This is a genomic window from Paenibacillus roseus, from assembly GCF_016424485.1.
Taxonomy (GTDB): Bacteria; Bacillota; Bacilli; order Paenibacillales; family Paenibacillaceae; genus Paenibacillus_D; species Paenibacillus_D roseus.
Genome location: NZ_JAELUP010000023.1, coordinates 1 through 57,671 on the forward strand (window position 1 = coordinate 1; position 57,671 = coordinate 57,671).

Annotated in this window: 56 protein-coding genes and 1 riboswitch (1 of these 57 running past the window's edge); of the genes, 2 read left to right on the forward strand and 54 right to left on the reverse strand. The window is 49.8% G+C overall.

Going from position 1 to position 57,671, the window contains the following annotated elements; translation table 11 throughout:
- Positions 1-319: 319 nt before the first annotated feature.
- The 37 genes from JFN88_RS07945 to JFN88_RS08125 all read right to left on the reverse strand — a co-directional run bounded on the left by JFN88_RS07945 (position 320) and on the right by JFN88_RS08125 (position 37,861).
- Positions 320-1,495 (reverse strand): stalk domain-containing protein, encoded by a 1,176-nt coding sequence (locus JFN88_RS07945; protein ID WP_199018793.1) that lies wholly within the window; start codon positions 1,493-1,495, stop codon positions 320-322.
- Positions 1,496-1,672: 177 nt separating this feature from the next.
- Entirely contained in the window at positions 1,673-3,187 is a 1,515-nt protein-coding gene (gene lysS, locus JFN88_RS07950) for a lysine--tRNA ligase (RefSeq protein WP_379166308.1), read from the reverse strand.
- A 191-nt stretch (positions 3,188-3,378) separates the two neighbouring features.
- Positions 3,379-3,855, reverse strand: a complete 477-nt coding sequence (greA, locus tag JFN88_RS07955; RefSeq protein WP_199018795.1) for a transcription elongation factor GreA — start codon at positions 3,853-3,855, stop codon at positions 3,379-3,381.
- A gap of 411 nt (positions 3,856-4,266) precedes the next feature.
- A complete protein-coding gene (dusB, locus tag JFN88_RS07960; protein WP_199018796.1) occupies positions 4,267-5,298 on the reverse strand; it encodes a tRNA dihydrouridine synthase DusB in 1,032 nt (343 codons plus the stop codon).
- A 39-nt stretch (positions 5,299-5,337) separates the two neighbouring features.
- Complete coding sequence (locus tag JFN88_RS07965; protein WP_199018797.1) at positions 5,338-5,553, reverse strand: helix-turn-helix domain-containing protein; 216 nt, start codon at positions 5,551-5,553, stop codon at positions 5,338-5,340.
- Positions 5,523-6,092, reverse strand: a complete 570-nt coding sequence (folK, locus tag JFN88_RS07970) for a 2-amino-4-hydroxy-6-hydroxymethyldihydropteridine diphosphokinase (protein WP_233167570.1) — start codon at positions 6,090-6,092, stop codon at positions 5,523-5,525. Before folK ends, JFN88_RS07965 begins: the two co-directional genes overlap by 31 nt.
- Positions 6,064-6,456, reverse strand: a complete 393-nt coding sequence (folB, locus tag JFN88_RS07975) for a dihydroneopterin aldolase (RefSeq protein ID WP_199018799.1) — start codon at positions 6,454-6,456, stop codon at positions 6,064-6,066. Before folB ends, folK begins: the two co-directional genes overlap by 29 nt.
- Before the next feature lie 14 nt (positions 6,457-6,470).
- Positions 6,471-7,325: a dihydropteroate synthase gene (folP, locus tag JFN88_RS07980; RefSeq protein WP_199018800.1), complete on the reverse strand. Its 855-nt coding sequence runs from the start codon at positions 7,323-7,325 to the stop codon at positions 6,471-6,473.
- The gene (gene pabC / locus JFN88_RS07985; RefSeq protein WP_199018801.1) at positions 7,318-8,211 is read right to left on the reverse strand and encodes an aminodeoxychorismate lyase; all 894 of its coding nucleotides are present in this window, start codon (positions 8,209-8,211) and stop codon (positions 7,318-7,320) included. The genes folP and pabC overlap by 8 nt, the downstream gene beginning before the upstream one ends.
- Entirely contained in the window at positions 8,208-8,789 is a 582-nt protein-coding gene (gene pabA / locus JFN88_RS07990) for an aminodeoxychorismate/anthranilate synthase component II (RefSeq protein WP_199018802.1), read from the reverse strand. Before pabA ends, pabC begins: the two co-directional genes overlap by 4 nt.
- Before the next feature lie 12 nt (positions 8,790-8,801).
- Positions 8,802-10,367 (reverse strand): anthranilate synthase component I family protein, encoded by a 1,566-nt coding sequence (locus JFN88_RS07995; RefSeq protein ID WP_199018803.1) that lies wholly within the window; start codon positions 10,365-10,367, stop codon positions 8,802-8,804.
- Between the two features lie 183 nt (positions 10,368-10,550).
- Positions 10,551-11,489, reverse strand: a complete 939-nt coding sequence (gene cysK / locus JFN88_RS08000; protein WP_199018804.1) for a cysteine synthase A — start codon at positions 11,487-11,489, stop codon at positions 10,551-10,553.
- A 95-nt stretch (positions 11,490-11,584) separates the two neighbouring features.
- Complete coding sequence (locus JFN88_RS08005; protein ID WP_199018805.1) at positions 11,585-12,532, reverse strand: peptidylprolyl isomerase; 948 nt, start codon at positions 12,530-12,532, stop codon at positions 11,585-11,587.
- Between the two features lie 15 nt (positions 12,533-12,547).
- Entirely contained in the window at positions 12,548-13,447 is a 900-nt protein-coding gene (hslO, locus tag JFN88_RS08010) for an Hsp33 family molecular chaperone HslO (protein WP_199018806.1), read from the reverse strand.
- Positions 13,448-13,488: 41 nt separating this feature from the next.
- Positions 13,489-14,259 (reverse strand): type III pantothenate kinase, encoded by a 771-nt coding sequence (locus tag JFN88_RS08015; RefSeq protein ID WP_199018807.1) that lies wholly within the window; start codon positions 14,257-14,259, stop codon positions 13,489-13,491.
- Positions 14,256-15,134: a carboxylating nicotinate-nucleotide diphosphorylase gene (gene nadC, locus JFN88_RS08020; RefSeq protein ID WP_199018808.1), complete on the reverse strand. Its 879-nt coding sequence runs from the start codon at positions 15,132-15,134 to the stop codon at positions 14,256-14,258. The genes JFN88_RS08015 and nadC overlap by 4 nt, the downstream gene beginning before the upstream one ends.
- The gene (gene nadB / locus JFN88_RS08025; RefSeq protein ID WP_199018809.1) at positions 15,112-16,752 is read right to left on the reverse strand and encodes an L-aspartate oxidase; all 1,641 of its coding nucleotides are present in this window, start codon (positions 16,750-16,752) and stop codon (positions 15,112-15,114) included. The genes nadC and nadB overlap by 23 nt, the downstream gene beginning before the upstream one ends.
- A gap of 32 nt (positions 16,753-16,784) precedes the next feature.
- Positions 16,785-17,723: a quinolinate synthase NadA gene (nadA, locus tag JFN88_RS08030; protein ID WP_199018810.1), complete on the reverse strand. Its 939-nt coding sequence runs from the start codon at positions 17,721-17,723 to the stop codon at positions 16,785-16,787.
- Positions 17,724-18,027: 304 nt separating this feature from the next.
- Positions 18,028-20,037, reverse strand: a complete 2,010-nt coding sequence (ftsH, locus tag JFN88_RS08035; protein ID WP_199018811.1) for an ATP-dependent zinc metalloprotease FtsH — start codon at positions 20,035-20,037, stop codon at positions 18,028-18,030.
- Positions 20,038-20,138: 101 nt separating this feature from the next.
- The gene (hpt, locus tag JFN88_RS08040) at positions 20,139-20,678 is read right to left on the reverse strand and encodes a hypoxanthine phosphoribosyltransferase (RefSeq protein ID WP_199018812.1); all 540 of its coding nucleotides are present in this window, start codon (positions 20,676-20,678) and stop codon (positions 20,139-20,141) included.
- 88 nt (positions 20,679-20,766) lie between these two features.
- A complete protein-coding gene (gene tilS / locus JFN88_RS08045; RefSeq protein ID WP_233167582.1) occupies positions 20,767-22,329 on the reverse strand; it encodes a tRNA lysidine(34) synthetase TilS in 1,563 nt (520 codons plus the stop codon).
- Positions 22,254-23,231 (reverse strand): serine/threonine protein kinase, encoded by a 978-nt coding sequence (locus JFN88_RS08050; RefSeq protein WP_233167572.1) that lies wholly within the window; start codon positions 23,229-23,231, stop codon positions 22,254-22,256. The genes tilS and JFN88_RS08050 overlap by 76 nt, the downstream gene beginning before the upstream one ends.
- Entirely contained in the window at positions 23,152-23,877 is a 726-nt protein-coding gene (locus tag JFN88_RS08055) for a vWA domain-containing protein (RefSeq protein ID WP_199018813.1), read from the reverse strand. Before JFN88_RS08055 ends, JFN88_RS08050 begins: the two co-directional genes overlap by 80 nt.
- Positions 23,878-24,101: 224 nt before the next feature.
- Positions 24,102-26,597 carry a stage II sporulation protein E gene (spoIIE, locus tag JFN88_RS08060; protein ID WP_199018814.1) on the reverse strand — a complete coding sequence of 832 codons (2,496 nt, stop codon included), beginning with the start codon at positions 26,595-26,597 and terminating at the stop codon, positions 24,102-24,104.
- A gap of 391 nt (positions 26,598-26,988) precedes the next feature.
- A complete protein-coding gene (locus JFN88_RS08065) occupies positions 26,989-27,489 on the reverse strand; it encodes a S1 domain-containing RNA-binding protein (RefSeq protein WP_199018815.1) in 501 nt (166 codons plus the stop codon).
- A 316-nt stretch (positions 27,490-27,805) separates the two neighbouring features.
- Positions 27,806-28,123: an FtsB family cell division protein gene (locus tag JFN88_RS08070; RefSeq protein WP_199018816.1), complete on the reverse strand. Its 318-nt coding sequence runs from the start codon at positions 28,121-28,123 to the stop codon at positions 27,806-27,808.
- Between the two features lie 4 nt (positions 28,124-28,127).
- Positions 28,128-28,739 (reverse strand): spore cortex biosynthesis protein YabQ, encoded by a 612-nt coding sequence (gene yabQ, locus JFN88_RS08075; RefSeq protein ID WP_199018817.1) that lies wholly within the window; start codon positions 28,737-28,739, stop codon positions 28,128-28,130.
- The gene (yabP, locus tag JFN88_RS08080) at positions 28,736-29,020 is read right to left on the reverse strand and encodes a sporulation protein YabP (RefSeq protein WP_199018818.1); all 285 of its coding nucleotides are present in this window, start codon (positions 29,018-29,020) and stop codon (positions 28,736-28,738) included. The genes yabQ and yabP overlap by 4 nt, the downstream gene beginning before the upstream one ends.
- 149 nt (positions 29,021-29,169) lie before the next feature.
- Positions 29,170-29,448 carry an RNA-binding S4 domain-containing protein gene (locus JFN88_RS08085; protein WP_199018819.1) on the reverse strand — a complete coding sequence of 93 codons (279 nt, stop codon included), beginning with the start codon at positions 29,446-29,448 and terminating at the stop codon, positions 29,170-29,172.
- A 3-nt stretch (positions 29,449-29,451) separates the two neighbouring features.
- A complete protein-coding gene (locus JFN88_RS08090) occupies positions 29,452-29,727 on the reverse strand; it encodes an HU family DNA-binding protein (RefSeq protein ID WP_500048318.1) in 276 nt (91 codons plus the stop codon).
- A gap of 187 nt (positions 29,728-29,914) precedes the next feature.
- Complete coding sequence (gene yabN, locus JFN88_RS08095) at positions 29,915-31,423, reverse strand: bifunctional methyltransferase/pyrophosphohydrolase YabN (RefSeq protein ID WP_199018821.1); 1,509 nt, start codon at positions 31,421-31,423, stop codon at positions 29,915-29,917.
- Between the two features lie 29 nt (positions 31,424-31,452).
- A complete protein-coding gene (locus JFN88_RS08100; protein ID WP_199018822.1) occupies positions 31,453-33,147 on the reverse strand; it encodes a putative polysaccharide biosynthesis protein in 1,695 nt (564 codons plus the stop codon).
- A 195-nt stretch (positions 33,148-33,342) separates the two neighbouring features.
- On the reverse strand, positions 33,343-33,885 hold the full coding sequence (gene spoVT / locus JFN88_RS08105) for a stage V sporulation protein T (protein WP_199018823.1): 543 nt from the start codon (positions 33,883-33,885) through the stop codon (positions 33,343-33,345).
- Between the two features lie 415 nt (positions 33,886-34,300).
- Positions 34,301-35,104 (reverse strand): phosphonate ABC transporter, permease protein PhnE, encoded by an 804-nt coding sequence (phnE, locus tag JFN88_RS08110; protein WP_199018824.1) that lies wholly within the window; start codon positions 35,102-35,104, stop codon positions 34,301-34,303.
- A complete protein-coding gene (phnE, locus tag JFN88_RS08115; protein WP_199018825.1) occupies positions 35,101-35,901 on the reverse strand; it encodes a phosphonate ABC transporter, permease protein PhnE in 801 nt (266 codons plus the stop codon). Before phnE (JFN88_RS08115) ends, phnE (JFN88_RS08110) begins: the two co-directional genes overlap by 4 nt.
- Entirely contained in the window at positions 35,898-36,671 is a 774-nt protein-coding gene (phnC, locus tag JFN88_RS08120) for a phosphonate ABC transporter ATP-binding protein (RefSeq protein ID WP_199018826.1), read from the reverse strand. Before phnC ends, phnE (JFN88_RS08115) begins: the two co-directional genes overlap by 4 nt.
- A gap of 215 nt (positions 36,672-36,886) precedes the next feature.
- Positions 36,887-37,861 (reverse strand): phosphate/phosphite/phosphonate ABC transporter substrate-binding protein, encoded by a 975-nt coding sequence (locus JFN88_RS08125; protein WP_199018857.1) that lies wholly within the window; start codon positions 37,859-37,861, stop codon positions 36,887-36,889.
- 320 nt (positions 37,862-38,181) lie between these two features.
- Here JFN88_RS08125 and JFN88_RS08130 point away from each other — a divergent pair, with 320 nt between their 5' ends.
- Entirely contained in the window at positions 38,182-39,804 is a 1,623-nt protein-coding gene (locus JFN88_RS08130) for a bifunctional metallophosphatase/5'-nucleotidase (RefSeq protein WP_199018858.1), read from the forward strand.
- Positions 39,805-40,020: 216 nt separating this feature from the next.
- Here JFN88_RS08130 and JFN88_RS08135 read toward each other — a convergent pair whose 3' ends face one another.
- The 4 genes from JFN88_RS08135 to pth all read right to left on the reverse strand — a co-directional run bounded on the left by JFN88_RS08135 (position 40,021) and on the right by pth (position 45,794).
- On the reverse strand, positions 40,021-41,121 hold the full coding sequence (locus tag JFN88_RS08135) for a peptidylprolyl isomerase (protein ID WP_199018827.1): 1,101 nt from the start codon (positions 41,119-41,121) through the stop codon (positions 40,021-40,023).
- Entirely contained in the window at positions 41,108-44,638 is a 3,531-nt protein-coding gene (gene mfd / locus JFN88_RS08140; protein ID WP_199018828.1) for a transcription-repair coupling factor, read from the reverse strand. The genes JFN88_RS08135 and mfd overlap by 14 nt, the downstream gene beginning before the upstream one ends.
- 300 nt (positions 44,639-44,938) lie before the next feature.
- On the reverse strand, positions 44,939-45,169 hold the full coding sequence (gene fin / locus JFN88_RS08145) for an anti-sigma-F factor Fin (RefSeq protein ID WP_199018829.1): 231 nt from the start codon (positions 45,167-45,169) through the stop codon (positions 44,939-44,941).
- Between the two features lie 64 nt (positions 45,170-45,233).
- A complete protein-coding gene (gene pth / locus JFN88_RS08150) occupies positions 45,234-45,794 on the reverse strand; it encodes an aminoacyl-tRNA hydrolase (RefSeq protein ID WP_199018830.1) in 561 nt (186 codons plus the stop codon).
- Between the two features lie 332 nt (positions 45,795-46,126).
- Here pth and JFN88_RS08155 point away from each other — a divergent pair, with 332 nt between their 5' ends.
- Positions 46,127-46,369, forward strand: coding sequence for a hypothetical protein (locus JFN88_RS08155; protein WP_199018831.1), 243 nt, complete (start codon positions 46,127-46,129; stop codon positions 46,367-46,369).
- A 149-nt stretch (positions 46,370-46,518) separates the two neighbouring features.
- On the opposite strand, the gene JFN88_RS08160 is transcribed toward JFN88_RS08155, so the two are convergent.
- From JFN88_RS08160 to JFN88_RS08220, 13 genes are all read right to left on the reverse strand, one after another.
- Positions 46,519-47,172: a 50S ribosomal protein L25 gene (locus JFN88_RS08160; RefSeq protein WP_199018832.1), complete on the reverse strand. Its 654-nt coding sequence runs from the start codon at positions 47,170-47,172 to the stop codon at positions 46,519-46,521.
- Positions 47,173-47,251: 79 nt separating this feature from the next.
- Entirely contained in the window at positions 47,252-48,643 is a 1,392-nt protein-coding gene (gene glmU, locus JFN88_RS08165; protein ID WP_199018859.1) for a bifunctional UDP-N-acetylglucosamine diphosphorylase/glucosamine-1-phosphate N-acetyltransferase GlmU, read from the reverse strand.
- Between the two features lie 297 nt (positions 48,644-48,940).
- Positions 48,941-49,228 (reverse strand): septation regulator SpoVG, encoded by a 288-nt coding sequence (spoVG, locus tag JFN88_RS08170; RefSeq protein ID WP_028560737.1) that lies wholly within the window; start codon positions 49,226-49,228, stop codon positions 48,941-48,943.
- Between the two features lie 129 nt (positions 49,229-49,357).
- The gene (locus JFN88_RS08175; RefSeq protein WP_199018833.1) at positions 49,358-49,747 is read right to left on the reverse strand and encodes a RidA family protein; all 390 of its coding nucleotides are present in this window, start codon (positions 49,745-49,747) and stop codon (positions 49,358-49,360) included.
- A 33-nt stretch (positions 49,748-49,780) separates the two neighbouring features.
- Positions 49,781-50,605, reverse strand: a complete 825-nt coding sequence (gene purR / locus JFN88_RS08180; protein ID WP_199018834.1) for a pur operon repressor — start codon at positions 50,603-50,605, stop codon at positions 49,781-49,783.
- An 81-nt stretch (positions 50,606-50,686) separates the two neighbouring features.
- On the reverse strand, positions 50,687-51,541 hold the full coding sequence (gene ispE / locus JFN88_RS08185) for a 4-(cytidine 5'-diphospho)-2-C-methyl-D-erythritol kinase (protein WP_199018835.1): 855 nt from the start codon (positions 51,539-51,541) through the stop codon (positions 50,687-50,689).
- Between the two features lie 137 nt (positions 51,542-51,678).
- On the reverse strand, positions 51,679-51,864 hold the full coding sequence (locus tag JFN88_RS08190; RefSeq protein WP_199018836.1) for a small, acid-soluble spore protein, alpha/beta type: 186 nt from the start codon (positions 51,862-51,864) through the stop codon (positions 51,679-51,681).
- 174 nt (positions 51,865-52,038) lie between these two features.
- Complete coding sequence (gene veg / locus JFN88_RS08195; RefSeq protein ID WP_199018837.1) at positions 52,039-52,311, reverse strand: biofilm formation stimulator Veg; 273 nt, start codon at positions 52,309-52,311, stop codon at positions 52,039-52,041.
- A gap of 199 nt (positions 52,312-52,510) precedes the next feature.
- A complete protein-coding gene (gene yabG / locus JFN88_RS08200; RefSeq protein WP_199018838.1) occupies positions 52,511-53,431 on the reverse strand; it encodes a sporulation peptidase YabG in 921 nt (306 codons plus the stop codon).
- 69 nt (positions 53,432-53,500) lie between these two features.
- Positions 53,501-54,415 carry a 16S rRNA (adenine(1518)-N(6)/adenine(1519)-N(6))-dimethyltransferase RsmA gene (gene rsmA, locus JFN88_RS08205; RefSeq protein WP_199018839.1) on the reverse strand — a complete coding sequence of 305 codons (915 nt, stop codon included), beginning with the start codon at positions 54,413-54,415 and terminating at the stop codon, positions 53,501-53,503.
- 19 nt (positions 54,416-54,434) lie between these two features.
- Positions 54,435-54,992 (reverse strand): ribonuclease M5, encoded by a 558-nt coding sequence (gene rnmV / locus JFN88_RS08210; protein ID WP_199018840.1) that lies wholly within the window; start codon positions 54,990-54,992, stop codon positions 54,435-54,437.
- Between the two features lie 189 nt (positions 54,993-55,181).
- The gene (locus tag JFN88_RS08215) at positions 55,182-56,339 is read right to left on the reverse strand and encodes a resuscitation-promoting factor (protein ID WP_199018841.1); all 1,158 of its coding nucleotides are present in this window, start codon (positions 56,337-56,339) and stop codon (positions 55,182-55,184) included.
- Positions 56,340-56,580: 241 nt separating this feature from the next.
- Positions 56,581-56,739, reverse strand: a riboswitch (cyclic di-AMP (ydaO/yuaA leader).
- A gap of 214 nt (positions 56,740-56,953) precedes the next feature.
- Positions 56,954-57,671, reverse strand: partial view of a TatD family hydrolase gene (locus JFN88_RS08220; protein WP_199018842.1) — the 3' portion only. The gene runs 50 nt beyond the window's last position; only the last 718 of its 768 coding nucleotides appear in the window; the start codon falls outside the window, past its right edge; it ends in the stop codon at positions 56,954-56,956.

Below are 57,671 nucleotides of genomic sequence, written 5' to 3' on the forward strand. Positions count from 1 at the left end.
TGTCTCAGCGGCGACTTTTATAATATATCACAGTTGCCCATGTCTTGGCAAGTACTTTTTTTCAACTCTTTTCAAAGCTTCCATAGTACTTTCCTCTATCATAAAGAACAGAAAACTGTGATGCATGATCCCCGCCTTGAAAGCGGCAAGAAATAATATACCACGATCGTCTAGCTAAATGCAAGCACTATTCACAAAATAATTCGAGACCTCGATTTCATATGCAAAATAACCTGAAAGCCTTCAGATACATGGAATCGGTATACTTTCCTCATTTACCCGGCTCTTAAATGAAGTGCAAAAAAAAGAAGACAGCCCTTTAAGGTTTAACGGCGGTCTTCCACTCAGCCCAGATTACAGGCACCGGCTCTTGCCCGACGGTCAAAGTATAAGGAGGGCTGACAAGCTGAACAATATAATCCCCTTCCTTCGCCAGCGTGTATTCATATTCAAACTCTCCGTCACGAACAGGCAGGCTGTAACTGTCTGTGAGCATATAGCTTTTTCCATTATAGCGGCTGATATAAACCTGCAACTGGCGAATGGCAGGATCTGTGCTTGCGACCTTCCCGGCAATAATCATCCCATCCCCCGCACGTATATCGCTTGCTGCTCCTCTAGGCTCATGAAGGGATAAATAATGCTGTCCTTCAGCAGATAATTTGAGGATGCTTTCTTGGCCATGATCTGCTTTTCTCTCTATTGTAAAAAATACCGCTTCTCCGATTAGCCTAAGCTCATATGCGTTTAAACCTGCATCCAGCTCCAATTCGTACTGAATTCGATTGTAGCTTTTTTCCTCAGACAGCGCGTCGTGATCTATAATTTCACCGGTTATTGCAGTTGCAGTGCCATTTGCTCCAGCTTTCAAGAATACAGGCTTGGCAAGCTGCTTTTCATATAAAATATTAATCCTTGCAGTGCGCTCCTCCGTCCTCAGGCGGGCTTCCCCAAGCTCAAGATGCTTGCTGCTCCATTTGGCTGTAAGCCTTCCTTGATTATAATGAACCGTGATTCCCAACAGCGGAAGCAGATCAATAGGCACATACATCCGACCCTGTTGTATGAATGGTTCACTGCCCGCAACCGTGGATTCCAATTTAGTACCGTCGAGATTGTAAAGCAGTTTGGTGCGCTCGCGTATGCCCACATCCTTACGCGTTGCTCGCAGTGCGTTAACTGCAAAAATATTCGCTTGCCGCTGCTCAGCCGCCCAGTCTACTTGAGCCACCCCCAACTTCTCCAGAGTACGCACCGGGAAATAGACCATCTGATTTCGGATTAAAATAGGGAGCATATCAAACGACCTGCCATCGAATGTTCCTTCAGTTTTATTGCTGCCTATCTCAAGCTGATGGTCGTCTACACTGACAACAGCATAATTCTCTGCTGCGAGCCGGTCAGCCGCTCGCGTTGCATCCGTAGAAGCAAATGAAGCTGAATTCATCAGCATTGCTGAAATCAATACGGACACAGCCAGTCTGGCTAATCGCATAACGATCACCTCCTGTTGCCCTAGACGATCACGGGTGCTAATAAGTTTCACCTTTTTACGAAGTAAATATCACCAAAAACCGGTCCATGTTTATATGAAGGGAAATGTGAAAGTGACTGTATATAAAAAAGCTGCCTTTACCGATAGGGTAAAAGACAGCTTGGTCAAATCATTCATTTAATCGTCTGCGCGTTCTCTCATCAACGGGAACAGCAGAACATCACGGATAGATGGCGCATTCGTCAACAGCATGACGAGACGGTCCACGCCGATACCGAGTCCGCCGGTTGGCGGCAAGCCGTATTCTAGTGCACGGATGAAATCGTCATCCATCTCATGCGCCTCGTCATTGCCTTGCTCCTTCTCCAACAATTGTGCTTCAAAGCGCTGGCGCTGATCAATCGGATCATTCAGCTCGGTAAAAGCATTGGCGTGCTCACGGGCAACGATGAACAGCTCAAAGCGATCTGTAAACCTCGGATCTTCATCATTCTTCTTCGCGAGCGGAGAAATCGCCACAGGGTGGCCAGTTACAAAGGTAGGCTGAATCAGCGTTTCCTCCACGAACGTTTCAAAGAAGGCATTCAGAATATGGCCTGCGCTCATATGCGGATCGACCTGAACCTTATGTTCCTTGGCCAGTCGATGAGCCTCTTCATCGCTAAGCTGCTCCGAGAAATCTACACCGGTAGCCTCTTTAACAAGATCCACCATGGAGACACGACGCCACGGCTTGCCAAGATCCACCTCATAGTCCTGATATTGAATCTTCGTCGCTCCGAGAACTTCCTGTGCAATATGCACAATCAAATTTTCGGTCAACTCCATAATATCCTTATAATCCGCATACGCTTCATACAGCTCGATCATCGTAAATTCCGGATTATGGCGCGTCGAAATACCTTCATTACGGTACACTCGTCCAATTTCATACACCTTCTCCATGCCGCCGACAATCAGGCGCTTCAGGTGAAGCTCAATGGCAATACGCATGTAAAGCTGCATATCAAGCGCATTGTGATGGGTAATGAATGGTCTGGCCGCTGCTCCCCCCGCAATGGCATGAAGGGTAGGTGTTTCAACTTCCAGATAGCCTTTGGAATCCAGATAACGACGCATCGATTGGATGATGCGCGAACGGGCGACGAAGGTTTGTTGAACATCCGGATTCATAATCAGATCCACATAGCGTTGGCGATAGCGCAGCTCTACGTCCTTCAGACCATGATATTTCTCAGGCAAGGGCAGCAGTGACTTGGTTAGCACTTCGAGCTCCAGTACCTTGATTGAGGTTTCCCCTGTCTTGGTCTTGAAAACAGTTCCCCGCACGCCAATAATATCGCCGATGTCCAGCATGCTGAACGCCTCATATTTCGCAGCGTCCAGTGCATCCTGGCGAACATAGACCTGAATTTTACCGCTCAAGTCCTGGATATGTGCAAAGGAAGCTTTGCCCATGACGCGTTTCTGCATGATACGTCCAGCCAGACTAACCTCAGGAGACTTCTCCTCAAGCTCCTCCTTGGACAGATCACCGTATGCATTCAGAACTTCCTGGGCTTGATGGGTGCGGACAAACCTTTTGCCGAACGGATCAATGCCCAGACCACGAAGCTGGTCCAGCTTGTCCCTCCGGATTTGCAAAAGCTCGCTAAGCTCCTGTGTCTCCTGCTCCTGAATCTCGTTACTCAATTGCTTCATCTCCTTATGTTCTGCATCCCTCATGATGACAGATACAAGTATGGTGCCTGTTTATTTTGAAAAAAAAGCTTCCCTGAGGAAGCTTGATTCGCTCAACTTATCGGCTGCGCCACAATGCCGGGACAGCAATAAAACGCAGCATGCACTCTGATTATGCCCAATCAGCGGTTGGAATGCAACTATTACTTCTTAATATCCAAAATCTTGTATTGAATGATGCCTGCTGGAACATTGACCTCCACAACAGCACCTTTCTTCTTGCCCAGAATCGCTTTGCCGACAGGGCTTTCGTTAGATATCTTGTTTTGCAGCGGATCAGACTCTGCTGTGCCGACAATCGCATATTCCATTGTATCTTTAAACTCGAGATCTTCCACCGTAACAATTGAGCCGATGCTTACGGTATCTATGTCAATTTCATCATTGTTAATGATACGGGCGTTGCGAAGCATCTTTTCCAACGTAATAATACGGCCTTCGATAAATGCCTGCTCATTCTTGGCGTCCTCATACTCGGAGTTTTCACTGATATCGCCATACCCGATAGCAATTTTAATCCGCTCTGCCACTTCACGTCGCTTCACTGACTTAAGATTCTCAAGCTCTTCTTCCAGTTTTTTCAGTCCGTCTTGAGTCAAGATGATTTCCTTATCGCTCATCTCACCAATTCTCCTGTCGCGTGACATATTTTCATACCCGTATGTATGAATCACTAATCAATACTATATGTTGGCTACTTTAAGAAGTTATTCAAAAATGCTAATCTTTAATAACGCCAGCTGCGAGTAAGAAATATCTGTAAAAGATGATATTCATCAGGCAAAGCATGCGCTTACGAATAGGTTGCAATGAAATCATTGCGTTGACGCGAAAAAACGATTCCGCAAGATGTGTACGGGCGTGTGAAAATGAGACTTTTGAACCCGCCTTCACATCAGGTCAGAATTCTATTGCATGATTATATTCAATTCCCCCCCAAATGTCAATGACAGGGAATTGCCGTCAAAACAAGAGCTGACAGCCTATACTTTGTGTGCCAGCATACCAGCGGCACACAAAGTGTCCAAAATTTAATGAAACGCCGCTCCTTGATTCACAACCGACTCACCGCTTACCGATTGTTGCGCAATTTCGCCCAGAGAATCAATGTACGCACCTAGAATCTGAACCATTTTATCCCGGCTAGTTTCTTCCATAATGTTGTCTTTAATTCGAGCCGCTCCTGGCAATCCTTTCAGGTACCAAGCCAAATGCTTTCGCATTTCCTTGACTGCAGTGGATTCTCCTTTTAGCTTCACCAGACGGTCCATATGCACAATTGCTATTCTCATTTTCTCTGCCGGCGTCGGGTCAGGCACCATCTCGCCTTCTGTCAGAAATTGAATGGTTCTGTACAGCATCCAAGGGTTGCCTAGCGCGCCCCGGCCGATCATAACGCCATCACAGCCTGTATGATCCAGCAGTCGCTTCGCATCCTCCGGAGAGAATACATCGCCATTGCCGATTACCGGAATGCTGACCGCCTCTTTGACTTCTTTAATAATATCCCAGTTGGCAACGCCGGTATACAACTGCTCGCGCGTTCTTCCATGTACACTTACAGCTCTGCCTCCCGCACGCTCCACAGCTCGCGCATTCTCTACTGCGTAAATATGCTCGCTATCCCAGCCTATGCGCATTTTGACCGTCACCGGCTTTTCAACAGCATCTACAACAGCGGATACCATCTCATAGATTTTGTTCGGATCAAGCAGCCAGCGTGCGCCAGCGTCACACTTCGTGACTTTTGGCACCGGACAACCCATATTAATGTCAATAATGTCCGCATTCGTCTGACGATCTACAACTTTGGCCGCTTCCACGAGCGATTCCCGATCACCGCCGAAAATTTGCAGACTGAGCGGCTTTTCGCGCTCATCGACATACAGCATTTCCATCGTACGCTTGTTGCCATGCAGGATCGCCTTGTCACTGACCATCTCCGCACATACCAAACCAGTGCCAAATTCTTTGGCAATCAGCCGGAATGCCGGATTGCAGACACCGGCCATTGGAGCCAGCACTACATTGTTTTTCATTTGGATATCGCCAATTTTCAGCATGCTCACCATGCTCCTTTACTACATTCTTCTACCCGGGATCTATTCGGACTTCTTTTCACCTGTCAGTTCCTCATAGCTAACCTCAAGCGACTGGGCAATCTTCTCCAGCAGCTTTGCTTCCGGTTTACGGGTCCCCCGCTCCAATGATCCAAGCACCGCAACAGAGATGTTAAGGCGCTCTGCCAACCCTTGCTGTGTGTGACCCTTCAGCTTGCGAAATGCTCTTAACCGCTGGGCCAGTTGATGGTGTTCCATAACAAGATGCCTTCCTTTCGTTCCCTCTCCACCCGGTCCACTCCTGCAGCAACTTCCTCACGAAGCCACGGCTCCGCTTCATAATCGGACATGCAGTCCTTAAGCGGCACAAGGACGAAACCACGCTCCATCATGCGAGGATGGGGAAGTATCAGTTCTTCGGTATCCATCGTCACTCCCTCATAATGAAGCAGATCAAGATCAATCGTCCGCGGTCCCCACCGCTCATGCCGCACTCTGCCGAGCTCCTTCTCAATGTTCTGCATCACATGCAGCAAATCAAGCGGAGCCAGCACAGTTTCAATACGGGCTGCCATGTTCAAAAATGCAGGCTGCTCCGTAAATCCCACCGGGTCCGTCTCATACATGGCCGATACCACCTGGATTTCAACCTCAGGATGAATGTTCAGCCGATGTAGAGCCTGCAACAATAATTCGTCCCGGTTCCCCATATTTGAACCCAAGGCAATGAATGCGGCCTTGGGCTGATCATCTATAGCCGGCCGCTCGTCAAGTCCATGCGGCAACGATCTTTCCATATTCATCCCGCTTTCTGCGAAGCTCCACGACAACACCGTCAAAGTATATCTCAAACGGCGGATTTGGTTTTGTAACCCGTACCGCAACTTCGTTTATAATAGTATAAGTGTCCAGAACCTTCGTTGCAATGTCATTCGCTAAAGCTTCAACCAGTTTGAACGGCGGACCTTCCACAATTTTCTTCGTCAGCGCGTGCAGCTCTGCATAATTAATCGTTGCCGTCAGATCGTCGGACTGTCCGGCCTTTCGCAAATCAAGATCAAGCTCCAATTCCACGGTCCACTTCTGACCCAGTTTGTTTTCCTCTGGAAATAAGCCATGATAGCCGAAAAACTGCATACCTTTGAGCGTCATTTTGTCCATACTTATCCCTCCCGTTATCCATTAGCGGATTTATGATATACAACTGCATCCGTCATCCTGACCGTACGGGCAATATGGGCCACATCGTGCACGCGGACGACCTGGCAGCCTTGGGCAATCCCCAGTGTTACCGTTGCTGCTGTCCCTTCCAGGACGTCATTGGCAGGGAGGTCCAGCACAGTACGAATAAACAGCTTGCGGGAGGTTCCCAGTAGAACCGGATAGCCCATCGCCCCCAGTGCATCGAGCGCCCCCATCAGCTCCAGATTATGATCATGGGTTTTGGCAAAACCGATTCCCGGATCAAGCCAAATGTTACTATTGCGGACCCCGGACCGCAATGCCAACTCAATGCTGGAATGCAAGTCAATAATTACATCATTTACCAAATTTCCATATACGGCTTGTGAACGATTATGGCTTAAAATAACCGGACAATCATACTCAGCGGCCGTAGCGGCCATTGCCGGGTCACCCTGCAATGACCAAATGTCGTTCAGAATATCCGCTCCTGCGCTTAATGCCCGGCTTGCGGTCTCCGCCTTGTAGGTATCAATGGAAATGACCGTCTCAGGAAATTCCTTGCGAATTGCCTCAATCACCGGGATAACGCGGCGAAGCTCCTCCTCAAGTGGTACAGGCTGACTGCCGGGACGCGTAGACTCCCCGCCGATGTCGATAATGTCCGCTCCTTCATCAATTAGCTTGCGGGCATGTTCTACAGCCTTTTCCGGCTCCATATACCTTCCTCCGTCCGAGAAGGAATCCGGTGTTGTATTCAATATTCCCATAATTAGCGTGCGGTTCCCTAGCTCCAGCTTGCCTCCGCTTCGCAAGGAATAGGATCTTTGCCATATTCGGTTATGCATCTGTCTCCGCCTTCCTGCCATGAGCCTGTTCGCGATAAGCGGCCAGCAGTCGCTGCGTCAATCGGCCGCTCTCGCCTCCGCTTACAATTACAGCCGTATTCTTCGTATCCGTTAGTTTTGTCACCGGGACCAGCTCTTGAACAGAGTTTGTCAGCAAGACCTCCTCCGCCTGGAGCAAATTAGACCACGTGTACAAGCCTTCCTCGGCAGGGATGCCCATGTTAGAAGCAAGCTCCAACACTTTTCTTCTAGTTATACCCGGCAAGATACCTGTTTGAACCGCTGGGGTGCACAACTTCCCTTCGCGTACAAAAAACAGATTGCTTACGATGCCTTCGGCCAGACAGCCATCCCGGGTACACATCAGTCCCTCTGTGCCGGGCGGAGCATCGGTCGCAGACAACTCTCGTTTGGCAACTATATTATTCATATAATGGAGTGATTTATACCGAGTCTCGCCCTCAGGCGTGTTCCGCGGCGTACGCAGCAGCCGCAATTCCTTGCCCTCCCGATCCAGCTTTGGTGATGGCAAGGGCAACGGCTTGACGAGCAGCACCACATTTGGTCTGAAGTAATCCCCTGTAGGCAAACCAAGTTCTTCTTCTCCGGCGCTCACTGTCAGCCGCACATAAGCTTCCTCCAACCCGTTGGCGTTCATTAACTCCCTTAGCCAACCTATTAGATGCTCTTCATCCGGATGGTATCGGATACCTAGCTCCCGGCATGCTTGGGCCAGCCGCTCCAGATGCCACTCCAGGAGGAACGGCCTTCCGCCGTAAGTGCGGAAGGTCTCGAACAAACCCAAGCCATACAAAAAGCCGTGATCATATACCGAGATCACGGCCTCCTGCGCATCCAAAATGGCGCCGTTGAATCCGACCTTCATCGAACCGCTCCAGCTTTGAGCTTCAGAAAATTGCGCAGCAGAGTCAGACCATGCTCCGTAATAATGGATTCGGGGTGGAACTGAACCCCTTCGATCAAATATTCTTTATGCCGCAAGCCCATAATTTCGCCTTCGGCTGTCTCCGCACTAATTTCCAGACAATCCGGCAGTGTCTCCCGCTTCACAATCAGGGAGTGGTATCTTGTCGCTGTATACGGGGAAGGGATACCCTCGAAGATGGTCCGGCCATCGTGCAAAATAGGCGACGTCTTGCCGTGCATCAATTTTTCTGCGCGGATAACATCCCCGCCAAAGGCTTGTCCGATCGCCTGATGCCCAAGGCAAACGCCCAGAATCGGAATTTCACCTTTAAACCGATCAATCAGCGCAAGGCTCACTCCTGCTTCATTAGGTGTACATGGTCCAGGAGAAATGAGAATATGATCCGGCGCCAGCTGAGCGATCCCGTCCAGATCAATTTCATCATTCCGCTTGACAATAATCTCTTCTCCAATCTCCCCCAGATACTGCACCAGGTTGTACGTAAACGAGTCGTAATTATCGATTACTAGAATCATGTCGGACTCCCCCTATAGTTGTATTGCTTGTTCATGGAATTTCTCGCTGTACTGAATCGCCTTCCATAAAGCCTTAGCCTTGTTCAGCGACTCGTAGTATTCCCGCTCCGGGTCAGAATCGATTACAATCCCGGCTCCCGCTTGAATGTGTATCTGTCCGTTCTTCACTGCCATTGTGCGGATAATAATATTAAATTCCATATCCCCGTTATAGTCAATCCATCCCAAGGAGCCGGTATACGGGCCGCGTCTGACGGGCTCCACTTCCTCGATAATCTGCATCGTCCGAATCTTGGGCGCGCCTGTAATCGTGCCGCCAGGGAATTTCGCAGCAATGACGTCATAAGCATCCTTGCCCGCCTTCAGTTGCCCCTCCACCTGAGATACGAGATGCATAACATGGGAGTACTGCTCAATGACCATTAATTCTTTGACCTGGACAGTACCATACTCGGATATGCGTCCCAAATCATTGCGGTCAAGATCGACAAGCATGATATGCTCCGCGCGCTCCTTCTCATTGCTAATCAATTCTTCAGCAAGCAGCCGATCTTCTTCTTCAGTCCGTCCCCGACGTCTTGTTCCCGCAATGGGTCGGGCGACCAGCCTTCCAGCTCGGGATTCAACCAGCAGCTCGGGCGAAGCGGACACAAGCTGAAACTCAGGGGTACGCAAGAATCCCATGTACGGAGAAGGGTTGAACAGCCTAAGCCATTCGTACAGTTCTTCTGGAGACAAATCACTCTCAAGACTTTGACGGAGCGACAAGTTGACCTGAAATACATCTCCCTGGGCAATATAGCGCTGAATCGTACGAACTGCATCCATAAAGGCTTCCTTGGAAAAAGGAGAGGTACGACTGGGTATGGACTCCACATCGATGGAAAGATCCCGATCCGCTGCAATCAGCTCCTGCTGGCGTTCCCGCTTGCTGACAGCCTCCCTGGTTTGATCCTCTTCCGTCAACTTCCGCCATATATTTGCCATCTCCTGCGCTTGTCCCAACGCCTTGTGATAAGTCTCTCTTAGCCCTTCTTCTGCAACTGCATCCCCGACAAAAGAGTGAATCGCACAATAGATTTCACGAGTCTTATGATCGATAATCCACAGTTCGTCAAGCCGCATGAAGAGATAATCTGGCCAGTCCAGATCATCTTCGGCAAGTTGAGGCAGACGCTCAATAGTGCGAGCTACGTCATAGCTCCATAAGCCCGCACAGCCGCCAACCCACTTGGGCCCTTCCGCCAGCCGCGGAGCGCGATAAGGTTCCATCCACGCACGGACGACTTCAAGCGGCTTCCCGCTTAACTCTTGTCTTGCGCCGGAATCCATGCCTTGCAGCTCTGCGTGTTCTCCCTTGCCCTTCAAAATCTCTGTAGGACGCAGTCCGATGTAGGTGTAGCGCCCGTCTTTACCGCTCTCTAGCACAATTGCATAGGGATGGGCAAAGCTCCATGCCTTCGACCAGCTATCGACTTTGTCCCGGCTCAATTCCAAAGGTTGTTTGTACAGCAGGGGCAATGCTGTATAATTTTCTGCCTGCCATTGTTTCCACTGCTCATAAGATGTGCATATCATTTCCGGACCCCCTGCATTAACGGTTCCACTTAGTATAATGAAAGGCTGCCCAAAAAGGCAAGCGTTTAATGGCTGGCAAAAGCGTTGAGGCGGCGCATGAAGAATCGATTCTACAACAAAATTCAGAAAGGACTGTTTTTGGCGAAAATTCGCCAAAAACAGTCCTCGAATTTATGGTATCAATTAGTTCTCGAAGTTGAACAGCGGTGTGCTCAGGTAGCGTTCCCCATTGCTTGGTACAACTGCAACGACACGCTTGCCTTTGCCAAGCTGCTTCGCAACCTGCAATGCAGCAGAAATCGCGGCGCCGGAAGAGATTCCGCACAGAATGCCTTCTTCCTTGGCAGCACGACGCGCGTAATCGAAAGCTTCCTCGTTGTCTACAGTAATAATTTCATCGTAGATTTCACGATTCAAAATATCCGGCACGAAGTTGGCGCCGATGCCTTGAATTTTATGCGGGCCGGGCTTGCCTCCGGACAACAGTGGAGAAGCAGAAGGCTCAACCGCTACGATTTTGATGTCAGGGAAGCTGTTCTTCAACACTTCACCTGCACCGGAGATAGTACCGCCTGTACCAATACCTGCAACGAAAGCATCAAGCTTGCCGTCGAGAGAGTTGATTGCTTCTACAATTTCCGGGCCAGTTGTTTCACGGTGAATCTTGACGTTGGCCGGGTTTCTGAATTGCTCAGCCATGAAGTAGTGCGGGTTCTCGTTCTTCAGCTCATCTGCCTTGCGAACTGCGCCGTTCATACCCTCTGACCCAGGAGTCAATACAAGTTCGGCTCCGTATGCACGAAGCAGATTACGACGCTCAAGGCTCATCGTTTCAGGCATAACGAGAATTGCTTTATATCCTTTAGCCGCAGCCACAAGTGCAAGTCCGATACCGGTGTTGCCGCTTGTTGCTTCAATAATGGTGTCCCCTGGCTTAATGAGGCCTTCTTGCTCAGCAACCTCGATCATGCTGATCGCAATGCGATCTTTAACGCTAGCGCCTGGGTTTTGGTACTCCAGCTTGACATAAATCTCTGCAGAGTCTTCAGGGACAAGACGATTCAAGCGAACAAGCGGTGTATCACCAATCAAATCAGTCACATTTTGTACAATTCTAGCCATGATAAAAGCCTCCCCATTTCCGACTGTTTCAGTAGGTATTCATTTACTCTAATATAACAATCGTCGATAGGAATTGTCAATAGAGAACTTTTGCTTTAGTATACAGTAGCGGCATATTTATGCAGCAGCGACGATTCTACTTCGGATAGCGGGGAAGATTCCGCCAAGGCAATTTGCCTGCGGGCGCGTTCCTTCTGCCGATTATAATCAAGTTCCGTCTCCTCTTGACGTTCCTGGAGCTGGATTACAGCAAAGCCCTGACTTACGGCAATTGGTCCGGCCACAGCGCCGACTGCCATCGAATTGGCGGTCTTGAGTACCTTTTCTTCTATAAAGGGATCACGGGCTTCCACCAGCCCCAGGTCGCCTCCGCTTGCAGCGGTAAACTCATCTTCCGAATATCGCCTGGCAAGATCGGAGAACGATTCCCCTTCCTCAAACTTTTCCAGCAAAAGCCTGGCAAGCTGCTCCGAGCCAGTGACGATCCAGGCAATCCGGATATGTACTTGAGGTGCAAAATCTCCAGGGTGCAGAAGGATATAATCCTGAATCTGCTGATCAGAGACGTAAATTTCCCTTATAGAAATCTTCTCCAGCAACAACTGATATTTGATATCCGCCAAAACTTCTTGCTTGGACATGCCGAGCTGATTCTTCATAGTTGTATAAAACTCGAAATCACTGCCGTAGCCAGCCATCCGTTCATTCAGCTCTTCCCTTATCTCTTCATCTGTTACCGCAAGTCCATAAGCATCCGTCTCCAGATCAATAGCCTGACGGAGCATAAGTTTGTTCAGCATATCTTCCCCGTAATTTTGAACAAGCGCTTGGTGCAATGCCTTTATCGTGATCACCTTATTCCCGACCACAGCCGCAATCTCGCTGTCATCTACCATCTCACTGTCTCCATGGTCAGGCTTAATAGGCGTCTCATCCGGCTTATCGCCTACAGGTACTACTTTTACGACGACGACCACAGTCAATACAATCATGCAAATAGCCTGAAGTGCGATCAACCCTTTCCATAAATTATGCTTGTTCATCCGTCTGACCCTCGCTTACTGAATGGGATCAGGCTTAGCCTGCTCAAGCAAAATTTGAAGATCATTACGGTCAAACGTATAGACTTCATTGCAGAAGTGGCAAATCACCTCTGCTTGTTCATCATCTTCAATCAATTGCCTAAGCTCATGCTCTCCAAGGCTGACAAGCGTGGCGCCAACCCGTTCTTTGGAACATTTGCAGGCAAATCTGATCGGCATGGTCTCCATGACCTTCAAGTCCTCGCCAACTGCGATACGCAGCAGTTCTTCCGGAGATTCCCCCTGGTCAAGCAGTGCCGTTACCGGAGGCATCACGGATAATCTGCGCTCCAGTTGCGTAATTTCGCCATCAGTCAGTCCAGGAAGCAATTGAACGATGAACCCGCCTGCCTGAATTACAGAACCATCGGTGTCTACCAGCACACCGAGTCCCACTGCGGACGGCGTCTGTTCCGAGGTGGCAAAATAGTAGGTAAAGTCTTCGGCAAGCTCGCCCGAAATTAGCGGTACACTGCCGCGGTAGGGGTCACGGAGACCCAAATCTTTTATAATATGAAGGTAGCCGGAGCGACCGACCGCTCCCGCAACATCAAGCTTGCCTTGGGAATTGCTGGCCAGATGCACATCCGGATGATCAACATAGCCGCGTACATCCCCGTCGGCATTGGCATCAACGACGATTTGACCTAGCGGCCCATCGCCCTTGACCTGAATCGTCAGTTTTTCCTTGCCCTTGAGCATGGCCCCCATCAACGCCCCTGCCGCGGCTGTCCGCCCGAGCGCCGCTGTAGCAGTAGGGAGAGTGTTATGTCGTCTTCTTAATTCGTCTGTCAAATTCGTGCTGCGTACTGCCAGTACACGGACTTTATCGCCAAAGGCTGTACCTCGCACGAGGTAGTCCTGCTCGCTGCTCACTATAAACCCTCCCTTTCCAGTTCAACATATGTGTCTTACATTCAATTATCCTGATTTCGCTCATAGACAAGCCGCATGCCTTCAAGAGTGAGCAGCGGGTCCACTGTTCGAATCGTCTCCGATTCACTGGCAATCAAATCCGCGAGGCCACCGGTGGCGACCACATACGGAGCTACTTTGAATTCCCGTTCAATTCTTCTGACAATGCCGTCAACTTGCCCAGCGTAGCCGAATATGATTCCGGCTTGCATAGACGTTACCGGATTACGCCCGATGACGCTCTTGGGCTTCACAAGCTCAATTCGCGGCAATTTGGCTGCGCGCTGATACAACGCTTCAGTCGAAATCCCGATCCCCGGTAAAATGGCTCCGCCCAGATAGTCCCCGGACTCGTCAATATAATCAAAGGTTGTAGCTGTGCCGAAATCAACTACAATCAAAGGCCTTCCATACTTCTCAATTCCTGCGACCGCATTGACGATCCGGTCGGCGCCCACCTCGCGCGGGTTCTCATAGCGGATGTTCAATCCTGTTTTTACACCCGGACCTACGACAACCGGTAATTTCTTTATATAGTTTACGCATAATTGCTCCAAAGTCCTCATCAGAGGCGGAACAACAGAGGAAATGATGACGCCTTCCACTTTTTGAATATCAAGCCCGGCAAATTGGAATAAGTTTAAAATGGTCATCCCATATTCGTCTACGGTATTGGAACGGTTCGTGCTCAGCCGCCAGTGATGCAACAGCTCCTTGCCGCGGTACACGCCCAATACAATATTCGTATTTCCTACGTCAACGGCCAGAATCAAGAAGCTTCGCCTCCCTTCTTGGCTCCCAGGTCCAGACTGATGTCGAGTGATTGGAAGGAATACGTCAGCGCACCCACGGAAATAACATCGACGCCGCAAGCGGCAATTCCATGTACCGTATTAAGATTCACACCCCCGGACGCTTCAATGACAACATGAGGGGCGCGCTCGCGAATGAAGGCTACAGCCGCACGCAATCTTTCATTGGACATATTATCCAGCAAAATAATATCTGCTCCAGCATCCAGTGCTTCCCCAACCTGCGAAATCGACTCTGCCTCTACTTCGATTTTCATCGTGTGCGGGATGCGCGCTCGCGAAGCTTCAACTGCCTGGCGGATGCCGCCTGCGCCTTTAATATGATTATCCTTGATCATGACCGCATCATACAAGCCGAACCGGTGATTCGCTCCGCCTCCGACACGCACGGCATACTTCTCCAGCATCCGGTGTCCCGGTGTCGTCTTTCTTGTATCTACAAGCCTTACCGGCAGGCCATCTAACGCGGCCTTGTATTGGCTTGTCCGTGTCGCAATACCGGACAGACGCTGCAATAAGTTAAGCGCCAGACGCTCTCCTGTCAGCAAGCTGTGCGTGCTGCCTTCAACCTCCGCCAATATGTCGCCCTTCGTCACTTCAGCGCCTTCGGCAGCAATCCGGCGGAACACAAGATCGGGGTCAATCACTTCAAATACAAGCTCTGCAACAGGGAGTCCTGCCAAGATGCCATCCTCTTTGACATGAATAATTGCTTTGGACTGATGTCCTGCAGGGATAGTTGTCTGCGTCGTAATATCGCCTGATCCGATATCCTCGGCCAGCCAGCTTCGAATTTGTTCTCGCAGCGCTTGATTATAGGTTCCCAGCTCGTGCATCTTGTATCCGCTCCTCTGTTAATCCGTATTCCCGGTGAAGAACTGTATGCTTGCGCCACTTCTCATCATCACGCTCCGGAAAATCCTCCCGGTAATGAGCGCCGCGGCTCTCCTCCCGCGCCAGCGCCGCTTCGCTCGTCAGCAATGCGCAAGTCAGCAGGTTGGCAAACTCATATTCCTCCCTCTTGGTCAGTACCGTCTGGAAAATCGGAAGCTGACGCTTCAACTCGTCGAGTCCCTTGAGCAGTCCGCTTCCGTCCCTTTTGAGTCCCGCATACCGAACCATAATCCTCTGTAGCTTCAATCGTTTCTCAACTACAGCCTGAATGGAAGATACACTCCGCCAGGATTCCCCGGGTGCCAGCTCACTTTCCACTTCAGACATCTGCACAGGCTTCAAATCGTTGATCCGCTTGACAATCCGTCGGCCGAATACGATTGCCTCGGACAAGGAGTTGCTCGCCAGGCGATTGGCCCCATGAACACCGGTCGATGATACTTCGCCGCAGGCAAATAGCCGCGTGACGTTCGTCTCCCCGTTCATGTCGGTCTTCACTCCGCCCATCATGTAGTGCGCCGCTGGCGCAACCGGAATCCAATCGGTGGTCAGATCAAGCCCATAGTTCACGCAAAATTCAAAAATCGTCGGGAAGCGATGCTTGACCATTTCCGGAGATTCATGCGTGATGTCCAAATAGACAAAAGTTGACTTGGTCGCTTCTATCTCGCTTACAATGGCTCTGGCTACAACATCCCTTGGAGCCAACTCCAATTGCTCATGATATTTCTCCATAAAGCGTTCGCCCTTAATATTTCTCAGCACCGCGCCTTCTCCGCGAACGGCCTCGGATATAAGGAAGCGGGGAGCACCAGGGTAGCAGAGCGACGTCGGATGGAATTGAATAAATTCCACATCCTGAATATATGCTCCTGCCCGAAAAGCCATCGCTATGCCATCACCCGTGGCTACATCAGGGTTGGTCGTATAACGGTAGAGCTGTCCGGCGCCGCCGGAACACAATACGGTTGCTTTCCCGCGGACAAACAGCCTTTGGCCATCAGGCTTCTGTACGAGAACCCCGCGGCATTCTCCGTCGATTGTAATCAAGTCGATGACAAAATGGTCGTCCCACACTTCAATATTCGGGTGCGCATTCGCTTTCTCAGATAAAGCACGCACAATCTCAAAGCCGGTTGCATCGCCATTGGCATGAAGAATTCTGCGCTGACTATGCGCGCCTTCTTTCGTCAAAGCGAATTCCCCATTCTCCTGATCGAATTGCGTCCCCATCCGAATCAGATCGCGGACACCTTTTGGCCCCTCATGGACAAGGATTTCAACCGCTTCATCTCCGCAAAGTCCGGCGCCAGCAATCAATGTATCCTGACGATGGTACAGCGGGGAGTCATCCTCCGAGATGACGGCTGCAATCCCCCCCTGGGCGTAGCGAGTGTTGCTGTCCATCAGCGATTTTTTTGTAATAATAAGTACGTTATTATTTTCACTAGCTTTGATAGCGGTAAAAAGACCGGCAATGCCGGCCCCGATCACAATGACATCCTTGTCCACTACCGGAAGTTCGTTCAAGGAAAAATCGACCAAGTATCTTGGAATCAATTCGCTCTCCTCCTACAAGAGAGTAGCGCATGCTACTTCACTTGCAGCATGCGCTCCAGAGATAATCTAGCTTTGTCAGCAATTTGAGGCGGAACATAAATTTGCGGCTGCATCGTCTCCAAGCATTTCACAAGCTTCTTCAAGTTATTAACCTTCATGTTCGGACACACCAAATATTTGGTTGCAAAATGAAAGGTCTTATCCGGACTGTCCTTGCGAAGCTGAAAGCCTGTTCCATCCTCTGTGCCAACGATAAACTCCTTGTTCGGAGATTCCTTGCAATATTTAATGATTGCTGTTGTGCTGCCGACAAAATCGCCAAGCGCTACAACTTCCGGCCGGCATTCCGGATGAACGACAAACTCCGCGTTCGGATATTTGGCCTTCATCTCCACGACATCCTTAACGGTCAGCATATCATGGGTATTACAGTAGCCTTCCCAGATAATCATCTTCTTGTCCGTCTTCTGTTGAACATAGTGACCCAAATTTTTGTCTGGTACCCAAATCACTTCATCGCCTTCCACGGAATTTACAACTTGAACCGCATTGGCTGATGTGCAGCAAATATCAGTCTCCGCCTTGATTTCGGCGGATGAGTTAATATAAGTTACAACCTTTGCATTCGGATGCTTCGCTTTCAGCTGACGAAGCCCGTCTACATTAACCATATCCGCCATTGGACAACCAGCTCGCTCATCGGGGATAATGACGGTCTTGTTAGGAGCCAAAATTTTAGCGCTTTCGCCCATGAAATGCACACCGCAAAACACAATGGTGTCCGCATCTGTCTGGGCAGCCTTCTGGGCAAGCAGGAAGGAGTCACCGCGAAAATCAGCAACCTCTTGTATTTCATCTCTTTGATAATAATGTGCGAGTATAATCGCATTACGTTCTTTCTTCAATTCCATCAGACGCTCGCGAAGCTCACGATTCTGCTGCTCTTTGCGTTCTAATGCTAATGCTTCCACGGCAGACCCTCTCCTTGTATATCATCAGACAACGCTAGTCCAGCGCTCTCTCCAGTATTTCCAAAGCTAAATAAATTGATGAAGTTACAACTAATTTACACAACAGAGACTACGGTGTCAACAAGTATAAAGGCGCTTTAGGGCGGTTTATCAAGGTCATAAGGGTATCAATCGACAGGCTATGCTGTTTTATTAGCCAAATGCAGTTCAAGAGCAAGAATATATAACCAAATGTACAAACTTCCGCTTGTTATTAAAAAAAAGCAGCCCCTTCGCTTCAGAAGGGACTGCATTATTTTGCAGCTTAAGACTTGTTCTCGCCGTCATTATCTTCAGGCTTGGATTCTGGAATATCACCCTTGACCGGCTCTTCATCGCCCTTGCGAGGCTGAATGCGAACTGTTACATCACCGATGGTATCAATCGTCGGGTCTGCATGGGTCTCTTCCGCTGCACCGCCGCCTTCGGAGCCTTCTCCGTCAAGCGAACCTGTCTCAATCAGGCGTTTAATTTGCTCAAGCTCAAGTGTTTCTTGCTTAAGCAGCGTCTGGGCAATGAGGTGAACCTCCTTGCTCTTCTCATTCAAAAGCTCCTTGGCGCGAGTATAACAGTTATTGATCAGGGTTTGCATCTCCTGGTCAATCTCGTAAGCGATGGCATCGGAATAGTTCTGCTCGTGGCCGATATCGCGGCCCAGGAATACCTGGCCTTGCGAACTGCCAAACTGCATAGGTCCAAGCTTATCGCTCATTCCGTATTCCATAATCATGCTACGGACAATGCTCGTAGCTTGTTTGAAGTCGGAGTAAGCTCCTGTTCCGATCTCGCCGATGAACAGCTCCTCGGCCACGCGGCCTCCGAGCAATCCTGTAACTTTATCAAGAAGCTCTTGCTTGGTGACAAGCATCCGATCTTCCTTCGGAAGCATGATGACGTATCCGCCAGCACGGCCTCGAGGGATAATGGTCACCTTGTGAACCATATCGGCGTGCTCCAGGAAGAAGCCCACAATGGTGTGTCCGGCTTCGTGATAAGCAACAATCCGCTTCTCGCGATCGCTGACCACACGGCTCTTCTTCTCTGTACCTACAATAACACGGTCAATGGCTTCGTCCATCTCCACCATTGCAATATCCTTCTTGTTGCGGCGGGCTGCCAAGAGCGCCGCTTCGTTCAGCAAGTTCTCAAGGTCTGCACCCGTAAAGCCAGTTGTACGCTTCGCAATAATTTCCAGCTTGACATCCTTGGCAAGCGGCTTGTTGCGGGCATGAACTTTAAGCACCGCTTCACGGCCTTTAACATCCGGACGGTCAACCGTAATCTGACGGTCAAAGCGTCCCGGGCGGAGAAGCGCCGGATCGAGAATATCCGGACGGTTCGTAGCGGCTATAATAATAATTCCTTCATTGGCGCCGAAGCCGTCCATCTCAACTAGCAATTGGTTCAGCGTCTGCTCGCGCTCATCATGGCCGCCGCCAAGACCTGCGCCACGTTGGCGTCCTACCGCATCAATCTCGTCGATAAAGATGATACAAGGCGCGTTCTTTTTCGCATTCTCAAACAAATCACGAACACGGGAAGCACCGACACCGACGAACATTTCCACGAAATCAGAACCGGAAATGCTGAAGAACGGCACGCCAGCCTCACCAGCAACAGCTCTTGCAAGCAAGGTTTTACCTGTACCCGGAGGTCCGTTAAGCAGTACGCCTTTTGGAATACGTGCTCCTACAGCTGCAAATTTACGCGGATCTTTGAGGAAGTCTACGACCTCTACAAGCTCCTGCTTCTCTTCATCTGCCCCTGCAACATCTTCGAAAGTAACCCGTTTCTTCTCCTCATTATACAAGCGGGCACGGCTCTTGCCGAAATTCATAACCTTGCCTCCGCCGCCTTGTGCCTGATTGATCAGGAAGAAGAACAGGATGAAAATAATCACAAACGGAACAATGGACGTAAGAAACGTCAGCCAGAAACTTTGGCCTTCCATCGGATCAAACTTGTACTCTACCCCGTTGCTAATAGCCAAATCATTGATTTCCTTAAGCGCAAATTCTTCCACGTTGATACGGGAGTAGAACTGGTCGGAATTTTCATTGGCAGGCTTTGAACGGAATTGACCTTTTGCATAATACGTGTATTTGTCGAACTTCAATGTCAGTTTTTTAACATTGTTATCTACCATTTCTTTCCGAAATTGGTCATATCTCAGTTCGACGGTAGTATCGCCAGAGTTGCTGATTGCCTGGACAATACCCACGGCCACCAAAAAGATAATCAAATAAAACCCCGTGTTACGGATGATCCGATTCATCCCTTACCTCCTCTCAAGACGCTTTAAGTATTTTACCATAGCATGACATTCCATCTCAATAGAACCGCACGGAGGATCGGCATGTACGGCGGTTACCTGTCTTATTTTGAGTAGACTTCCGGTTTAAGTACGCCTATAAAAGGCAAATTGCGGTACTTCTCCGCATAATCAAGCCCATAGCCTACGACAAATTCATCCGGCAGGCTGAAGCCTGTATAGTTAGCTTCCAGATCGACAGTCCGGCGGGTCGGCTTGTCAAAGAGCGTCACCACGGTAACCGATTTGGAGTTGCGTCTTTCGAGCACATCAATCAGATAGCTGAGCGTCAAGCCGCTGTCAATAATGTCTTCTACAATGAGGACATCTCTTCCTTCAACCGGAACGTCCAAATCCTTGATAATTTTTACAATTCCCGAGGACTTGGTCGACTGACCGTAGCTGGAAATGGCCATAAAGTCGATTTCGAGCGGGATATTGATGTTTTTAACCAGATCCGCCATAAAAATAAACGCGCCTTTCAAGACGCAAATAACGAGCGGATTCCGCCCTTCGAAATCACGGCTGAGCGTATCGCCTAGTTCCTTGATTTTATCTTGAATTTGCTGTGCATCATATAATACTTCCTTGATGTCGTCTAACAATGCTGCGACCTCCTGTTTTATAATAGCTTAATTCAACTTATGTTTATAATCGGGCCCGCATTCAAGTAGGAATGAAATAAATTGTTGCTTACTCTGACAAGCAGGTCACTCGCATCCGCAGCACCTTGGATGTTTTACCGACAAGGGCATGAACAGACCGACGGAGACCGGGAATCCATAAAATTCTTCCATTAGCGTCGCAAAGTATGGGCGCTGTGTCCCGCTTCGAACGCGGCCATTTCGCGTCAACGAACATATCTTGCACTTTTTTTGTGCCGTTTAGTCCTAACACCTCCATATAATCTCCAGGCCGCCGGTTCCGGACGAAGAGAGGATACGCCAGCGCCTCGCTGTCAAACCATGCCTCATAGCGCGAGACTGGTCGTGTTGGCCAGTCTTTCCCTGGAATATTCAGGGTGTCCACTATCCATTCCATTCGTGTCTGTGCGATCAGCAGTCGTCCGGCATGCTCTGCCAGCTCATACTCATAAGGGCCGAATGAATTGGAGTCCTTGGCCTGTTGCCATAACAGGGTTCCGTAATCGATGCTAAACCGGATTCCGCCTCCCGCATCCATGCTCTCACCGGATATGGAGCCGTGCTTCGCCGCTTCCCGAATCGCTTCGATCCGCTCGTATGTAATGGCGTCTTTTTCCTGAATAAGATAGTTTAATATTAGTTTAATCATTCTCCTTTGTAAAGCGACGTGGATGTCCGTCAGTGCCGAGCGGTTCATGACCGCTCTTCCGGCCTCCAGCCGGACCCTCTCCTTAAACAGCACAACCGCCTGCTGCTCGATATAATCATCATCCGAGCGGGCCATGTCTGCCAGACGCAGCAAAGATTCGGGCAGCTTCGGATTTAATTTTTCCAGATAGGGAATAACATCCAGTCTCACTTTGTTGCGAAAGTAATTCCGCTTGAAGTTGCTGCTGTCGGTGCTGTAAGGAAGCTGGTGACGATCGCAGTACGAAAGAAGCTCTGACTTGTTAATACGCAGCAGGGGACGTATGAGTTCCACGTTTTTTTCTGTTCGCGAAACTGGCATTCCCGAGAGTCCTCCAGGGCTTGTCCCGCGAATAATGCGCATCATGACGGTCTCTGACTGATCATCCGCGTGATGTCCGAGCGCAATGCGCTGCGCCCCGCAAGCGGCCGCCGCCTCATGTAAAAAGGCATACCGGTGCTCCCGCGCGGCCGCCTGCGCATTCATCCCTGTTCGCTCGATATAATCAGGCAGCGCAAGTTCTCCGAATTTTAACGGAATTCCGATGATGGCGCACCACTGCGCCACAACCGCGGCCTCACGGGCAGATTCCTCGATGCGAAACCCATGATTGACATGGGCGGCGGCAAGTGTGAGCTGCTCCGCCTCGGCCAGCTGTTGAAGAATATGGAGCAGCGCCATTGAATCCGGACCTCCCGACAACGCTGTCAAAATGGTATCCCCGGCGCGCCACAGCCCATACTCCGCTGCCGCATCCCTGACCCGTTTGACCAATTCCTCCATGATCTCCATCCTCTCTATTGCCTGGCCATCCTGACAACAACCTAAAATGCAGCCTTCCACTACTATTAATTCACATTCAAGTACCAGTACGCAGTTGCCGCCAGCACCAATATCGATGTTGTAAATGCCCGCAGCAGCCATCGGGAGCTGGACTTTCTGCGCTGCCGAAATTCGCTTCTGGATCGGTACTGGCTCTGCCAAGCCGTGGATGCCTCGCTCGCGCCGCGAAAGCTGCCGCTTAACGCCGCTTTAAACCATCCCTGAAAAGGCTCAAGCGCTGCGCTCTCCTTGACCAGCGCCAGCAGCTGTTCCGCCGATCGGTCACGGGATTTTGATAGATGAGCAAGCTTGCGGTCTTCCATCACCTGAATCAGCAGCACTGCCAGCGAGAATAAATCATAGGCCGGGTCGGCACGCCGTGAACCGGCAGACCAATACCCGCGGTCATACAGCTCAGTGAACTGGCGGACACTTTTGCCGATTGCCGTAACGCCTCCGTAATCGATCAGATGGGCACGGCCATATTGACTGACCAGCACATTATCCAGCTTCAAATCCCCGAATACCCACCCCTCCTGATGCAGCTGTGTGAGCTGACGCAGCAAATGTACACCGAGCAGGGAATACCAATCATTTCCTTCACGCTGCAAATATTCTGTCATCGTCATACCTTGTATGTATTGCATGACATAGAAGTTGTAATCTCGCCCCGCATGTGTGAAATCATCGATATGGACCAGGAACGGCTCTACTCCTCTGGACTGTCTGGACGCAATGGAACGGAGTACATTGATTTCCGATTGCAGATCAGCAACGTCTGCCCCTACCTTGAGCGCATAGTTCCTCCCGCGATTGGAAACAAGATATACTTTGCCGTTGGCGCCTTCCCCAAGCGGACGCACTATTTCATAGCGCCCGCCGTTCCACTTTCCATATAGCACAGCGCCGCTGCCCAGCGACAGATCAAACGACGTAGTCACTCCGCAGCCCGTCCGTGTCATCTCTATGTCCTCTACCATAATCGTCTTTTCTATAAAAATCAATGACCTCCATAATTGCAGGGCCTGTAGGCGTTGTTCCCTGCATGTGAAGTCTGGCAAACAAAGCCGGAATATCCTTCATGGTGCGCGTCCAGCTCATATCAAGGGCAGCGCCCTCGCCATGCTTGCCGCCTGGAAAGTGGAATACTGACAGCTCGCTCTCGCCCTGGCGGGATTGCAGGCTGAGCATCAGATCCTTGATCGCTTCCTCAACGGCCTGAAGCTTAGGCTTCATGCTGGCGCTCGCATCTATGAGCAGTGCAACGCGAAGTTCAGAGGTCTCGCCCAACTCATCCATCACTCTGACAACCTCGCCTCTTTTTTCCGGAGGGAGACTTTCCAGCGAGGAATTTCCGAGCACTTGCTTTAATTCTTTGTGAACCGCGTGCTGTATCGTATGCATGACCGTCTTGCGGGTCATCATCTGCACGGTCCGAGCAAGCTCCTTCGTATGGACAAGCCGGCTCAGGCCGCCCCCTGCTTTAGCAATTTCATGAATTTCCGTTGCGCCGGCCTCGCCCAAATCGCCCTGATCCAGCACACCGACTACATTCACGGTGATGCCTTCCGCATAGGCATGGGCTGCCGCCGTGACCGGATTCATGCCGACATTGGAGCATCCGTCCGTAATTAATAGAATCTGCTTCATTGTCTTCTCCTCCTTGGATGGTTATCTATGACTTGCACTCTATCATGATTCCCTTAAGCGCCTGGACATAAACGGTATCAAGGACAAGAATAGAATAGATTCTAATGAAAATCCTCACAGCAGTTAAAAATATAATAAGGGATCAGGCGGCATGACCATCCTGATCCCACTCCACTCAGCTTTGCCTTCGCTCAACTGTTAACTCCGGGCGTCTTCCGCTGCAATCAGCTTACCGTCCTAGGCCGCTCCAATCTGGACAACCCCGGCCAGCGGAACGTCGCCCATTCCGGCTGATGCTTCTCAATCTTGGCGACGACTACCGTCATATCATCTATAATCTGGCCATCATGATGCCGAACGACCTTATCCAGCAACTGCTCGGCAATTTCCTGCGGCTGATCCTCCTGAATTTCCTGAATGACCCGCTTCATCCACAGTTCCTTGTTGACGGCGTGGCCGGGAGCATCATAGATGCCGTCTGTCATCATAATGAGCGTATCGCCCGGCTGCAGCTGCACCCGGATCAGATCCACGTCGATCTCCTGCAGGATACCGACCGGCAGATTATTGGCAGTGATCATAATGACCTCGCTTCCCCGCTTAATAAAACTCGGTGTCGACCCGATTTTCATAAAAGTCGTCTTGGCTGTGTACATATCAATCAAGGCTACATCGACAGTGGCATACATTTCATCGGACGAACGCAACAACAGCACGGAATTGACTGACTTGATCGCCAGCTTTTCATCCATCCCGGATTGCAGCAGCTGCTGCAAGATGGAGAGCGCCGTACTGCTCTCCAGACGAGCCCGCTCGCCATTGCCCATGCCATCGCTGATCGCGACGGCAAATTTTCCGTTGCCCAGTTCTACCGTGCTGAAACTGTCACCCGATAATAAATCTCCCCCTTTTGCAGCTCCGGCAATTCCTGTCTCCACTTCGTACTCCTTCGCCGAACCAAACTGCACCTTGGACGGGTGTCCGGTCTGCTCGGCATAGCGTTCCGTCTTGACGGCAATATGCTCACCCAAAATATCGCTCAGCAGCGGCGCAATGATTTTGCGGCACTCATCATAGCCCTTGCCGAATGTATGAGTAATTTCGATCTCCACATTCCCCTCTTCCAGCGAAATAATGTCGACGCTTTGAATGGATAAGCCAAGCCCCTCCAGCGCCTCGCGAATTTGCTCCTCCTGAAGATGAAGCTCCTGCCCCTCCCGTTTGATTTCCTTCGCCAAATCTTCCATGACCTGAGATACGCCGGATAGCTGATCCGCCACAAGCTGACGAGCATCCTGAAGCTGCTTCTTATAATTCTGATCATGCTGATGCAGCTCATACTGCTGCTGCATGACACCAAGCACCTGCTGCGGTTTGACGCAATGCGTTTTCCACTCGCGGGGTACCTCCTTGACCCCCGGTTTTCTATCCTCCTCAATCGACAGCATCATTTCTGTCATCAAATTATACGTCTGATAAAACTTCCCCTCCCAGCACAGATTTTTGCGATGACAGCTTGCACATGTTTTCTCTGCCACCACATTCATAAAATGATCAACCTCCTCCTCCCTCTTTTTCACGGTATCTGTGGTCTGAACGAGCGGGCTGAAACTGCGGGCAAGCTGCCGGAATACTTCGGAAAACTGTGTGACCCGTTGCGCCGTCACATCCCGAACCCGTTTAGCGTATTCATGCTGCGATTTCAAGTGCTCATTCGTACCGGGCACATAGCGGGCAATCGTCTGAATGACGCTGCGCGGTGTAAATAAGAATAGCAACACTGCAGCTACGGATTCCCAGGTCGAGGCCATAATATCGGTTTGACTTCCCACATAAATGGATAATATAGAAGTACCGAGCAGCATTCCGAAAGCAACCGCCGTTTTGCCTCCATCGCGGAGCAGGCCTGCCAGCAGCCCGGCGAAAGCGAGCAGGCTCATCTGCACAATGGCGTTCATATCCGCCAGACTGAGGATAAGCCCGGCCACAACCCCGACCGAAGCGCCGAACGGGGCCCCGCCGACAAGGGCGAACAGCAGCAGCAAATATCTTGACATGACATGCTCAACTGACATGACATAGACTATCCAACCCACCGCTCCGGTCATAATGGAAGCAAGCATAATCATCATGCATATGATTTCCTCCGTCTTCAGCGAGGCTGACCGCTTCGTCATTGTCAATACAGGTAATGCCTGAATGAAGACTAGCGTCAGTACAAAGCTCAGGCACGCCTCCACGCCCACCATCATCAGCTCATACCAGCCTAGCGCATCTGTAATGACGACATGAAACAGCCGAACCAGCAGGATGGAAATAAAGACGAGCAGCGGCGCATAGTTTAGCTCCGCCTTCTCATAAGCCTCCAGCCCTTTGACAATCAGGAAAAAGACAGCCAGTTGCAATGCAATCCAGGCCGGAGCCGGTGAAGCCGACAGCCAGCTTCCTGCGACAAGCGATATGGCGACAATACGATAAGCATCCTTGCGGAGAAAATAGATGACTGCAAAATAAGCAATGGCGAAAGGAGAGAGCGACTCCAAAATGATTGCGCGCCCAAGCAGGAAGCCAACCGCTATGAACAGTAATGTCCAACGCTTGGCTGCGACCATTTGAACCCATCTGCGCGTTGCCGCCCAGCTCAGCCCTTTTTGAATTGCCGTATTCACCGCGCCTGTACGTTTTGCTCCAGGCCACAACACCAGATTTTGCTTGTCCATGATTTGGCACCACCATTCCGAGTTTTTGATGTGCCTCTTATTATAGGAGTCAGGTTTTATAAAGTTTGTCAGAACTCGTAGCTTGTCCAAAAGTTTTTTCCGACAAAAATGAGCCTGTCAAAATCAGGTGACAATTCGGTGTCGCACCCAGTCCCCGTCTATGTTTGCGTTGCCTACTTCCTTTACATATGTCGGTTTGCCGTCTACAAAAAACGTCGCTACCCGCATACCATGCAGTGGGGGACAGCGTCCGAACCTGTCGGAGGAGCAGGATACATCAGGGAAAGTTTTGGTTCTAAATTAAAATTGGCGTTTCATGACCTTTATGGGCGGGAAGAACATAAAAAAAAGCAGAACCATGAGGTTCTGCTTCTATATGACAATGTTCAACTTATACGCGTTTGGCTCCACGGCCTCCACGCTTGGATTCCGTGTTTTTCTTGAGTGAAGAGATGCGCTCCTCGCTATCCTTCAGGAATCGCGACATTTTATCCTCGAATGAAGGTTTGCCGAAAGACGGTTTTCCAGCGCCTGATTTAAATGGACGACCTCCACGATCACCGCCTCCTCGCGGAAAACGGTCTCCTCCTCCTGCGCCACCGCCACTGCCACCGAAGCGCTCACGCGGTGGTGCAGACGGCTGATGCCCTTCTGGACGGTCAATCGCCTGTTTAATGGAAAGTCCGATCTTTCCGTCTTTGTCCACGTTGATCACTTTTACTTTGACGACATCGTCAATCTTGAGATGATCTTTAACGTCCTTGACGTAATTATCGGCAATTTCCGAAATGTGAACGAGCCCAGTGACACCCCCTGACAAATCGACGAATGCCCCGAAATGAGTAATGCCTGTCACTTTGCCCTCTAATTTGGCTCCCACTTCAATTGCCATAGAATAAAATGTTCCTCCCTAAAAGTTTTGCGAAGCAGACGTGATCGACTGCTGTCTCTTCTATTATACCAGCGGATGCAGCACAGTGGAATACATGCTCGCACAAGTCATGAAATTTACTCTTGCTTAAACCGGGATGCCGGTTAAATCCGCACAAATAAACCTCTGGGCGGTTAATCGCAGTATGTTGAACTATAAGTATAACCGGGGATGACCCTGAAATTCCTTATATTATCAAAATTACTGCAAACCTCCATTACCGTGATTATAACCGAACCGAAGAAGCAAGGTCAACAGACGTTAGCTTAAGCGGAAGCTAATTCGAACCAGATACCTGAATCGGCTTCTCGCCCGGCAGCGTCATGCCATATTCTTTGCGGGCAAGTTCTTGAATATATTCCGGATCATTCAGCATATTCACCCTTTGATCAAGCTGCTCCTTCTGCGCATTGATCTCATCGAGCTTCCCTTGGGCAGCAAGGTATCTCGTGTAGGTATCCCCTTTGCTGTAGCCCTGATTCACCATTGTATAAGCGGCCCAGCCCATAAAGAGAATGACGAAGATCAACCATAACTTCAAGCGTCTCCTGGAGCCTTCATATGAAGTTGTCTTGGATGCACTGCTTGTCCTCATGTATTCAATCCTCCCCAAACCATCTTTTCCATAATGCGATACAACTTGTCCGGATACGTATGAACCGTCCGGCAATATCTATTTTCTTCCAATACGGCTCAATTGCTCGCCATAACGGTCTGACAGCAGGCCTGATCATCCAGGCGAGCAGAAGCCAGAACGGACGCAGCAACTGACCGGTCAACTTTAAAATAAACAATGAAATTGCCAGCGCAAATCCCAACAGCACCCGAACGAGCTTATAGAGTATCAGCATCGGTTTGATAACCAGCAGCTCGAAGCAACGTACCAAGAACCGAATCAATTTACGTATAGTTTCTATTAACCATACCACAAAAGCAATCACTGTTGAACTGAACAGCCAAAAATAGAACCCAATACCTATTAGTAGTCCTATAAAAATGTAAATCCGAACTTCCCCATCATTATTTGCCATCAAAACGCGAAATACTATAATTGTTGCTGCAAGCCAGTACAATAAGTCTAAAATTGGAATCAACAGTCGGCCAATATGTAAACGATTCGACACGACCCTGTAGCTGTCAAAAGCAATGCCCATTCCAATTCCTGACAACAGCATCATCATCAGGGTCCCGAACTGCACGCTCAGATTCACTTGAACAGCTTTCCGAACAACCCTTTGGATTTGATTGCTGTTCCCTGGCCATCCAGATAGGCGAGCGAATGGACAAGTCCTTCAATGGCGACGAGCCCCTGCTCGAGGTTCAGATGCTTGATATGCAGGTTTTGTCCCTTGATTGCTAAAAACCCGTAGTCGGTGTCGAGCAAAAACTCCTCATTGTCAAAGCTCTCCACATTGCTAACCCCGGAGATTTCCAGCAGCTTCCGGTTCAGCATTTTTATTTCTTGACGCTTGGTTTTGGCTTGGTCATTCATAGCTTGGTCCCCCCCTTCCATCACTAGGTTATGCAGGATGGACGGGGAGTAGAACAGCAAAGTGCGCAGCTAGAGTACAAAAAAAGAGACAACTGCACATGCAGTCGTCCCTTCTCTTGAAACATAACCGACTTCACAGTACCGGCGATTTACCAGTTAAGTGGGTCGGTACGCGGAATCGCTTCTTCAGCCAACACTGTATATAATTGCTCGGCCTCATCTTTACGGGTGGATTCAGCCAGACGCTCAACCCGCACGGTGACAAACTTTTGCCCGAACTGAATTTTCAACTCGTCACCGGGCTTGACGGTATTGCTTGGCTTGGCTTCGCGCCCATTAATCCATACACGCCCCTGATCGGATACATCCTTGGCGACGGTACGACGCTTGATTATACGCGAAACTTTCAGGAATTTATCCAAACGCATGACTTACTTTACAGCTTCTTTTAATTTGTTGCCGGCTTTGAACGCGGGCACGTTGGATTCCGGAATTTCGATCGTATTGCCTGTTTGCGGGTTGCGTCCGATACGGCCGTTGCGCTTGCGAGTTTCGAATGTTCCGAAGCCGATCAGCTGTACTTTGTCGCCGCTGGAGAGCGCTTCTGTTACTTCGCCCAGGAAGTTGTTCAGTACAGTCTCGACATCGCGCTTGGAAAGCCCGCTTTTTGCAGAAATGTTATTGATTAAATCGGTTTTATTCATTATTGTTTGCCTCCTAAATTGATTCTTTGATTTTGTAGTAGCGGTTTATCGCTTGATTTACAGAGTGAAACGACTTCCGAAGGATATATTCTGCCCGCTGCTGATAAAATCCTGCCCCTATCATAACTTTTTTATGAAAGTATGTTCCGAGAAGCATCAAGCTGCTGCAAACTGATCCTCGATAAGGCTGCTATTTCAGCCGTTTCGCCTCCTCCCACCATTGATCCATTTCTATTAAATCAGTCTGGTCAAAAGTTTTGCCGTTTATACGAAGTTGATCTTCAATATAGGAAAAACGCCTTAAAAACTTACGGTTGGTGCGCTCTAGCGACTCTTCCGGATCGGCATGGAGGAAGCGTGATAGATTGACAGCGGCAAACAGCAAGTCTCCAAGTTCGTCCGCCATCCTCTCCGGATCCCCTGAATCGGCCGCCTCGCGCAGCTCCTGCAATTCCTCCTGCACTTTGGCAAACACATCGTCCAGGTTGTCCCAGTCAAATCCAACCTTGGCCGCCTTCTTCTGCAGCTTGTAAGCCTTCATCAGCGCCGGCATCGGCGGTACGCCATCAAGCACAGAAGTGCGCTGGCTTATTCCTTTCGCGGCCTTTTCCTCAGCCTTCATCTGCTCCCAGTTGTTTAGCGCCTCCTCGGCATTATCGGCGTCCTTACCGCCAAAAACATGAGGATGACGGAAAATCAGCTTTTCATTGAGCGACTCAATAACGTCATATACGCTGAAGCTGCCCAGTTCCTCCTCCATCTGACTGTGCAGCAAGACCTGGAGGACGACATCGCCGAATTCCTCCCGCATTCCTTCAGGATCATCATTATCCAGCGCTTCAATAGCCTCGTAAGTTTCTTCGATGAAATTTTTGCGAATCGACTGATGCGTCTGCTCGCGATCCCATGGACAACCTTCCGGACTGCGGAGAATGCGAACAATTTCATGCAGCCTTTCAAAGGAACGATTGCGCAAGCGGTCATCCGTACTCGCAGCCACATAAATCAGCGACAGATTGCCATAGCCTTCAATCCGGTCCAGCTCATACAGCGGAATCGTGACCACCTGTTCCTCGCCCGGCACTCCTAGCGCGTGGCCGACGACAACCGAATGTTCATCCGGGTAGCGCTCCATTAGCGTCAGCTTCACCTCGGAGGCGGTATACATATCATACACTTGTCCGATCAGGGTATGAAGACGCGGATCAAGCTGGGAAGGCTGCATCCCGGCTGCATCCAGCAACTGAAAGCCCTCGATCGGATCAAAGCCTAGCGAGACAAAGGCTTGATCGAGGAAGCTTTGACCGCCCGCAATCTCAAGCCGTACCCCCCGCTCCGGGCAGCGCTCGCGGAGAAGCTGCACCGTTCGCTCTGCCACCATCGGGTGGCCCGGTACGGCATACAGAATGCCTGCTGCCTGCCCGGAGCCGTCCTGCGCTACCTTAGCGGCCTGTTCCTCTGCGAGCCGCAGCAGCTCCCCGGTTATCGCTTCATAGACATCAGGGAAGGAATCGGATGCCTCATATATGTAATCGAAGGTGGAATAGCCCAGCCCTTCTTCGTCCAACAGACTCAGCATCGGATGCTTGCCAGTTCTGACATAGCGCCGCTCCGTCTGCTGGATTTTGCGCCATACGCCGAGGCTCAGCTGGTCGGCATCCCCGGAGCCGAGCCCGGCAATTGTAATTAACGGTTCCATCCTTTTCTCTCCTTCATCGTTATGCTTGCTTATGCGCGTTTCAGCAGGCGCAATCGTTCCAACAGCCCGGCGAGCTTGCTGCCGCCGGGCAGCGCGCGCAGCTCGCGCGCGCTCAGGCCGCCGCTGGCAACCAGCGCTGCGGCGAACACCATTGCGCCGACGGCCACGCCCGTCAGCGCAAGCACTGCCGCTGCGCCGCGGCCTGGCAGCGGCAGCACATCGAGCAGCCCGCCATGCAGGCGCTCGAGCAGCCATAGCGCTGCGAGCATGCACGCGAGCGCAAACGCAGTGCCCGCCGCGTAAGGCCTGGCGGGCAGGCGAACGCCGGCGGTGCGTACGGCCACGATGACGCCCGGCAGAGCGGCTGCGGTGAGCGCAATAACGCCGGCGTAGGCGGCGCCTTCAATGCCATATGCCGGCACAAGCACGGCATTAAGCAGCCCCTTCAGGAGCGCCGCCACAAGCAGCAGCAGTGCCGGTAGCCGCACTGAACCCATGCCTTGCAGCAGGGCTGCAGTCACTGCATTGAGCGAGCCGGCAAGCGCTGTACAGCATACCCAGATAAAGGTCCAGGTGGACTGGTTATCCGAGTATAGCAATATGTTGATCGGTTCAGCCAGCCACACCAGACCGACCGTAGCGGCCGTGCCGAACCACCAGGTAAAGCGCATGGCCAGCTCTGTTCGTACCGACATGTCCGCCAGATCTCCCCTTGCACGGGCGACGGCCAGAATGGGAACGAGCGCGCCAGCCGCTCCGCCGGCCACCATAACGACCAGTTGTACCAGTGGCTGGCCGCGACTGTAGAGACCGAACATCGTCATCAGGTCCGTGCCTCCCAAGCCTGAAGCCGCAAGCAGGCGAGGTACGGTTATTGCATCGACGATCCCTGCGACAGGAACAGCCAGGGAGCCGAACGCCACCGGCAAGGCCAGCCGTGCCAGATTGCGCATCGAAGAAAGCAATCCTCTCCATGACTTTGCCTCTGCATCGTGCCCAGCATAATGGGGCCGGATGCGCAGAGCCGGGTCCCGCAGCCAGAACAGCAGCAGCACTGCCAGACCTGCTGCACCTCCTGCTATCGTCCCTGCCATCGTCCCGGCAGCGATATGGCTTGCTGGCCAGCCTGCAGCAAGTCCCGCCAGCAACAGCGAGAGCATGGCGGCTACGCGGAATGTCTGTTCTATTACCTGAGACAGCGCCGAGGGGAGTATCTGCTGCTGTCCCTGGTAATAGCCGCGCAATGCGCCCACTGCCGGGACGAGCCAGAGGCCGAGCGAAGCCATGCGAATTGCCCATGCCGTGTCCGGGTCACCCAGCCAGGAGGCGGCCAGATCAGCGATTAGCCACATCACGCCAAAGCCCAGCAACCCTCCGGCCATAAGCAGCAGCAGACCAGCGCGAAGCACCCCCCTCATTGCCGCCCTGTCCCCGGCTTCATGATACTTTGCTATCAACAACGAGACTGCTACCGGTATTCCTGCGGAAGAGAGGTACAACAGCAGTTGATAGAGCGGATACACGGCATTGTAAATGCCGAATACCCGGTCTCCGGCCAGATTCTGCAGCGGAATCTTCTGGAACGTACCCAGCACCTTGCTGAATAGCGCAGCACCGCCCAGCAGCACGGCTCCATGCAGCCAATGATCCTTTCGCGAGGACGCCTCGGCACTCGAAGCCGCTGAAATTTGCGTATCTTTGACAACACTCATATATAAGAACAAGCACCTGCCTATCTGTTCCTGACTGACACACATTTCTCCCATTATACTTTAAAATGAACGAATGTGGTTATGCTGGACAGGTGCCTCTTAACGAAAAAGGCTTCCGCAGCAGTTGTCATCCCTTGCTGTGGAAGCTTTTTCTCTGAAATAATATTGTGGACAGACCTAGCCGCCAATTTCCATACAACGGAGAAATTACTGCTCCATTTGCTTGGCCAGGAAACCTGCGGCCGTCTCAGCCATCTTGATCTCCATTTGGCCCATTTTAACAGATTCATCCTTGCTGACCAGAATGACCGTTCCAATCGGGTCTCCCCCGGCAATAATAGGCGCAGCGACAAGGGAAGTATAAGTCTCGTTGTTGTCCTTTACCAGCTCCTGGGTTGTGCTTGAGGACTCGGCTACAGTCTTGCGATTCTCCATACAGCTCTCCAGCAACTGCCCGATCTGCTTGTCCAGATATTCCTTCTTGGATGCTCCAGCGAGCGCGATAATGGTATCCCGGTCTGAAATCATCGTAATGTGATTGGTACTCTCAAACAAGGACTCGGCATATTCTTTGGCAAAATCGCCTAGCTCGCCGATCGGGGAATATTTCTTAAGGATAACCTCTCCATCACGGTCTACAAAAATTTCAAGCGGGTCGCCTTCACGTATGCGCAGCGTCCGGCGGATTTCCTTGGGGATGACCACACGGCCGAGATCATCGATACGACGCACGATTCCTGTTGCTTTCATTTCATGTTGCCCCACTTTCACCAAATTTTTAATTTCTTGGGATTATACAACCTGGACGGTCGTTGTCTGGCAGACATCAGCGGCTGTCCGTTAGCTATGCTCAAGATTCATGCAAGAGACCAAAGCCGGTGCGCAGCCATCGTAAATGTTCCAACACACCGACGCCCTACAGCGCCAATGCGCCGATTGAAGTCCTTTCGAATCTGACCATAGTATTCATCCGCTCCCAAATTCTTATACATCTCCCTTCGCACACAATTTTTGAGCATAATTCGCCAAAGGATACCCCATCCGTTCCACGTGAAACAGCGAAGACACCCTGCCCGGAGCCTTCGCTGTTTGGTCACACTTTATGTTAGATAACTAAGTCGCTTTGCTGACTTGTTTGGCTATAGCCGCACCTGACTGCCTGCGTTTAAACAAGCTTTTTGCGGATTGCACCCGAGATCCAGTCGATCAACGTAATCATTACAATAATACCGAGCAGAATGATTCCTACCCGGTCCCAGCTCCGCGAGCTGAGGGCAAAAATAAGCGGTGTCCCGATGCCTCCTGCTCCAATAATGCCCAATATCGTCGCCGAGCGCACATTGATTTCGAACCGGTACAGCATATAGGATAGGAAACCCGGGAGCACCTGCGGTAAGACCGCAAACCACAAAATTTGCAACCGATTTGCGCCGGATGCGGTCAATGCCTCTACTGGGCCCTTATCCATATTTTCAATTTCATCAGCAAACAGCTTGCCCAGCATCCCAACCGAATGGAGGCCTAGCGCCAGCACCCCGGCAAAGGCAACCGGACCGACCGCCTTGATGAATAACAGCGCCATGATGATTTCAGGGAAGGTCCGGATGACACTGAGCAGCAGCTTACCTGAGCTGGATATGAGCCTTGTGCGGCTCAAATTCGATGCGGCCCAAAAAGCGAAGGGAATACAGATAACTGTAGATATTGCTGTTCCAAGTACTGAGATAGCCAGCGTATCCAGTAGACCACGCAGCAAATCCTCGCCTTCCGGCAAATAGACATATCCCCAGTCGGGAGATAGGAGGCCAGATAGAATAGCCCTCGATATTTGTCCTGCTGTCTCCTTGATTCCGTTAAATGGAACCCCTGCAATCGCCCAAACATATACGGCAATAACAGCTGCGAGGATCAGCCAGCGGTAATGATTTTTCTTAGGCCTACGAATCGATGCATTCCCTAATTTACTCATAGCAACTTCTCCCGCAGCTTCGAGCTGAGATAATCAATGATCAATACAATTGCCAATGTAAAGAGAATAATGACGCTTGTCTTGTTGTACTCCAGATATCCAAGTGTTACTTCATAATACAAACCGATGCCGCCTGCGCCTACGAGACCCAGAATTGCGGCGGCCCGTACATTAATCTCAAAAGTGTAGAGCACGTAGGAAGCAAAATGAGCCTGTATTTGCGGGATGACGCTGTAAGCAATGAGCTGCAAGTAGTTGGCTCCTACTGCCGTCATCGCTTCAAGCGGCCCCCGATCAATCGTCTCCAGCGCTTCATAGGTCAGCTTGGCAATAAGTCCGAAGGAAAATACAGCCAGCGCGAATATGCCGGGCAGCGGTCCAAGACCGAAGATTGCGACAAAAATCGCCGCCATCAGCAGGTCCGGAATAGTTCTGACAAGATTGAGCAAGAAACGGACGGGCATGTAGATCCATCTGGTACGAGTCAAATTGCTCGCGCTTAAGACGGCCACAGGAAGCGCCGCTATCGCTCCTATTGTTGTCCCTAGCAAAGCCATCCGGATTGTATCCAGCATCGCATCGGTAATATGCCGCACATAACTCCATTTAGGAGGGAACATTTGCCGGATCAAGTCCAGCACGTTCGGCAGACCCTCTATCAGCTCGCTAAGGGTAGATTCCGTCTGAACGGCACTGCCCCAGAGCAGCAGCAGGACAAGAACGACGGTCATATAATGCTTGAGCCTGCCGGGAGCCTGTGGGCGAACGCGCCGTTCTGTATGTTGGTTCCCGCTCATATCGCATGCTCCTCCAGCATCTCATCTTGTCTGAGCGGTCGACCGTAAATTTCGGAGAATTTCTCATCCGTCGCATCCTCTACAGGCCCGTCAAATACGACCTCACCAGCACGAAGGCCAATGATCCGGGTCGCATACTGGCGGGCCGGATCGATAAAATGCAAATTGACGATTGTCGTAATGCCGAGATCCTGATTGATTCGCTTGAGGTCATCCATAACCTGCTTGGTCGTCAATGGATCGAGAGAGGCTACCGGCTCGTCAGCCAGTATGATCTTGGCCTCCTGAGCAAGCACACGGGCAATTGCTACCCGCTGCTGTTGTCCCCCGGACAGCTCATCTGCGCGTGTGTAGGCCTTCTCTACGATATTCACCCGTTCCAGTGCCTGGAAGGCCAACTCTTGATCCGGCTTCGGGAACAATCCCAGAATCGTACGCCAGGTGGGATGATAGCCGACACGCCCTGCCAAAACATTGCGCAGCACTGTCGTACGCTTGACCAAGTTGAAGCTTTGGAAGATCATGCCGATATCACGCCGGATTCTGCGCAGCCTCTTCCCTGACGCCCTGGTGATGGAGCTCCCATCAATTATAATTTCACCTTCTGTAATGTCATGGAGACGGTTAATCGACCGCAGCAGAGTCGACTTGCCTGCCCCTGACAGGCCGACGATCACAACAAACTCCCCTTTGTCCACGGAGAGGCTAATACGATTTAAACCTTTCGTTCCATTCGCATAGGTTTTGGATACATTTTTCAGCTCTATCACAAGGTTCTCATCCTTTTGAACGTTTTTTGTATACCCCTGCGGCGCTTCTTGGCATGCTGGAGCTTGTCCCCCATAAAAGGCTCATCTCTTAAAACAGCCAGCCAAAGTGCAACCGCACTCTGACTGGCTGGCAAAATCAACCGTCTGTTTGCCGCTTCATGTACAATTCGAGACTTCACCTCATCCGAATAATCTGTTCAGTGAATTCGCTCAACCTATTCGGTCTTTACCTTTTCCCCATACTGGCGAACGATATCAAAAACTTTGTCCTCTGACTTCACATAACCCTCATGAGAGTAAATATCCTTAATGATGGCATGGCCTTCCGTATCCTTGCCGATGTCGATAAAGGCTTGTTGAATCTTCTCCGCCCATTCTTTGTTAATATCGGAACGGACCGAGATCGTATCATTCGGAATCTTTTCCGTAAAGGCCAGCACCCGTGTATCTTCGAATACTTTCGGGTAATCCTTCTTCACAATATTACGGGCATCCTGAAATACCGCAGCGGCATCCACATCCCCGTTCAATACAGCAAGCACGCCCTGATCATGACCTTTGATCGTTATCGCCTGCACATCCTTAAGCGGATTGAGTCCTGCTTCCATCAGCTTGCCGGCCGGCCATACAAAGCCAGCGGAAGAAGTAACGTTCTGGTAAGCAATCCGCTTGTCCTTCAATTCCTCAACCGATTTGATTGGAGAATCCTTCTTCACAATAATCATTGCTTTATAAAAATCTACAAGCTGATCCGTCGGTTCTCCGGTCTCATCCTTGACACCGAAGCGCTGTGCCTGAAGGATAACCTCCGCTGCACCCTTTTCTTTCGCCAGAACATAAGCAGTTGGAGGCAGGAAGCCGACATCAACCTTTTTCGAGGCCATGGCTTCAATAATTGTATTGTAATCTGTAGAGACACTAACCTTCACCGGGATGTGAAGACGATCGGACAGCAGCTTCTCAAGCGGCTTGGCCTTCGCTTCGAGAGTATCCGCATTCTGTGAGGGAACAAACTGCACAGTCAGCTTTTCCGGTACGTAACCTTCATTTGCAGTGTTGGAAGGCTTTTGCTCAGTCTGCGACTTGTTTTCGCCGGATGGAGCGGCAGCGCCACTATTTTTGCCTGTATTTGCAGGCTCCTTGGCTCCACAGCCGCTAACAACGAGAATGAATAGTAGTAAAGGTATCATGATGCCAGATAATTTTCTCAAACTGAATAACCTCCAAATGATCATTTTAACTGCTTGTTCCAAATATATAAAAGTTCTGTTAATAGAAAGTAAAAGAAATTGAGAACTTTTGTAAATTTTTGAAATTTTGATGGACATCTTATTTTGATTTGCTAGAATGGGCGTAAACGGATTGTTCCATCTTATTTTTCAAGATTTTTCATTGCGGTCAGCTCCCGGCTGCTGATGTCGGCTTTGTATGAGGACGGCCGCATCGCCGCCACAGCAGTGTGATTACAATGAGTATGCGCTATAGTCGTGGTCTACATTCTATTATTAGGATGAAAAACGGATTAAAAAGTGAGGAACCGATTGTGACGAAGACGAATAATGAGGCAATCTGCACCATTCTGGCCACGAGTGATATCCATGGACATCTCTACCCTACCGATTACCGCAGCAGCGAAGAATTGCCATTAGGTCTGGCCAAGCTGGCCACGATGGTTCGCAGAGAAAGGGAGGAAAATCCAAATTTGCTGCTTATCGACAATGGCGACCTTATTCAGGGAACGCCGCTAGCCTCCTATGCTGTAAAATATATTGAAGGCACGCATCCTGCAATTGCTGCCTGCAACGCGCTGAAATATGATGCGGCTGTGCCTGGAAACCATGAGTTCAATTATGGACCCGAAGTCTTGGAGCGGGCGATGGAAGACTCGGATTTTCCATGGCTGTCCGCAGGAATTGTGAACGCGGCAACGGGAGAGCCCGCCTTTGGCAAGCCTTATAGAATCAAGGAAATCGGAGAAGGAATTCGGGTGGCAATCCTTGGGGTGACAACACATTATATTCCGAACTGGGAGCATGCCCATTATATTGAGGGTCTGAAATTCAACGATGCCTTGGAATCTGTAAAAGAGTGGACGGCGCATATTCGGGAAGTGGAGGCGCCCGACCTGCTCATTGTCGCTTATCATGGTGGATTCGAGCGCGATTTGGAGACGGGAGAAGCTTGGGAGAGACTGACGGGGGAAAACCAGGCGTATGCCATCTGCCGGGAGGTCACGGGTATTGATGTACTCATTACCGGCCATCAGCATCGGTTGATTGCAGGCCAGGTACACGATGTCGCTGTTGTTCAGCCTGGCTCCGGTGGGCAGGCGCTCGGAAAAATTGAGGTCAGCCTCACCCGGGAGGGGGGCCGGTGGATTGTAACCGGCAAACGGGCAGAGCTGTTGACCTCCACGAATTCTATCCCTGCGGACGAAGCCATAATCAAGCTGGCTTCCGGGGTAGAAGCGGCTGCCCAGGAGTGGCTGGATCAGACGATCGGACATACAGACGGAGATATGAAGGTATCGAGTCCATTCTCATGCCGTGTCGCCGATAATCCTTTTATAGAGTTCGTGAATCGGGTTCAGATGGACGCGGCAGGCGTATCCGTGTCCAATGCGGCATTGCTGAACGAGGCATCCAAAGGCTTCGGCCCTGTCATTACGCGGCGGGATGTGTTGACGAACTTTATGTATCCGAACACACTCATCGTGTTGCGGCTGACAGGACAGGTTATCCGGGACGCGCTCGAGCAGACCGCCACTTACTTCCGATCCGGGGAGAACCAACTGTTGGAAGTGAACCCGGCTTATCTTGCGCCCAAGGCGCAGCATTACAACTACGATATGTGGGAAGGCATTCGGTATGAGCTGGATATTTCCCGACCTGCAGGTGATCGCGTCGTGAAGCTGCAAACGATGGAAGGCAAGGACATCCTCTCCCATATGGAAATGGAGGTTGTCATGAACAATTACCGCGCTAACGGGGGCGGCGATTACGAGATGTACAAAGGAAAACCCGTCGTAAAGGAAATTTTGACGGATATGGCCGATCTGGTAGCGGATTATGTGACCAGACACGGCATGGTCACAGCAGTCTGCGATCATAATTGGCAAATTGTCCTGTCCTAACACAAACTGAACATTGGTAAAGCTGGATATTTATTGATTGGTGTTTTTATTATAAGGGGCCTTATTTTTAATGTCAACTAAATTAACACAAATCATGAAATTCGCTCCATATCTCATATAAATATGTTATTTATTATTACATGAATCCTATCCTAGTTCTTACAAAAAAAGAAGCCAGGCTATCCTGGCTTCTTTTTACCGTTCTGTTGAATTCCATTATTTGCTGCTATTGTTCTTAGCTGCATCGTCTTTATTTTCTTTTCCGGAATTATCCGGCGCTTGATCTTTCGCGTTGCCATCCTTCTCCTCATCAGACGGCGGCTGTGGCAAGTCGATCTTCTCGATCAGTCCCGGAAGCTCATCGCTCATGAATTTAGAGATAGACTCGTTAGAAACCTGCTGCTTAAGTGCTGCTTTAGTCTCCTCAGAAAGCTTGTCCACAGATTGAGCCTCGCGCTTCTCAACCTTAATGACATGATAGCCGTATTCAGTTTTCACCGGCTCGCCAATTTCATCAAGCGGCTGTTTCAAGGAAGCATCCTTAAATTCTGGAACATAGGTTTTAGCCTCTTTCAGCTCATACAAACCGCCCTTCTCCTTAGAACCAGGGTCATCGGAGTATTCCTTGGCAATTTCGTCCCATGAAGTGCCGCCTTTAAGCTTGTCTTTCGCTTCATTGGCCCGTTTTTTGGCTTCTTCGTCCGTACGTTCCGTTTTATCTTCTTTTTCAAATGCCACCAAAATATGGCGAACTTGTACTTTTGTAAAGCCTTCCGGATCTTTTTCGAACTCTGTTTTAATTTGAGCATCAGTTACGCTCTCTTCCGCATTCTTCATCACGGAGAATACGAGCACATAGAAATCTCTGGCTTCCTTCTCTGTCAATCCTGAAGGTTCAAGAATCTTTTTCAGTTCCTCGTTGGTTTTGAGCGCCTCTGTAAGCTGCTTCTCAAATTCATCCGCCTGCTTGCCAACCTCTTCCTTCACTTTATCTGACACTTTATCAGATAAAAGGCGGTAGCCAATAAATTCCTTAAGGAACTGTTCCTTGTATTGCGGTATGCTGACAAGCATGCCGTACTGCGGGTTCATGAGGCTGAAGAAGCTCGCATATTTGTCAAATTCAGCTTCTGTGACCTGCCCGCCTTTATAAGTGGCGATGACTGCACTCTTGTCACCTTGACCCGCCCCTTTGTTGCCTTCCCCATTTGTCTCATTCTTCTTTCCGCAGCCAGCTGCAACCGTCATGACGACCAGCATTGCCGCAATTAACAATACGAGACTGCGCCATGTCGACTTGCTTTTATTGTGCCACATCCTGTAGTTCCCCTTTCGATTTAATAGCTTCACTACATTGTATCAGAAACCGCTCCAACAATGCTAATTTAGCCTCATCTTCAAGTCCTTGTCCCCGAAGCTGTACGAGTGCCCCTATCTCTTGCGGCTGCACTACCCGTTTGATCCGGTTATCATACATGCTGCATAACTGATCCATTTTCTTCTTGTCGATTTTGTAGTTGTCCGATCCGGCAAATCTCACCGTCAGATCATCGCCGCGCTGGCTGACCTGCTCAATACCGTATTGTCTGCCATACACCTTAAACCTGGCTACCGTCAGCAAGTTATGCACAGCAGCAGGCAAGTCGCCAAAGCGGTCGACGAGCTCCTCCCGCAAGTCTTCACTTTCCTCTACGGAGCGGACCACAGCTACCTTTTTATAGATCTCAATTTTCTGGATGCTGTCATAAATATAATCAGACGGGAGATAGGCGTCCATGCTGATATCGATCTGTGTCTGAATCTCTTTAACGTGCTCGACTTCGCCGCCATACATTTCGGTTTTGCGTTTGGCAATCTCCTCGGCCAGCATCTGCGAGTACAGATCAAAGCCTACAGAAGCAATGAAGCCGTGCTGCTCAGCGCCAAGCAGATTCCCCGCTCCGCGAATGGACAAGTCGCGCATCGCAATTTTGAATCCGGAGCCAAGTTCGGTGAATTCCTTGATCGATTGAAGCCGCTTTTCCGCAACCTCGGTTAATACTTTGTCCTTTTGGTAGGTAAAGTAGGCATACGCAATCCGGTTCGAGCGCCCTACCCGCCCACGCAGCTGATAAAGCTGGGACAAGCCCATTTTATCAGCATCATGCACAATGAGCGTATTGACGTTCGGTATATCGACACCAGTCTCGATAATACTTGTACTGACCAGTACATCAGACTCGCCATCAAGAAAATCGAGGATCGTCTTCTCCAGCTCCTGCTCCGACATCTGGCCATGCCCGACCGCAACGCGAGCGCCCGGCACCAGCGCGCCAATCTGTTCGGCCATCTGGTAAATTCCCTGGACCCGGTTATACAAATAATACACCTGGCCGCCGCGGGCCAGCTCGCGCTCAATCGCTTCACGGACAAGCGAAGGACTGTACTCCACCACATAGGTTTGTACAGGGAACCGATTCTCCGGCGGCGTCTCGATGACGGACAAATCCCGTACGCCGAGCATGGACATATGAAGCGTCCGCGGAATTGGAGTCGCGGTCAGCGTCAGCACATCTACATTGGTTTTGAGCTTTTTCAATTTTTCTTTGTGGGAAACGCCAAAGCGCTGTTCTTCATCAACAATGAGTATGCCCAGATCTTTAAAGATGACATCTTGCGAGAGTAGGCGATGCGTTCCGATGACTACATCGACAGTACCCGCCTTCAGCCCCTTCATAGTATCATTCTGTTCCTTACGGGAACGGAATCGGCTTAGCACCTGAATATTGAACGGGTATCCGGAGAACCGTTCACGGAAGGTCTCATAGTGCTGCTGTGCAAGAATAGTGGTTGGCACCAGGACAGCTACCTGCTTACCCTCGATGGCCGACTTGAACGCAGCGCGCACCGCAACCTCAGTCTTCCCGTAACCGACATCACCGCACAGCAGCCGATCCATCGGTCTTGGCGTCTCCATATCCTTCTTGATCTCATCAATAGCCCGAAGCTGGTCCCTGGTCTCATCGTAAGGGAACATCGCTTCGAATTCCTGCTGGTACGGCGTATCTTTGCTAAACCCGTAGCCTGACGAGGCCTGACGTTGCGCATAGAGCTTAATTAGATCATCGGCAATATCTTGTACCGACGATTTGACCTTGTTCTTGACTCTTGTCCACTCATTGCCGCCCAGCTTGTATACTTTCGGCTCCTTGTCCTCTGACCCGACATATTTCTGAATCAGATCAATCTGGTCAATCGGAACGGAGAGCTTATCACCCGCCGCGTACATGATGTGCAAATAGTCTTTGTGTATACCGCCAATTTCCAGCGTACCGATGCCCAAGTATTTGCCGATTCCGTGATTCTGATGGACAACGTAATCGCCAACCTTAAGTTCGGTATAGCTCTTGATACGCTCCGCATTATCGATCTTCTTATCGAGACGGCGAACTTTGCGCTGCTTCTGAGAAAACATCTCGCCTTCGGTAATGACAACCAGATGGACGGACGGCAACTCAAAGCCGGTCTGCAGATTCCCCTCCAGCATTGTCGGCGGCTCAATATTATAATCTTGCAGCACTCTCCGCATCCGATCCATCCGCTCAGGGTTGCCCGCAAGCATGATAACGTTTGCACCCGCTTTTTTCCAGCGATCCATCTCTGCTTTGAGCACATTCATTTGACCATGAAAGTTTTGCATCGCGCGGCAGGTGAAGTTAATAATATTTTGCGGCTGGGTATGCGGGATCTGACGAAGAAAGAGCGATAGAAATACAGTCGAAAAGGTACGTGCGTATAAAATTTCATCCGTATTGCGGGATAGTACGAACCCTGGGAGCGATTTGCCGTTCTGGAGCAGATGCGTAGCCCATTCAGCCTCATCGCGTTCGAGCTGGCGCGCAGTCTCAATAATGCGAGTCGGTTCATCGATAATCAATATCGTGTCCTCTGGCATATAGTCGAGAATAGTTTGCCTTTCAGGGTAAAGCAGGGAAATATATTTATAGATTTCAGGAAAATAGAGTTGTTCCTTCAGCTTCCCGATCTCTGAACCAATTTCCTCTCGTATGCGATCCTTGGCTACACGATCCGTCATCTTTTCCAGCTGAAGTTCGAGCAGTTCGGCGGCGTGTTTCGCGGCAGCCTGCTGGCGGCGCTCGTCCGCAAGAACCTCCTTACAGACTGGAACGATATATTCTTCTCTCTTGTCAATGGAACGCTGATCCGCAGGGTCAAAGGTCCGGATCGAATCCACTTCGTCATCAAACCATTCGATCCTGTAGCCGTGAGGCTCAGTAAGCGGGAAGAAGTCAACAAGGCCGCCTCGTACACTCATCTCACCTTTGGACTCTACACGGTCCACTCGCTCATAACCGAGCTCGACCATTTTACTAAGGAAGCGTTCCATTGGCAGCTCCATGCCAGCTTTGACGGCAATCTGCGCCTCCGCCATTACCTCCCGTGTCGGCAGATACCTTCTCACACCGGAGAAAGGAACGACAACAATCCCGCGGAAGCCCTGGGACAGCCGAACAAGAACATTAATTCGCTCTGCAAGCGTCTCTGGACTTGAGATTGCCGCCTCGGCCGCGACTAGCTCATTGGCAGGATACAACAGTACTTGATCAATGGACAAGCTTTCCTGCAAGTCCTCTGCAATCTTCTGGGCAGCAAACATGTTATGGGTCATAATCAGCAGCGGGCGGTCCAATTCTTGCCGGATGACCGCGGACATGACTTGGCGAGCGGACCCCGCCAAACCCGATACCATCTGTTCCCTCATGCCCTGGCGAATCCCCGTCACAATATTTTGTACGTCCTGATCCGCTGCAAAAGCCTCAATTAACGCTTTCAACCTCGTGGCACCTCATTTCTTGTACCGACCTATGCTTCCTGTTCCAAGCTTAAACAGCTGCCTCGCCTTGGACAGGGGCAGCGATCGTTTCACGTGAAATATAAGGCTCTTCTTAAGCCCTAGAAGCTTATCGAATCCTATAAATCAAGCGTAAAACGGCTTTGCCTCTCTTGCCTGGGCAAAGCTCGTCATACGCGGTGAATAAAGCTATATGGTTAAACTTAAATACCTGTACTCCTTTAAATCCCTAAAGGGACTACATCCGCAAAGGGCGATTGACGCATCTTTTGTCTTCTTTGCTTATTGAAGCGGGTTCATCACAAGCAGCAGCTCGGGATTCGCTTCAATGGCTTCACTGCAGTAATCACAGACGACCTTGACCGTCACATCTCCATTTTGGCTATACGCTATTATATCGCTGCGTTCCTCAGGGGTCAAGAAATGAAAGCCAAGCCGCGCTTCCGATGCTGCTGCCCCGGATAGGGTGCCTAAACTTGTTTTACAATGACGACATATATAGGTTACAGCCATTTTATTCCTCCTGCAAATGGGTTATACCTTCAGTATGCCCATTTATCGGGGGATTAAAAGAATCTTAACGGTTATATTTGCCCATTGTCTCGTCAAAGGGATGCGTCAGTGCGTACTCAATGCTGTCGCATGCATAGCTGATCATCTCTGCAAGCAGCGTCTGGTCGCGCTTGGGGAAGTTGGCAAGCACATAGTCGGAAATAATTTCGCCGGGCTGAGGCCTTGAAATTCCCATGCGGACACGGTTGAACGTCTGTGTTCCGGTGTGCGCGATGATGGACTTGATTCCGTTGTGTCCCCCTGAACTGCCTTGATACCGAAGACGGATCCGTCCAAGATCTGTGTCAAGGTCATCATAGACGACGATTCCATCCGCAAGGTCAGCCTTATAATAATCCATGAATGCCCGCAGCGACTCGCCTGATAGATTCATGTACGTCATCGGTTTAATCAGGACAACCTTGGTCCCGTTCACATTGCCTTCCCCCAGCAATGCCTTGCATTTGCTCTGGGTAACTTTGATATCAAAACGTCTGGCGAGTTCATCTACCACCAGAAAGCCTACGTTATGTCGCGTCCCCTGATAGGTTGTTCCGGGGTTCCCGAGGCCTGCGATCCATTTCATCACCATAAAGCTCCTTTAATATTTTTTATATTTTTTTAGGCTAAAAACAAAAATTAGTGGTTGGCCTCTAGGTGGAGGGGGACGCTGCGTGGCAGAGGATTCTTCCGATCGCTGTTAAAGCCCGATTCCTTTATTATGATAGAGGCTTGCAGGGGGAATCGGGCTTTAAAGGCGACCACGTTCGTTTCTCCAGAATTCCTCTGCCCCTTCGCTGCTATCTCCTCGATGTCAACCACTAATTTTTAGGTTGAGCCTTTTTTAATATTTTTTTATATTTTTTTAATATGCAACGATTTGCCTTCGTCATTTGTCTTCTATATGAGGTGATATTCATGGCCAATATGCCTATATACGAATTTGATCAAAAAGAAGAGCTTTATTTGCACGGACAGTTGTTATATGACGACCGCCACTTTGAGGATCATATGGACCATTGCATCCCCATTCAAGTGTACTCCATCGGATGTCACAAAGACATTGGGTTCATTGAACACTACTCCGAGGATTATGTCAAGATTAATCATATTTTCTACGACCGCACTCAATTTACCTTTGTTTCCCGCCCCGGTTTTTAATTTCATTCGTCCCAGGAGACGTTGCCGCTTCGGGCAATGCAAGCTTTGACCGCTGCATGCTCCTGACAGCGGCAACGTCGTTCGCGTGATAAGAATGGAAAAAGAGCCAGCCTCCAGCTAAGGGGCCAGCTCCTGTTTGTGCTGCTCGATTACAACGATGTACTGATATCCTCCATCTTGGCTTCCTCAGAACGCTTTTCTGCCGCGTCAATGGCTTTTTCTTCTTCCACCGCCTCAGCTTCGGACAACTCTTTCTGCGGTGCGAGAATGGTCACAATCACCAGATCGGAATCCGCTCTGGCCTCCACGCCCTCTGGCAGCTTCAAATGATCCAATAACACGTTCTCACCAATCTGCAAATGGGATACATCCACCACAACCGATTCCGGAATTCTGCTTGGCAGACATTGAATCTCAATTTCATGCTGCAGAATTTGTAAAATTCCGCCCTCTTTGGCTCCAGGCGCATCGCCGGACAGTTCTACCCGAACGGACGTCTTTACCTTTTCATTCATATTAATTTGGTGGAAATCAATATGGATAATGTGCTTGGAGATCGGATGCCTCTGCAACTCCCCAAGCATAACCGGCTGCGTCCCGCCACTTGGAACTTGTATTTCCAATACAGCGTTCGGATGGTGGCGCAAAATATGCAGAACCTGCTTCTCGTCCACGCTTAACGGCGTCGATTCTTTGACTTGCTTGCCATATATAACACCCGGAATCTTTCCCTCTTGTCTTAGTTTGCGCAGCTCACCTTTGGTTTTGGATTGACGTCTTTCAACTTGCAGCATTGTACTCATGCTAGGAAACCTCCTTAAGATAATGCTTGGGATTTCCTATATTTTTACCCAGACATGCCTTGAATAAACCATAGGGTTGCTATGATGGCTGCGTACGCTCTTTTTTCGCTTTGGCTCGGTTGCGGATTTTCTCTGCATAGCCCGGTTTGTTCACCTGACGCTCTCTGGCAATTGCCAGATCGTTCTCTGGCACATCATGCGTGATGGTAGACCCCGCCACAACATACGCGCCATCGCCGATTTTGACAGGCGCAATCAGGTTGACATTGCTGCCGATGAAGGCTCCGTCGCCAATTTGGGTCTTCGATTTATTAAAGCCGTCGTAGTTCACCGTAATGGCTCCGCAGCCGATGTTGACGTCTTTACCTACAATGGCATCGCCCACATAGCTTAGATGGGATACCTTGCTGCCGTCGCCCAACGAGGCGTTCTTAATTTCAACGAAGTCCCCGACTTTGCAGTTGTCGCCCAGTTCAGACCCTGGACGCAAGTAAGCAAACGGTCCTACAGAAGTAGAAGAGCCTATCTTGGAATCATTCAGAACAGAGTGCTTGATAGATGTCTGTCCGCCAATGATGCAATTGGTGATGTCCGCTTGCGGCCCGATAACGCAATCCTCACCGATAACCGTCTTGCCACGCAAGATAGTGCCCGGATAGATTACAGTATCCGCTCCAATTACAACGTCGTTCTCGATATATACAGCCGCAGGATCAATGATCGTGACACCCGCCAGTAAATGGCGCCGAGCAATTCGCTCTCTCATACTGCGTTCAGCCTCAGCCAGCGCTACACGATCGTTAACCCCAATCGCCTCCGCAGGGTCATCGTTGCAATAAGCCTGAATAACCTCCCCTTGCTGCTGTAGAATACCGATAACATCCGTCAGATAATATTCTCCCTGTACATTGTTATTCGTCACTCTGGAGAGGGCCTCGAACAGCTTGCGATTGTTAAAGCAATAGGTACCGGTATTGATTTCCCGGACAGCCGATTCCTGCACGTTACAGTCTTTATGCTCAACAATCTTCTCTACTTGCCCTTGCGCACCCCGAATGACACGTCCGTAGCCGGCCGGATCAGGCAGTTCAGCCGTAAGCAGAGTAGCCGCTGAAGCACTGTCTTCATGCAATTGAAGCATTGCCAGTACCGTTTCTTTGGATACGAGCGGCGTGTCGCCGCAGATCACGATTGTCGTCCCTTCTTCGTCTCCAAGCAGATCCTTTGCCTGCAGAACCGCATGACCTGTCCCTAGCTGCTCGGATTGAAGCACGAATTCCGCCTGACCTCCGAGGACGGACTGCACTTTTTCCGCGCCATGTCCCACAATAACAACAGACCGTTCACAGCCTGCTCCCTGTACCATATCCAGAACGTGACTCACCATCGGCTTTCCGCATACCGGGTGAAGCACTTTATACAATTTTGATTTCATGCGCTTGCCTTGACCCGCGGCAAGAACGATCGCCATTTTCTTCAATTGCGACTCCTCCTAAAAACCTGATGTCGAGATTACTATATCGTATCCTCAGTCCTGTGTAAATGTCCACCAGCCCAGCTCATTCCAGCACATTTCGTTCTGGAGATGGATAGCACCGGCCTGGAATGATTTACTTATTATTGTAAAAGAAAAAAAGAGCCGCGAGGGCTCTCCTTTTCTAACATCTTTGAAAGTATCATGTTTTACATTTCATACTAGACATTGTTAATTGGTGCGAATGCCGCCGTATATAATATACGGCAGTCATCATTCGCTTGGAACTCTACATTATGCACCTTCTTCGATTACTTCTTCTTCTTCCACAGCCGCGCGCTCGTATTCAGCCAATACAGCAGCCTGGATTTTTTCGCGGGTGGTTGAGGAGATCGGGTGAGCGATATCACGGAATTCTCCATCCGGAGTCCGCTTGCTAGGCATCGCCACAAACATTCCATTATTGCCGTCAATGACACGAATATCATGAACAACAAATTCATTGTCAATGGTAATGGAAGCGATCGCTTTCATTCTCCCCTCAGAATTCACACGGCGAAGTCTGACATCCGTAATCTGCACTTGTGTTCACCACCTTTGCCTATCAAAGACTTGGTGTATAATTCCACAAAGTAGTGCAGAATCCTTCTTTTTTCTGGAAAATAAAGTTCCAATTTTATATTTATTTTTCCATACAAAGGTTTTTCGATTCTATTCGACAGGTATCGATACAATTAATTCGATTTCGACATAAACATCTTTTGGCAAACGTGCAACTTCGACGGTCGAACGAGCCGGTTTATGTTCGCCGAAATAAGAAGCATACACTTCATTAATGGCTCCGAACTGGTTCATATCTTTAATGAATACCGTCGCCTTCACAACATCCTTAAGTTCAGCCCTCTCAGCCGCAAGCACCGCCTTTAAATTGCGGAACACCTGATGGGTCTGTTCTTCCACGCCGCCCTCCACAACTTGTCCGTTCACATCCAACGGAATTTGACCAGAGGTAAACAGCAAATTGCCAAGCCGCACAGCCTGGGAATACGGTCCGATTGCGGTAGGCGCCTGATCAGTAGAGACAATTTTAAGATTTGACATCATAATCCTCCTCAAAATCAAAATTTTACATTCTTAAACAAAATAATTTCCTGGAACCACGGAGGTGTTCTTGGTCTTCATATCTACAGCTGTCAGCTTCGCGAGCGATACATAATCCTCAAACAACCGCTCCTCGCTGTCGATCTCTCCAGATTCTACGAAAACACCTACTCCGGCAACCGTAGCATCGAACTCATGAAGCAGATCCATCATTCCCTGAACCGTCCCGCCGGCTTTAAGAAAATCATCAATAATAAGCACGCGGGATTGCTCCTTAAGCGCCCTCCTGGCGAGCGACATCGTCTGGATGCGCTTGTTGGACCCGGATACATAATTAATGCTTACCGCCGATCCTTCCGTCACTTTATTATCCCTTCTGACGATAACGACCGGCAGATTCAAAAAGGTTGCTGTTGCATAAGCAAGCGGAATGCCCTTGGTCTCTACGGTCATAATGACATCGATCTCACGGTCAGCAAAAATTGTAGCAAACATCCGGCCCACATCGTTCATAATGGAGGGCTGGCCCAGCATGTCCGTCATATACAAATAACCGCCGGGAAGCACTCTCTCAGGTTGCTCCAGATGGCGGCAAATATCTTTAATAATCGTAAGCGAGGTCGTCTTCTCCATCATTGGAATATACTTTACACCGCCTGCCGCTCCTGCCAGGGTATGCAATTGCCCCAATCCTTCATCTTCAAATACTTCCTTAATGATGGCAAGATCTTCGCTGATGGAGGATTTGGCAGACTGATAGCGATCGGCAAAAGCTGTAAGCGAAATTAAGGTATGGGGGCGGGCTAACAAGTATTGTGTCATTTCAACTAGTCTGGCACTTCTCTTTAACTTTTTCATAACCTCTCCCCCAGTAGAACCCGAATATTATATTGTCAATATAACATTTTTATACGGGTTTTTACAAGAAGTACGTTATTTTCATGTCAGCATTCTTACCACATACACTTCTTTGCAAAATCCGCGTAGCCCGTTGTAGATGCGAGCGACCTTCGATTCCTTGGATACCAGGCCAAAAACAGTCGGACCGCTTCCAGACATCAGTACGCCGTCAGCCCCGAGCCGCTGCATGCTTTCCTTCAACTGGCCCACCTCGGGGTACAGGGAAAGGGTGACGGACTCAAGCACATTGCCCAGCGAAGCGCACATATCGCCAAAGGAGCCTCTTTCAATTGCAGACAGCATGTCTGAGGTGGAAGGATGGCTCTCCAGTTGCGAAGCACGCAACCTGCCGTACACATCTGCTGTCGATACGTTAATTGGCGGCTTAGCCAGCACAACCCAGCACTGCGGCGGATTTCCGATTCGCTGCAGCTTCTCTCCCCGGCCTGTAGCCAGCGCCGTCTTGCCTGTAATACAGAAGGGGACATCGGAACCCAGCTCTGCCCCAAGCTCACACAGCTCTTCTTCCGATATGCCAAGCTTCCATAGACGGTTAAGCCCTCGCAGCGCAGCGGCTGCATCAGAGCTGCCGCCTGCAAGGCCTGCGGCAACCGGAATTTTCTTGTCCAAATGAATGTATACGCCCTTGCGGACATCATATCTTTCCTTGATCAGCTTGGCTGCCTGAAACGCCAGATTTTTCTCATCCAGCGGAATATAGCCCGCCTGACTTGAAATAATAATGGTGTCCCTCGGCAGTTCTTCCATCTCCAGACGGTCTGCCAGATCGACCATGGTCATAATCATCTCTACTTCATGATAGCCGTCTTCTCTTTTTCGAAGGACATCGAGCAGCAAGTTAATTTTCGCCGGAGCCTTTTCATATATCTTCATCGTATTCACCCGCTCGTTATCAATTACAACTTCACATATTATAACAAATGGGCACAAGAAAAGCTAAGATGATTCCCCGTCGGTTATAAACGGATCATCCTAGCTTCAGGTACTGTATGATGAGCTTTGGAAAACAACTATTGCTGAGGTGATTTGGAAGCGGCTTGCTCTGCCAATTGAATTGCGCGCTTAACCATATTCCCGGCATCCTTGGCACGGATGCTACCCCAGCCTTCCTTTTGAACCGTATCATAAAAGCCAAGATCCTTGGCCAGTTCGTATTTCAAGTCTTCCGACATAATGGAACGGCGTCTTCTGCTCATCAGGAATCAAGCCCTCCTCTCTGGCGCATTTTAAGCGCAGTAGCTCTGCACACGGTTAGAATGCGCCAAGATGTCCCCTGTTATGCGCCAAGAACGCCTGCAGTCATTGTATGTTCTTGTATGAAAAAAATACAGTACAGGGCTTGCCCTGTACTGTCTAGATACATTCATATGTTATTGCAGGTAGCTGATCTTGACTTGTCCATCATCGTTGCAAACCGTAACTTCAACGGACTCCGTCAATATATCTGCGTAACTGTAAGACACCCGCTTAAAGGCGTGTTGATCTTGGTCTAGCTTCACAATAAAAACAGAGGGGTAGATTTCTTCCAACACACCGGTACGTTCGATGGTTTTCTTGCGGCCGCCGTTAGCTCGAAGGCTGATTTTGGATCCGACGTGGACTTCCAAACTGCGTTTGATCTCCAATAGCGCATTTTTTGCCATTGTGTACAACCACCTCTTTCTATACACATTATAACCAAAAAGAGGGAGAATGTCAAATGAGATTAAATATTATATCAGTAGTCCAAACTTTTTGTCAATGAACTTTTTCAAAAAAATTCGCAAGCCTTTTTAGCACGAAAACAGCAAAAAAAGAAGCTTCCCAACACACTCGCTGCAGGAAGCTTCCCAACCATTTTTGTTACATCACTTGATATCCGTTCAATCCATTGTAGCTGTTATAGCTATTATAGGCATCGGTCTGCACCTGCGCCTTTGGCCTCGGCAAGCCCACCCGGTACCGGCCCATCGTCTCAATACCGCCAACTCCGTCAATACCGCTTATTGTACCGTTAATGACCTCAGGCAGATTGATCGTTTCCTTGAACGGCGTATAACTGGCCTTAATGGCAATATAAACCGGATCCAGCGCATGAATCAGAATCCGGCCAGGGGAGCTGGCAAAATTCGCTCCGGCATGTAACAGCGCCTCATAATGCGACTGACAGGCCCCTGCAACGACCACAAGCCCATCCTTGCTCTTGTCATAATCTCGAGCTACCTGTACAGCGTTCACGAAGTTTTGGGAATTTTTATACCCATTTAAGTTATACTGCTCTGATTGCTGATTCCTGTGCTTGAGCACGCCATCATGACCGGTAATCACAATAATATCCGGTTTAATCTGGGGCAACAGACGATAAACCATCTCGGCCATTCTGGATTCATGGACATGAATGCCGTGAGCCGGCACGCGCATGCTGGAATAAAGCTGCATGCTTTTTTTCATATAGCCTCCGTCGCCATCCAGATGCAAGACAACCCCGGGCACTTCAAAATACGATTGCGGAGTCTGCTGTTCCTGTCTTTCCGTCCAGCCCATCTGCTGATGAAGCTGCTGCTGCTGCATGCGTTCCATTGTCTGGGTTACCTTGATCTTTACCTTCTGGGCGGCCCCTGTCAATTCCGGATTCTCGACGATAGACAAATCATCCAGCGGAGAATCCGCCAGCAGGCGATAGTCAGTGCCCTTAATGATTGCCGACTCGTTTCGAAACCCTTCAACACGGAAAAGCACATCGCCACCGTATGAATTGCGGACGACAAAATCCCCTGGCTTCATGAATGATCACCTCTTCCGTCTATCCTATGGGCAAATAGCCGGATTGGTGAAGCCAATTCATGATGAAAATCAGACCGATGCAATATCCATCCAGTCTGATTGCCGTAGCTGTTCGCTAATTCGCGCAAATTCTTCCAGGGAGAGCGTTTCTCCCCGACGACTAGGATCAACTTCACAGGCCTGAAGCAGCTCCAGCAGCTTATCTCGGTTATGCTTGCCAACGAATGCGCCAAGATTGTTCGCAAGCGTCTTACGCCGCTGCGAGAAACTGGCTTGAACTACCCGGAAATAGAAATCCTCGTCCTCCACCTTAACAGGAGGCTCGCTGCGCAGCGTCAACTTGATGACGGCTGAGTCGACATTCGGCTGCGGGATAAATACGGTGTGTGGGACGGTGCAGACCAGCTCCGGCTCACAATAATACTGAACGGCTACGCTCAAGCTCCCGTATGTCTTTCCGCCTGGCTTGGCCGCCATCCGCTCGGCAACCTCCTTCTGAATCATAACAACGATATGCTCCAGCGGCAGCCGCTCTTCTAGCAGCTTCATCAGGATCGGGGTAGTCACGTAGTAAGGAAGGTTCGCCACCACACTGATTCCCGTCACGTCCTTGTATCGCCGCTCGAGCAGCTCTTGAAGGTTCAACTTCAGAACGTCGCCGTGAACAACCTCAACGTGCTCCTGACCTTCCAGCACCTCTTCCAAAATGGGAATCAGCCGGTTGTCAATTTCTACTGCTGTCACCACAGCTGCTGCATCCGCCAGCTTTTGCGTCAAAGCGCCAATCCCCGGTCCAATCTCCAGCGCACCCTTTGTTTTGTCGAGCTTCGCGGCCGACACAATTTTGTCCAGTATGTTTTGATCAATCAGGAAATTTTGTCCCAGACTTTTTTTAAATGAAAAGCCGTGCTTGGCAATAATCTCCTTCGTTCGTTTTGGTGTAGCCACTTGCATATCGGCAGCATGTCCCCCGAGCTTGCTCATTGCTTATCTCCCTTCAAAACTATTCAATCGTCTCCTCCATTGTCCGAAAAGCGCTTGAGAATTCTTCCAGCGATATTCGAAACATCGTACAACGTTTGAAAAATTGCTTCCCATTAGCATACCCGATTCCGAGCAAGTTTCCCATCAACAAACGGCGGCGCGCGGCGTCTGGATGAACGATCAGCCCGGCATCAATCAGATGCCCCCATGCGATCTGCGGGACCATCGGCTCTGTATCGGCCGTGTACTCCGTACGGACATTCGCAAGCGCCCTTCTGATCGCTTCAGGGGCAGCATTCTCAACCCCGATATCTCCCTTGTAAAGCGCCTCCTCTTGTGCCAGGAAGGCATGCTTGCAGCCGGGAACTCTCGCCGACACAATCTTGCGGATACGCTCACCGGCATGATCAGGGTCAGTAAAGATAATGACACCTCTGCGCTCCATAGCCAGCTCTACCCGCTTCAGCACGGCCTCTCCGATCGCAGAGCCCCCTGTCTCGATTGTTTCCGCCTCAACTGCACGCTTGATCGCTGTCGTATCATCCTTGCCTTCCACTACGATAATTTCCTTAATCATATCCACCTGTTCCCTTTACCGTATAAATACTGAACCGCTAAGGGCTATAGCGAAAAAAATTCTCTGATAGCTGGTTCAAATTGAAACTTTTAACCATTGTCAAACGTCATAAAAAAGAAGAGGCATCGCCTCTCCTTATCATGACATATTTAAACTAAAAATACGATATCATAAACCGTAGTCATATTATTAGCTTGCCTTCGGTTTATTTGGACCGATAACGTAGACTGTATGGCCTTTTTTGCGACCGAACTTTTTCACATAGCTTTCGCTATCAAAGTAAACGTCGATTTTGCTGCCCTTAATGGCACCGCCAGTATCTTCCGCACGCCGGAAGCCGACACCTTCGATGTAGACCCACCAGCCCATTGGGATGACACTAGGGTCAACCGCAATCGTACGTCCTTCTGCCACCTTCGCCCCTGAAGCAGTGATACCATACTCTGGATGACTGGAGCCCTTGCCAGTGGATGCGACTCCGGCTGAATAAGCCGTCAACGTCACACTCTTCAGTACCTTTTTAGCGTTGAAGGTTACACCGGCTTTGGTGACCTTCTGAGCTCCGCCTGAATTTACAGGAGAGTAAGAAGCGACCTTCACCTCAGGCTCATTCTTCTTGGTACCGACGGCTATTATCTTGTCGATACTTTTTGTCTCAACGGTTTTGATAATCAGTTTTTTGGAAACCAGGTTGCCGTCTTCGTAGGTTTTCTCGTATTGTTCTACCAGCAAACCTTCCTTACCGGTCTGAACGACCTTTTCTTTTCCCTTTTCGAGCGTCGGGTCGTTCTTCTTCACAACTTCGAACGGAACCTTGTGTTCGGTTTTATCGATTTTCTTATCTACACGTATGATGGATACCGTCATATCCGGATTTAACGCTGCAGTTAAAGCCGGTTGAATTTTATCCTCATTTGAAAGAGATATATTGAATTTCCCGACCGCTGCTCCCACGGTTTTCTCAGTGGTGTAGAATGTGTTGACTTTACCGTCTGCCTTGACAGTAATGGGTATAGCCTGATCAATGACAATTCGGTCACCATCCTTGATGTCCGAATCCAGGGGCATCGAAATTTTATCATGCTCCCCGACTGTAATAGCTTGTTCATCCAACAGGCGCTGCAGGACCCATTGCTTCGTAGAAACAACGGTTTCTTGTCCATTCAAAACGACGGATACGTTCTTATATGCCGTTCCGTACAACAACACCAATAACATGAAAGTCATAGCGATTGAGATAATAACACTTAATACAATCAAACGCAAATTTTCATGCTTCCATCGCAATGCGAAAGACATGCTGGATGATCGTTTACCATGGGTATCCTTATGTTGGAACATGCCCACTTCCTCGGTCCTCCTTCATAGCCCCGCCGCCAACTGTGACGCATGATTACAACTGACGCGACTATTGTAAGATTAGCGTGCGTGCACGCATCCCTCGTTAGTTCGCCAATCCCACCTCCATGAATTATCCCTATGTCGCCTTTTTATCATATATTCAAAATAAAAAGAAGCCCGACGACAGAGGATCTGTTTCGTGGCTTCCAGGCTGTATCTACAAACCATGGATTGTGGGCACGAGGTTGATCTCTCTCATATACGCTGACGAGGTTAGCTGACGGGTTCGGGCAGGAGAGCAGCCCTATCATCACGCGCCGAATGCGAAGGTTAACGGCACGCTCCAAATTCACCCCAAACTGACATGTGGTTCCCCCGTTTCTCAGCCGGTAAGCCTATAGCTGGTTCCTACCGAATTGAGAATTAAGCAAAACTGGAAATCCAATACAACTTCAAGCTCTGAGGAAAATCATACCCTCTTTCGTACCCCATTGTAAAGATCACTAAAAATGCGATTTTAACGAATTTTAAGGAAAAACTCGCAAAATTAATTCAATTTCGCGAGTCAAAGCAACTTTTTTCACAGTAAAGGTCTTAAATTCTCAGTTTCTTTCCTGTTTTTAAGATAGACGAAAACAATTCTCAGCGTTTCTGGTTGTGATTTCGGAAATTTCTTCCCAAGTTTTACCTTTGATTTCCGCTGCCGCCTCTGCAATCTGTTTCAAATACGAGGACTCATTCCGCTTCCCGCGATACGGATGAGGGGCCAAATAGGGGGCATCCGTTTCCAGCAGCAACCGGTCTAATGGAACCCTTTCCAAAACCTCTTTAGGAACTCTTGCATTTTTAAAAGTGACTGGCCCGCCAAACGAAATGTAGAAATTCATATCCAGGCATAATTTAGCAGTCTCCCAGCTGCCCGAGAAGCAGTGCATAACCCCTCCGACCTCGCTTGCCTTCTCCTCTTTCAAGATGCGGACAACATCCTCATGCGCGTCCCGATTATGAATGACTATGGGTTTATTTACCTGCCTGGCCAAATTTATTTGCTCGCGAAACACCTTTTGCTGAATATCTTTTGGTGAGGTATCCCAATGATAGTCCAATCCAATTTCACCAATTGCCACCACTTTTGGATGACTCGCAAGGCTCTTGATCCCATCCAAATCTTCAGGCTTCATTTCGATGCTATCGACCGGATGCCAGCCGACAATAGCGTAGATAAAATCATATTGTTCCGCTAACTCCATCGTTGTCGGAATTGTCTCCCGATTGAAGCCAACATTGAGAATCCGGCCGACCCCGGCCTCCCTGGCACGCTCAATAACGAGTTTTCGA

Bases quoted from the DNA above. Each gene is read 5' to 3' on its own strand.
- rsmA (WP_199018839.1), bottom strand. From the start codon at position 54,415: ATGAGCAAGCTCGGGGGACATGCTGCCGATATGCAAGTGGCTACACCA.
- yabP (WP_199018818.1), bottom strand. From the start codon at position 29,020: ATGAATGACCAAGCCAAAACCAAGCGTCAAGAAATAAAAATGCTGAAC.
- folP (WP_199018800.1), bottom strand. From the start codon at position 7,325: ATGCATAACCGAATATGGCAAAGATCCTATTCCTTGCGAAGCGGAGGC.
- JFN88_RS07945 (WP_199018793.1), bottom strand. From the start codon at position 1,495: ATGCGATTAGCCAGACTGGCTGTGTCCGTATTGATTTCAGCAATGCTG.
- glmU (WP_199018859.1), bottom strand. From the start codon at position 48,643: ATGGCGATCGTTCTTGCCGCGGGTCAAGGCAAGCGCATGAAATCAAAA.
- JFN88_RS08125 (WP_199018857.1), bottom strand. From the start codon at position 37,861: ATGATACCTTTACTACTATTCATTCTCGTTGTTAGCGGCTGTGGAGCC.
- JFN88_RS08005 (WP_199018805.1), bottom strand. From the start codon at position 12,532: ATGAACAAGCATAATTTATGGAAAGGGTTGATCGCACTTCAGGCTATT.
- JFN88_RS08065 (WP_199018815.1), bottom strand. From the start codon at position 27,489: ATGGCAATTGAAGTGGGAGCCAAATTAGAGGGCAAAGTGACAGGCATT.
- JFN88_RS08130 (WP_199018858.1), top strand. From the start codon at position 38,182: ATGAAAAACGGATTAAAAAGTGAGGAACCGATTGTGACGAAGACGAAT.
- JFN88_RS08190 (WP_199018836.1), bottom strand. From the start codon at position 51,864: ATGAGCAGAAGACGCCGTTCCATTATGTCGGAAGACTTGAAATACGAA.
- folK (WP_233167570.1), bottom strand. From the start codon at position 6,092: ATGGAAAGATCGTTGCCGCATGGACTTGACGAGCGGCCGGCTATAGAT.
- JFN88_RS08085 (WP_199018819.1), bottom strand. From the start codon at position 29,448: ATGCGTTTGGATAAATTCCTGAAAGTTTCGCGTATAATCAAGCGTCGT.
- folB (WP_199018799.1), bottom strand. From the start codon at position 6,456: ATGGACAAAATGACGCTCAAAGGTATGCAGTTTTTCGGCTATCATGGC.
- fin (WP_199018829.1), bottom strand. From the start codon at position 45,169: ATGGCTGTAACCTATATATGTCGTCATTGTAAAACAAGTTTAGGCACC.
- pabC (WP_199018801.1), bottom strand. From the start codon at position 8,211: ATGAAGGTCGGATTCAACGGCGCCATTTTGGATGCGCAGGAGGCCGTG.
- JFN88_RS08055 (WP_199018813.1), bottom strand. From the start codon at position 23,877: ATGAAGCAGATTCTATTAATTACGGACGGATGCTCCAATGTCGGCATG.
- ftsH (WP_199018811.1), bottom strand. From the start codon at position 20,037: ATGAATCGGATCATCCGTAACACGGGGTTTTATTTGATTATCTTTTTG.
- JFN88_RS08070 (WP_199018816.1), bottom strand. From the start codon at position 28,123: ATGAGGACAAGCAGTGCATCCAAGACAACTTCATATGAAGGCTCCAGG.
- pabA (WP_199018802.1), bottom strand. From the start codon at position 8,789: ATGATTCTAGTAATCGATAATTACGACTCGTTTACGTACAACCTGGTG.
- phnE (WP_199018825.1), bottom strand. From the start codon at position 35,901: ATGAGCGGGAACCAACATACAGAACGGCGCGTTCGCCCACAGGCTCCC.
- yabN (WP_199018821.1), bottom strand. From the start codon at position 31,423: ATGGAACCGTTAATTACAATTGCCGGGCTCGGCTCCGGGGATGCCGAC.
- rnmV (WP_199018840.1), bottom strand. From the start codon at position 54,992: ATGATTAAGGAAATTATCGTAGTGGAAGGCAAGGATGATACGACAGCG.
- JFN88_RS07965 (WP_199018797.1), bottom strand. From the start codon at position 5,553: ATGGAACACCATCAACTGGCCCAGCGGTTAAGAGCATTTCGCAAGCTG.
- ispE (WP_199018835.1), bottom strand. From the start codon at position 51,541: ATGAAGATATATGAAAAGGCTCCGGCGAAAATTAACTTGCTGCTCGAT.
- yabG (WP_199018838.1), bottom strand. From the start codon at position 53,431: ATGAAGCCAGGGGATTTTGTCGTCCGCAATTCATACGGTGGCGATGTG.
- dusB (WP_199018796.1), bottom strand. From the start codon at position 5,298: ATGCTGAAAATTGGCGATATCCAAATGAAAAACAATGTAGTGCTGGCT.
- spoVT (WP_199018823.1), bottom strand. From the start codon at position 33,885: ATGAAAGCAACAGGAATCGTGCGTCGTATCGATGATCTCGGCCGTGTG.
- purR (WP_199018834.1), bottom strand. From the start codon at position 50,605: ATGAAAAAGTTAAAGAGAAGTGCCAGACTAGTTGAAATGACACAATAC.
- cysK (WP_199018804.1), bottom strand. From the start codon at position 11,489: ATGGCTAGAATTGTACAAAATGTGACTGATTTGATTGGTGATACACCG.
- JFN88_RS08135 (WP_199018827.1), bottom strand. From the start codon at position 41,121: ATGTGGCACAATAAAAGCAAGTCGACATGGCGCAGTCTCGTATTGTTA.
- spoIIE (WP_199018814.1), bottom strand. From the start codon at position 26,597: ATGGACAAGCAAAATCTGGTGTTGTGGCCTGGAGCAAAACGTACAGGC.
- JFN88_RS08175 (WP_199018833.1), bottom strand. From the start codon at position 49,747: ATGTCAAATCTTAAAATTGTCTCTACTGATCAGGCGCCTACCGCAATC.
- phnE (WP_199018824.1), bottom strand. From the start codon at position 35,104: ATGAGTAAATTAGGGAATGCATCGATTCGTAGGCCTAAGAAAAATCAT.
- nadC (WP_199018808.1), bottom strand. From the start codon at position 15,134: ATGCACGAGCTGGGAACCTATAATCAAGCGCTGCGAGAACAAATTCGA.
- veg (WP_199018837.1), bottom strand. From the start codon at position 52,311: ATGGCAAAAAATGCGCTATTGGAGATCAAACGCAGTTTGGAAGTCCAC.
- greA (WP_199018795.1), bottom strand. From the start codon at position 3,855: ATGAGCGATAAGGAAATCATCTTGACTCAAGACGGACTGAAAAAACTG.
- JFN88_RS08155 (WP_199018831.1), top strand. From the start codon at position 46,127: ATGGCCAATATGCCTATATACGAATTTGATCAAAAAGAAGAGCTTTAT.
- JFN88_RS07995 (WP_199018803.1), bottom strand. From the start codon at position 10,367: ATGATATGCACATCTTATGAGCAGTGGAAACAATGGCAGGCAGAAAAT.
- tilS (WP_233167582.1), bottom strand. From the start codon at position 22,329: ATGGCTGCTGCGGGCATTTACAACATCGATATTGGTGCTGGCGGCAAC.
- pth (WP_199018830.1), bottom strand. From the start codon at position 45,794: ATGAAATGGATCGCAGGCCTCGGGAACCCCGGAACAACCTATCAGGGG.
- JFN88_RS08160 (WP_199018832.1), bottom strand. From the start codon at position 47,172: ATGAGTACAATGCTGCAAGTTGAAAGACGTCAATCCAAAACCAAAGGT.